The sequence below is a fragment of the Rhizobium freirei PRF 81 genome (genome assembly GCF_000359745.1).
Lineage (GTDB): Bacteria > Pseudomonadota > Alphaproteobacteria > Rhizobiales > Rhizobiaceae > Rhizobium > Rhizobium freirei.
In genome coordinates this window covers 1-57,671 of record NZ_AQHN01000027.1, presented here as the reverse complement: position 1 = coordinate 57,671, position 57,671 = coordinate 1, and the positions used below count along the sequence as shown (strand labels likewise).

The following is a 57,671-nucleotide window of genomic DNA, read 5'->3' as shown; positions in this document are numbered from 1 at the left end:
AAAGCTGATGCGGCGGGCTGATCTGCTCCACCCTGCCCTGGTTCATCACGACGATGCGGTCGGACAGCGCCAGCGCTTCCGACTGGGCATGCGTGACGAAGACGAAGGTCACCCCGAGCTTCTTCTGCAGCAGCTTCAACTCGTTCTGGATCGCCTTGCGCAGATTGGCGTCGAGTGCGCCAAGCGGTTCGTCGAGAAGCAGCACATCGGGTTCGACCACGAGGCCGCGGGCAAGCGCGATACGCTGGCGCTGACCGCCGGAGAGCTTGTCCGGCTTGCGCTCGGCAATATCCTCCAGCCCAAGGGTCGCGAGGATACGATCGACCCGCGCCTCACGCTCGGCCTTCGCCATGCCCTTGACCTCGAGGCCATATCCGACATTCCGCCGGACGGTCATATGCGGAAACAGCGCATAGTTCTGGAAGATCATCGATGTCGGCCGCTTCTGCGGCCGGACATCGTTCATGCGTTCGCCCTTGATCATCATGTCGCCGGAGGAGATGCTTTCGAAGCCGGCGATCATGCGAAGCGTCGTCGTCTTCCCGCAGCCCGACGGGCCGAGGAAGGCGATGAACTCACCCTTCCTGATCGAAAGATTGAAGTCGATGACGGCTGGCGTGCCATTGTCATAGACCTTGCCGACATCGATGAGTTCCAAATCATACGTCACGAGAGATCTCCGGGCGTGGAGGAGGAGGCGGACATCGCCTCCTTGCGGTGCAGAGGAAGAGTGGCGGACGCCACCGGATCATGCATTGAGGAATTCATCCCACTTCTGGACGAGATGGTCGTATTCATCCGGCCACTGGTGCCAGTAGGCGACATTCTTGGCGCGCTCCGCCAGTGAGCCGCCATCACGCAGGTCGCCTTCCTTGATGCCGCGCTCGGAGGCGCCGACCCATGGCTTGCCCTCGTACCAGAAGGCATATTTGTCCGGCACCATGACCTTCCCGATGTTGGTCGAGGGCGAATAATAGCCCTGTTCGGAAACGGTGATGCCCGGCTCGCCCGACAGCCAATAATCGGCATAGGCGATCACGGCTTCCTTGTTCGGCGTGCCTGATATCATCGAAGGGCCGATCGCCCAGCCGCGATAGCCTTCCTTCGGCACGGCGTATTTGCATGCCTTGCCCTGGGCCTTGACCGCCATGACGGCCGGCTGCCACGCGTCGCAAACGACCATCTCGCCCGATGCCATCAGGTTCACCAGCTCGCCGAAGTCGCCCCATAGGGCACGAAACTGCCCGTCCTTCTTCTTGGAAACAAGGAACTTCGCCGCTTCGTCGATTTCGGCCGCGCTCGGGTTACCCGGATTCTTGACGTTCGAAAGCCCGAGCGTGTTCATGGCCATGATGGCCTGGCCGAAAGCGATCAGCGGATCCGTGTTGAGGCCGGACTTGCCCTTGAACTTCGGATCGAAGATCGCCGACCAGGTATTGGCTTCCTCGGCGGATAGAACGTCCGGATTATAGCCGATGGAATCGTAGTTATAGACCGCGGGCACCATGTTCAGCGTAGTCTTGGCGTCATCGGCCCAGATCTGGCCGACGATCTGCCGCTTCGGCTCCCACTTGTTGGAGGGCGTCGTGAAGGTGTCGCGGATATTGGCCCAGTTCTTCAGAGAGGCGGCCGGCACCGGCTCGACATTGTTGGTCATGACGATCGACGGCAGGCGCTCGCCAATGATCTCCCAGCAATCATAGTCCTTGGAGCCGGACAGGATCTTGGTCTGCGCGTCGGGAAAGGTCGCCGCCGTGCCGGAGGTCTGCCCAACGCCGCTTGCCTTACGGAAATCGGCAAGGATGCGTTCCTGGACGGTGACGGAGAGGCCGATGGTGCGCAGCTGCTTCTTGGCGAGATCGGCGGCCTGCGCGTAGGCCAGCCGCGACGACAGGAAGGGCGTGCCGCCTCCGATTGCAAGCGCCATCACGCCGGCGGAATGCTTCAACAGAGAGCGTCTGTTCATTTCCATTTTGGACATTTTTGTTCTCCAGTGCTGATTGCTGTTCCCTTGGCCCTTGGTGGGCCTGCTTCATTGCCGTATCGCCAGTGCCCGGTCGTTGCCGGAACGATGGCGATCAGTACCGCCCCACGAGGAGGCCGCCATCCACGACCAGAACCTGGCCGGTCATGTATCTCGCGCCCTTGGACGCGAGGAATGCGATCACATCCGCGATGTCTTCCGGCTCGCCAAGCCGGCCCATCGGAATGAACTCGGCCGCCTTCTCCGCGCCTGCGGGACCGAGCGAATTCTCTTCCGAAAGAAGCTGGGCGGTGCGGATGTAGCCAGGGGCGATGCCATTGACCCTGATGCCGTCCTTCGCCAGTTCGACGGCAAGCCCGCGCACCAGCCCAACAACACCCGATTTTGCCGCCGAATAATGGACATGCTCGTCCCATCCATAGGCGACACCCATGATCGAAGAGAGTGCAACAATGCTTCCGGATCTGCGTGCGCGCATGCCAGGCACGGCGGCACGCGCCAGCTTGAAAATGCCCTTCAGATCGACATCCATGGTCAGGTCCCATTTGTCGTCGCTGAGCTTGTCGAGCGGCGTGCGATGGGCGATGCCGGCATTGGCGACGATGACGTCGATCTTGCCGAAGCGGGCCTCGACACTGGCTACGAGCTTGTTCGCGGCATCCGTCGAGCGAACGTCGTAGAGATGGAACTCGGCCGAGTCGCCGGCGATGAGAATGTCGCGGACGGTCTGCTCGCCTTCCTTTTCGAGGATGTCGGTGACGACGACATGGTCGCCGAGTGCTGCAAATGCCTTCGCCGTCGCCTGGCCGATACCGATGCCTGCCCCGGTGACGATGACGACCCGTTTCTGTAAGCTGTCCACCTGCTTGTCTCCTTCAGAGCATCACGTCGCCGGAATTCGGCCCTAGCGTCTGGCCGACGAAGAGGCTCGCTGCCGGCGACGCCAGGAACGCCACGGTCGCAGCCACCTCTTCGGGCTCGCCGAAGCGGCCGAGCGGCAATTCGCGCTTCTTGCGTTCGCGCCATTCTTCGGAAAGACCGAGTACCAGCGGCGTATTGATCGGCCCCGGCGCCACGGCGTTCACCCGCACCCCGCGGCTCGATACTTCTCGCGCAAGCGCCTTGGTCATGCCGATGATCGCCGCCTTGGCGCCGGAATAATGAACCAGCTCGATGCCGCCGATCTGTCCGAGCTGGGAGGCAACATTGACGATGACGCCCTCGCCCCGCGCCAGCATTGACGGCATGACGGCCTTGGTCGCCAGGAAGGTGCCGCGCACATGCACCGCAAACATCCGGTCAAAATCCTCAAGCTCGAGGTTTTCGAATGCCGCCTGATGCGCAATGCCGGCATTGTTGACGAGAAGGGCGACGTCGCCGTGCGAGGCCTTCGCGGCGGCATGGATAGCCGCCACGTCCTCGGGTCGCGCGACGTCGCCGGCGATCGCGGCCGCCGTGCCGCCCGCCTTGATGATATCGGAGGCAACCGACTGCGCGCGCTCCCCGGAGAGATCGTTGACCAGAACCGCATAGCCGTCTGTAGCAAGGCGCAGCGCGATGGCGCGGCCGATACCGGAGCCCGCGCCGGTGACGATTGCCGAAGCCTTCTGCCCCATCATGCGTCCTCCTGAATGCGGACGCGCTTGGCGCGGCGGACCGACAGACCCATCAGGATCGCGTAGGTGCCGAGGAGCGCGAAGGAAAACAGCGTCGTCAACACCCCAAAGGCGAAGACGTTCGGATGCACCTCGACCGAGAAAGTGCCGTAGATGGCAAGCGGCAAGGTCAGTTCGCGGCCGGAGGCAAACAGCGTGCGCGAGAACTCGTCATAAGACAGGGTGAAGGCGAAGAGCATGGCCGAAAGCACGCCCGGGAAGATCAGTGGGAAGGTAACCTTGCGGAAGGTGCGCGCCGGCGTGACGCCGAGCGACCAGGAGGCTTCCTCCATACTCGGATCGAACCGGTTGAAAATCGCAAGCATGACGAGGAAGGCGAAAGGGAAGGTGTAGACGACATGCAGCACGAAGGCCGTGCTCCACCAGTGCCGGTCGATGCCGAAGGCATTGGCGACAAGCGCCGTGCCGAGGCCGACGAGCACGCCCGGCACCATCATGCCGAGAACGATCAGATAGAAGACGACGCCCGAGCCGCGGAACTTGCGGCGAAAGGCCTGGGCGGACATGACGCCGAGCACGGTCGAGACGATCATCGTCATCAGTGCCAGCAAAAGCGAGCGGATCAGCGCCTGATCGATCGGCAGCGGCGCGATGCGCGAGGGCGGCGTCAGCCCGAAGAGATGCCGATACCAATAGGTCGACCATTCGATGATCGGAAATTGCGGACCGCCCTCGGGACCGGTCTGGAACGACAGGATCGCCAGGACGACGAGCGGCCCATAGAGGAAAATCAAAAAGAGGGTCGTATAGACGCCCAGGCCAAGCTTGATGCCGCCGGCATTCATGATCAGAGCTCCTTTCTGAGGTCGACGACCTTGAGCAGGGCTGCGACGACAGCACCCATGATGATCGTCAGGACGACGCCGGCGACCGCGGCAAAGGCCCATTTCAGCGAACCGACCTGGGTGACGATGATATTGCCGAGCAGATTGACCTTGCGGCCGGATAGGGCAGCGGACGTGGCGAATTCACCGAGAACCATGACGGAAACGAAGATCGCACCGACCACCACGCCCGGCATGGAGAGCGGCAGGATGATCGTGCGGAAGATGCGCCAGAAGCCTGCACCGAGATCCTGAGCCGCCTCGATGACCGAGGCGTCGATCCGGCCCATCATGAAGGCGATCGGCCCGACCATGAAGACGCAGTAGATCTGCGTCATGCCGATGATGACGGACAGCTCCGAAAACAAGAGCACTTCTATCGGCTGCTGGACGACACCGAGCTTCATCAGGATCATGTTGATTGCACCCTCGGTGCCGAGCATCGGCCGCCAGGCGAGCACGCGGATCAGGAACGATGTCCAGAACGGAATGACGCAGAGCACGAGAAGCACGGTCTGCAGCGTCTTGTTCTTGATAAGTAGCCCGACGAAGAGCGCTGCCGGATAGCCGACGATGAGCGTCGACAAAAGTACAAGCAGCCATATGCGGATCGTCGTCCAGAGCGCCCCGAGATAGGTGGGGCTCGTCAGGAAGGTGACCCAGCTCTGCAAGGTCAGCGTCGGCTCGATCTTGAAGGTCGTCTGCGTCCAGAAGGAAACATAGACCATCATCAGAATCGGCAGGACGAGGAAGGCCACCATCCAGATCATGCCCGGCACTAGGAGCCAGAGCGTCTTGTTCGACTTCCGGCGCGCGGTTGCTCGTTCCTGCGCGGCTTCCTCGCTCGTCGCGGCCATGGTCATCTCTCGCTCTCCTTGGAGGGTCCGGTGGAAGGTTTCGAAGGGCTCACATCAACCGAAAACAAGGGCATCCTCCTTCTTCCAGACGAGCGCATAGCGATCCTTCTCGACAAAGACCGGCGGACGGGCGTGGCTGAGATGGGATTCGACCTCGAAGACGTGGCCGCCATCGAGCGCAAAGAAGGAATTGACCGCCGCGCCGGAATATTCGCTGGCGATGAAATCGGCCTCGATGCGCACCTCGTCATCCGCAAATACCGCGTCGCGGGGACGGATCGAAACGCGGTCATAGCGGATCGCGTAGGTAGGCTGCGGCGCCTTCCTGCGCGACGCGCTCAGCGGAAAACGGCCCGCCGGCCCGACGAAAGCATCCTCGACGACATTGCCGGCAAAGAGGTTGTAGCAGTTGAGAAAGCGGGCGACTGAGGCCGCTGCCGGACTGTTGTAAACGACGTCGGAAGCAGCGGCCTGTGCGATGCGGCCACGATCAAGCACAAGGACGAGATCGCCCATGGCCAGGGCTTCGGCTTCGCTACCGGTGACATGCAGGAACGTCACACCGCAGCGTTCACGGATGATTTTGAGTTCGCTTCGCATGCGGCTGCGCAGATTGGCATCGAGCGCGCCGAGCGGCTCGTCCAGCAGCACCATTTTCGGCTCGGTCACTAGAGTGCGCGCCAGGGCGACGCGCTGGCGCTGGCCGCCGGAAATCTGCGTGACGGCGCGATCGTCAAATCCCTTGAGGCCGACCAGCGACAGCATGTCCTGTACCTTCGCCGCCAAGGCGCGCGCATCCGTCACCGGATCGACCTGGCGGTTGCGCAGGCCGAAGGCGACGTTTTCGGCGACGGAAAGATGCGGAAACAAAGCAAAGTTCTGAAAGACGAAACCGATGCCCCGCGCATGGGGCTCGACGCCGTCGAGACGCTTGCCGTGGAAGAAGATCGAACCTGCCTCCGGCTCCTCGAAGCCGGCAATGACGCGCAGCAGCGTGGTCTTGCCTGAGCCGCTCGGGCCAAGCAGCGAGATATAGGCATCGTCGGGCAAAGAGAAATCTATCCTGTCCAGCGCGGCTGACGCGCCATAGGACTTGGTGACTTGGCTGAGCTGAAGAACGGTCGACACCGATTTCCTACCAGTTTCAAGGCAAGGACCATCCCTCGGGCAAAGCGCTGCCTCCGCCGGAATCGCATCGATCCGGACACCAGACGTCGGTCTGCGTTCGCGCATGAACACATGCGCGTCAAAGAGATGTTCCTTGGCGTTTCAAAGAGTTCCACCTTTGGCGCTTCTGACGAGCGCCTTGATGAAGAGAGCATTGCATAAATGATTTTTGTATTCAATAGACTTTTTATGAAAAAGCCGAAGCCCGAAGCAAACAATTAATTGAGGAATATCCGGCGGAAGGACATCAATATTGCAGACATCTCTATCTGCTCGCAAATTGGCGGCAAAGCAGCCATTGCAGCCATCACATCGTGACGCCGCACCCAAGAATCATTCAGCAAATAGCGCACCTAGCGGCACCTTATGTCGGCACTTATCGAAACGAGACTCACCGCGCTCGCACGAAGAAAACATATTTTGTATTCAATAGTCATTTATTTTTGCGCTATGTTAGGGCAACAAAACGCGTAAGAGTGAGGCATCAGAACGACGTGAGTCCATTGCATCAGATGACCGAAAACCATGCGCGCCCCAATGCGCAAAAGCGCTACGAGATCGCCGAGGATGTTCTGCGCGGCAATATCGAGGACAACACGCTGCCGCGGGGCGTGGTGCTGCTCGAAGGCCCGATCGCCGATATCCTGCAGATTTCGCGCGCGCCCGTGCAGAGGGCGCTGCAGGCGCTGGAGAGCGAGGGGCTGGTGCATCGTTTCAACGGGCGCGGCTATCTCGTCGGCCCCGCAGGCCAGGGCATCGAGCCGAAGCGCACCGATATCAAAACCCTCGGCCTGACCATCCCGCGCCACGCGGACGAGGCCTTGCAGAGCCGCGCCTCCTGGGAGCGCATCTACAATACCGTCGAGGCGGATGTCGCCGGCTGCGTCGTCTTCGGCCAGTACCGCATTATCGAGATCGAGCTTGCGGATCACTTCAACGTCAGCCGCACCGTCGTCCGCGACGTGCTGACGCGCTTGCGCGAGCGCGGCCTCGTGCGCAAGAACCAGTCGTCCCACTGGATCGCCGGCCCGCTGACGGCGCAGATGATCAAGGATCACTACGGCCTGCGCGGCATGCTGGAGCCGCAGGCGCTCGTTGCCGGAGCCAGCCGTGTCGACCGGGAGCGATTGACCGACCTGTTTCAGCGCCTCTCTGATCTCGAGCGGCGCGACGCAGCCGAGCACCTTGCGGCGCTGGAGACCATCCATGCTGATTTCATCGAGATCTGCGTTCTCGCAACGCCGAACGAGCGGCTGAAGGAATCCATCCGCAACAACCTGCTGCCTGTCACGGCGACGGAACGATTGCTGCGCCGGCTCGGGCTGCCAGGCGATCCCGCCATCATCACGGAGCTGCGCCTGATTGCGGAACTGCTGCTGCGGGGCGCGGTGAAGGCGGCGGCGGCGATGATGGAGAACCATCTGGAAGCCTCGGTCGATCGCACGATCGCACAGATGAAGATCGTCGCCATCATCCCCGGCCCAGGCGTGACGGCCGCCTATCTGACCCGCGTTCTGGAATGAGACGCAGGTAATCCCTTTCCTATTCAATCTATGTTGGAAGCGAGGGAATGAAGAGGCGGCCATCCGTTTGATCCTCTATGCGAGAGCGGTGCGAAGGCGCGCAAGCAACGCCTGCCGGTCCGCGCGCGCCGCCAGCGCCTGATCCATAGTGACCTCGATGAACTGCGTCGGCGTATGCGGCTGCAGTTGCGCGATCAGATCCATGTCGGCCGAGATCACCGTTCCCAGCATGAAATAGCCGCCGCCGGAGACGGCATCGCGATGCAGGATGATCGGCTCCGTTCCGCCCGGCACCTGGATCGAACCGTAGGGATAGCAGCTGTCGACGATATTCGACGGATCCGAGCCGGCACCGAAGGGCTGCTTGCGCTCGACGAATTCAAGCTTGCGGCCGCCGCGGAAGCGATAGCCCATGCGATCGGCTTCCGGCGCCACCTTCCATTGGTCGGCAAAGAAATTGCTCTTCGTCTCCTCGGTCAGCCGATCCCAGTAGAGCCCCGGCAGGACCCGCAGCTCGGCCGGCGTGCCCGGCTTGCGGCGAAGCTCCTCGGCAACGGATCTGCCCGCGCCGCCAATGGAACCGGAGCCGACTGGAAGCTCGTCGCCGGCAACGATCGCCCTACCGCTAAGACCACCAAGTGCGCCGATGACATAGGTCGATCGGCTACCCAACGCTTCCGGAACGTCGATGCCGCCAGACACCGCAATGCAGATCCGCGCGCCGGACTTCAGAAAGTCAAAGCTTACGGTCTGCCCTGCCTTGACCTCGAGCGCCGTCCATCCCGGCTGGACTTCGCCATCGATCCTGACCGGCATATCGGCGCCGGTGACCGCGATCAGCGCATCATCCAGAAATTCGAGCTTAGGCCCCATGAAGACGGCCTCCAGCCCTGCGGCACCCTCTTCATTGCCGACAAGGAGATTTGCCGCGCGCATAGCATAGCGATCCATTGCGCCGCCGACGGGAATGCCGAGATGGAAATAGCCGGGCCGCCCGAGATCCTGAATGGTGGTGGAAAGACCGTGATGAAGAACCTTAATGGCCATGCAGCGCGCCCTCCAGCTTGGTGTTGTAGCCGTCGATATCGGCCTGATATTGGCGCAGATCGAAACTGACCTCGCGGATCGGCGGCGCGAAGCGGCCCTTATCGACATCCTCGACTGCCTGGTCGTAGCCATCGCGATCGATCGGCCGGAATTTCACGATGTCGCCGGGGCGGAAGAACACCATGAAATCGCGCAGGTAGCTTGTCGATTGCGTGGGATCGAAGATCGGCATCGGCGTGATGCCGAACATCTGATAGCCGCCGGCCCCTCGCACCGAATAGATACAGCCGAAGCAGCCGCCATGACCAACCGTCAGCCGCGGCGTATCGGTTCGCGGGCGCAGATATTTCGGCACCTCGATCTGCCGCTGCCGCTCCACCATCTGATACATGAAGGGCAGGCCGGCGACGAAGCCGACCATCGAGACGAACCAGGGCGATCCGGCATGGGCCGAGATGAAATCCTCGACCGCATCGTAACCGTTGATCCTTGCAGCATAATCGAGATCGGTGCCGTTGGGCTCCTGGTGCCGCTCGCGGAAGCGCATCAGCGTCTCATGCGTCCAGGGATCGTTGTAGAAGACTGGGATTTCGACGATGCGAGTGGTGATGACAGGCTCCGCCTTCTCGGCAGCGCCCTCGATCGCCTTGACCTCGCGTAAGAGCTCGTCCGGCTTGATCCGATCGGGATCGAACTTGATCTGGAAGGAAGCGTTGGCGGGGCAGATTTCGGTGACGCCCTTGATGGCGCTCTCGCGCACTCCCTTCGCCATCGACAGGCTTTTGAAGAAGGCTTCAAGGGACATCTCATCGCTGCATTCGACGAAGAGATGCTCGTCACCTCCGAACGTAAAGCGAGCAGGCATCAGGCAACCTCCGCCGATACGCCGTCAACCGCGGCAAAATCGGTCTCCAGCCAGGATTCGAGAAAACGCGTGTGGAATGCACCTTTTCGCACCGACGGATCGCGGGCGAGCGCGAGGTGCAGGGGGATCGTCGTCGGCAAACCCTCGATCGTCAGATTGGAAAGGGCGGCTGCCAGCCTGTCGAGGCAGGCATTGCGATCCTCGGCCCAGACGACGAGCTTGCCGAGAAGGGAATCGTAGAAGGGCGGTACGGTGTAGCCGGCGTAAAGCATCGTATCGAACCGAATGCCCTCGCCTTCCGGAATCGAAAGCCGCGTGACGGTGCCCGGCGCCGGCAGAAAGCCCTTGGCCGGATCCTCGGCATTGATCCGGCACTCGATGGCATGACCACGCGCCCGAATATCGGACTGCGACAGCGACAGGGGAGCGCCACCCGCCACCTTGAACATCTCCTGCACCAGATCGATCCCGGTAATCATCTCCGTAACCGGGTGCTCGACCTGAATGCGCGTGTTGACCTCGATGAAATAAAACTGCCTGCTATCCTCGTCGTAGAGATATTCGACCGTGCCTGCGCCGCGATAACCGACTTCGGCCGCAAGCGCTACGGCGCTGGCGCAGAGGCGCTGCCGCACGTCATCGGGAAGAAGAAAAGCCTGCGCTTCTTCCCAAACCTTCTGCCGCCGCCGCTGCAGCGAGCATTCGCGCTCGAAACAATGGACGAAATTCCGTCCGTCGCCGAAAATCTGCACCTCGATATGCCGAGCGCAGGTGATGACCTTCTCCATGTAAAGGCCACCATCACCAAAAGCGGCGGCCGCCTCCGTCGATGCGAGCGGAAACTGTTCTCTAAGCTCCGCGAGCGACCGCACGATGCGGATGCCACGCCCACCGCCACCGGCCGCGGCCTTGATCATCACGGGAAAGCCGGTGTGCTTGGCGATCACCTCGGCGGCGTCGATATCCGCGACGCGGCCATCACTTCCCGGTACTGTCGGAACACCGGCCCGTTTTGCAATCTCGCGGGCGGCCACCTTGTCGCCGAGCAGTCGGATAGCTTCGCCGCTCGGCCCGATGAAGATCATGCCCGCCGCCTCGACGGCATCGGCGAAATCTCCGTTTTCGGACAGAAATCCATAGCCCGGATGGACGGCATCCACACCGGCTGCCCGCGCAGCGGCGATAATGGCTTCGATGTTCAGATAGGATTTCTTCGGGGCCGGCGAGCCGATATTGATCGCCTCGTCGGCCAATTTCACCGCGAGCATCTCCGCATCGGCGGCGCTATGGACCTGCACCGTGCGAATGCCGAGCGCCTTGGCAGCCTTTATGATCCGCACCGCGATCTCGCCGCGGTTGGCGATCAGGACCGAACGGATCGTCATGGGTCCACCTCCGCGATGACTTGCCCGGCCATGACAGGCTCCTCATTGTCGACGAGGAAGGTGATGTTCTTGCCGTCGAGCCCGGCGGGGATCTGCTGGAAGGTTTTCATGACCTCGATAAGGCCGATGGTATCGGCTGCGGCAACAGCGTCACCCTCGGCCTTGAAGGGCGGAAGGTCCGGAGAGGAGGCCCTGTAGAAGGTTCCCGGAAGGGGTGATCTGATCTCAAGCTTGCTCATGGGACCTCCGCGCTGCGTCACTGTTCAAAATCTGCGAAACGGGTGCAATTCTGATACCCTCGGCAACAAGGGCCTCCCGCATATGCCGCACGATATCAAGGGCACCCAAAGTATCGGAATGAAAACAGATGGAATCAAAGGCGATCGGAATATCCGCGCCGTTGACGGTGCGAACCACGCCCTCGGTGCAGGCTCTCACGACCTTGCGGGCAATCGCCTTGGGATCGGGACGCCCCATATCCCTGGTAAAGACGATCCAGCCGGTGTCGCCGTAATCGCGGTCGGCATAAAATTCGCGGACGATCGGCTGGCCGGCCTCCCGCGCGGCAAGGCAGGTGGCCGAGCCGTCCATACAGAAGACGAACATATTCGGCGCCACTGTGCGCATATATTGGATGAAAATCCGCGAGAGATCGGTGTTCGCCGCCAGCTCCATGTAGAGAGCGCCGTGCGGCTTCACATGCTGCACGGGCACGCCGTAGCGCCTGGCGAACTCGCGCAGCGCACCGACCTGGTAAATCAGGTCGTTGATGATCTCGCGGCTGGTGCCATTGATCTTGCGCCGCCCGAACCCCTGGAGATCGTTGTAACCGGGATGGGCGCCGACGCCAACGCCGAGGTTGGCAGCCATTCGCACGGTCTCGTCCATCAAATTGGGGTCACCGGCATGAAAACCAGTAGCGATATTGGCGGAACTGATAAGCGAGATAAGCTCTTCGTCATGCGCATCGCCGATCCGCCATCGGCCGAAGGCCTCCCCCATGTCGCAATTGATGTCGACCGCTTCCTTCAAATGCGTTCCCTCGCCTATGCGTCCCGATCCGGACCGATATAAAGAGGCTAGAAGGAAGAATTGCCCTTGAAAAATACAATTTTCAAAGCATCATTATCTGATAAATTGATACCGGCGCCTAAAATCGCGCCAGAAAATCTCTATATATTTCAGTGATATAAGGAAATTGCGCGAGAATAAGTCGAAATCCATTTCGTTTTGTATCCATGAAATCGGATTCGCCACAGCAGTTTTCAGATAAACAGATGGGACGTGCACCATGAGCCTGAGCCTGCGGCAGATCCGCTATTTCGTAGCAACGGCCGAATATGGGCAGATCTCGCATGCTGCCGTCAATCTGTCGATCTCGCAATCCGCCGTTACTGCGGCGATCAAGGACCTCGAATTGACGGTTGGCGTCTCTCTGTTCAACCGCACGCCTCAGGGCATGGAACTGACCACAGCCGGCCGGCAGTTCTTGTCCCATGCCTATGAGATTCTGGCAAAGATCGATGAAGCGACGCATCTCAATCTCGTCAGCAGCGATATAGAGGGGGAGCTCGTCGTTGCCGCGACCTATACCGTCATCGGCTATTTCCTGCCGCTTCACATCGAGCGTATCCGCCGTCTCTATCCGAAACTGAAAATCAAGCTCTATGAGGTCAATCGCGAGTCGATCGAAGAAGGTCTGCTTGCCAATCGTTACGACATTTCGGTGCTGCTGACATCGAACATTCTCAATCCGATGTTAACGACCGAGACATCGCTGAGCTCCGTCCGGCGACTATGGGTTCCGGCTGGTCACGGATTGCTGCGCCGCGATGGAGTGGGCCTGCGCGAGATCGCCGAGGAACCTTACATCATGCTGACGGTGGACGAAGCTGCCCACTCTTCCTTGCGATACTGGAGCCAGAGTTCGTATCAGCCGAAGGTGCTGTTGCGGACCAGTTCGATCGAGGCCGTGAGGTCAATGGTGGCGAACGGCCTCGGCGTCGCAATCCTGTCGGACATGGTGCATCGCCCCTGGTCCCTAGAAGGGCGACGCATCGAGACCGTGAACATCCAAGACCCGATTCCGCCCATGGATGTGGGCCTGGCCTGGCGCGCCAACGTCGAGTTCAGCCCGCCGATGCTCGCCTTTAGACGTTATTTCCAGCAAGCTTATAACCTGCCCGGAACAAATTCCTGACCCGACATCCACCATGGCCCATCCGGCGGTCATGACACGGGGGGACAGGCCGCAAGCATCACGGCTTTCCGCTCGGCGAAGATCAGAGCCAGTTCAACGAAAGGCAGATATCGTAGGCAATCGCAAGCCAAGCAACAATAATTGCTGCAAACATCATCAGCGCAACCCTCATATTTCCTTGAGGTGCTTTAAAATCCGCGGTGACGTGTGCCGTATCGGTGGAGCTTAGTTTTCTCACAGGCCAGCCCACCCTGGTTAGTACTCTTCTAAACAAGCTGGCTCTCTTGGAGGTTCCCTGTGTCCGCTCAGTATCAAGTAAATGTATTAGTCGGGAATATCAGAAGGACGAGAGCTTGCTAGCAGTGACCATGGGGGGTGCTGACGAGCCCCTGCAAATGCACACTCGAGAGCATCGGGAACTCGGCCTCCAAAACCGAAAGAAGAGCTGCTTGTGCTGCCTTTATGAGGAATTCGGCCTGCGCTACATCGAGCTCGCTGGCGATTCCACCGGCATACTGCATCATTTTTACAAGGGCCAAGATCTCGTCCTGACGTTCCTGTTCTTCAAAATCGGTCACTCTTAGAAGCCCCACCAAATGATTTGATAGGGGGAGATTGCCATATTTCGACTGATGAGGTGCGTTGCAAAAGCGTTGCGCACGCAACGACTGCATTAAAGATCAACTACATGCGGTAAAATTGTGAGAAGAGCTTGCGCCATAGCGGCGTCACATTGAAAGACCAATCCACGGTGTGTACCCGCACCGGCGCATCGGCAATCGCGCGCATGAGCTCGATGGCATCCTGACGCTTCTGGTCGGTCCACGCTTTTGCGACAAGTGCCCTCACCTGGCTTATGTCCATCTCGGCGGCTTCGGCAACACGCCTCCAGGTCCGGTCCTTGAAATATAGACGCCGGGCCGCATCGGACAGCCGCAAAGCCTCCTCCCTGCCGATAATGCCTTGGCCAATCGCGGCCTCGATTGTCGCATCGACATTGACCAACGGCACCGACAAAGCGGGATAGCCCAAGTCCGCCGGGCCATGAAGGAGAGCGACATCCGCATCCTCCTCGCGGCGCCCGGAAGCATAGTCACCGAAGATCCGGCCGACGCCGACCATGCCGTAAACCTGGCACTCAACCGCGCGGAGCGCTCCCATACTGGCCGCCCCGAACACCGGAACACCGCGGGATAAGGCAAAGAGCAATTCCTTGTGCCAGACCGGCGCGACGAACTCGAACTGACCGTCGACAAGGCCGATCGCGGTCGCACCATCCTCGAGAGCTCTGACGACGTCGCCTTGGCATGCCGGTGGCCGTATGACCATCGTGCCGTCGGCGAACGCTTTGGCATCGGGCAGGCTAGGTCCCGCGAAGATCACTTTCATAGGAAGCCCTTTGACAGTGCGCGGCTGCCGAAACGAATTCGGCGCCCCCCGTCCGGATGTTCAAGTTGTGGCGCGAAGACCTTTGCGACCGATGCCGGCAGCCAATCGGGTGCCAGCTCGATTGCATAAAGCCGGTCGATACCGTGTCTCAACAGCTTCGCGACAAGGTGGTCTAGCGCATCTTGCGCAGACCTGGCCTGTAACGTCGGCAGTTCATTCAGTTTCGTCGCGCATCGAACCCGGAACGACTGCAGGTGGGCCGGGTCGGCCCGGCGTGAAAACAGCTCCGGGACAAGATCGTCCCTGGCACCCGCGATGAACGTCATTCGAGATTGCACGGCCTCGGAAATCGCCCGGGCGACGGCCACATCGGAGGACAGGGATGCCCCTGCCCCCATGGTCAAGTCGACATATCTGAGCGAGCCGTCATCACCTTTCGGTCGCAGCAACGCCGCGACGGATGCAACGGATAGATCGCTCGTCACGTCAAAAAGTGCGAGATCGAAGTCTGCTGAGAAAATCTTCTCCAGCATCTCGCAAATGCCATCGTCTTCGATGCTGTGCGGATCTATCCGGCGAGCGTAACGACGCGCCGGGCCGCCAACATCCCAGAGGACGCAAGCATCCCGTTCTATCCGCTCCAGCAACCCGTGCAGAACCGCCTCGTGCCAGGTGTTGCCTGACGCCAATCCGTCCGATGATACCCAAAAGCGCGGGCTGACATTCGTTCGGTCGAGATGAACGGCCTCGAAAGGCACGAATATTGAGGCGTTCTTCGCCAAATCGTGGGCCTTAGACCATCTGATCTGGTCAGTGGTCTCTACCGGCTGGGCGCCGACCGCCAGCAGACCATCCAAACAATCCATTGCATGGCCGCTCATGGCAAGATCACCTGCACTTGCCATAAGCGTTGAACAGTGAGGCTGGGTCGCGACCGATCGCTCGATCGCTTCCATTACCGCCGATGTCTTCGCGGAAATGTCGTCCAGACCTTTGCCCTGGGCGACGACGATCGCCTTGGAATTCGGGGCGTAGGCGCACCAAACGGGAATGCCGATCCGGTCAAGCCCGGTCTGGCGGCCGACGCGAGTTATGCCAAGCGACCCCAAATAGGGCCAAACCCTCGACAAGGTTTCGCCAGGAGGGCACGCTCTAAAGTTGTTTGACACCGATCAGCGCGTACCTAGCCCTCGTAAAGGCCTGACGCCACGGCGCTTGCTGAACTCACTGCCACGGCGAAATCGACATCTTTCTCGACTTTGACGCCTTTCGCCCGCCAGGATTCAGCCGTCGCCAGATCGCCCGCCAGCGGCTGCGTGTATCGAACGACAGTCCCGTTTTCGAGGTCAGCCAGCCAAAGGCCCTGTTCACCAGCAATCCCAATTAGCACCGCACCTGCCATAATCTCTTCCTCTCAAAAACCGGCCTTCAGCAGGCCTTCCCTGTAATGTTCTGTCTGCCACTTTTCCTTGTTCGGGATCATGGACAGCCATGCCTCAAGATCGAAATTCGGGTTGTCGCGCAAGGCGCGCAGCCGATACGCCTTAGCCTTGGAAAGATTCCCCAGCATTGCCCAGCTTGCCGCCGCAAGCCTGCTTGCCGGCCCGGCGTCTCTCATCCTGTCCAGATAGGACAATGCCTCGGCATATTCGCCAAGGAAATAGCTGGCTCCAGCTGCGGTCCAATAATAGTAGTCCGGGGCAAGCGGATTGAGATCGAGAGCGGTTGAAACCTTCGCCAATGCCGCTTTCGGGTTGGCGCCATGGGTGAGACAGTCGGCGTGGCTACAAATCACGTCCGCGTAGTGCGGGCTGAGGTCCTCGGCGTTCGACAAGGCCTCGAGGCTGCCATCGATGTTTCCGCGGTAGAGCCGGGCGACGCCGATTTCCTTGAAGCCTCCGGCGAACTGACTGTCACCGCGGATTGCATCGGCCGCCATTTTTTCCGCCTGGTGCAACAGATCGCCATCGCCGCGGGCCGTCAGAACCCATTCCATCGTCAGCGTTCTGGCGATGCCCGCAAGTGCCGCCGCAAACCCTCGCTCATGCTCGAGAGCCTCCTTGAAATGCCTGCGCGCGCGGCGGACATTCTGAAGGTTCAAGCGGGACAGGCATTTTACGCCCTCGAGATAGGCAAAATAGGCCTGCGGCTTGCAGCTGAAATCGGAAACTATGTGATGGAAGGCGCCAACACGCTCGATGATGGAGTTCTGGATCGCAGTGGCGATCGCGTTGCGATGCTCCGTTATGGCCGCGTTATCCAGCTGGACGCGTGTTGCCCAGACAATTTCGTCCCGCGGCATGAAAATCAGCTGCGCGAAAAGGCTGTCGCCTGTCCTCTTTGTATCGAGCGCGTAGACCACATTATGTTGCCTGAGAAGCCCGGCCTTGTCGTTTGAGGAGCGGATCTGCTCCGCGGTATAGGGAGCGACGACGGATACGCTTCGATCGACGCAAAGACTGATCGTCAGATCTTCGATGACCGCATTTGCAACCGATCCTGCGCGCTCTGAATCCTCCAGCGTCTCAGGAGGAAGCAGGGCGATACGCGGCATTTGGTTGTCGGCGGCGATTGGAATCGTATCTTGAACCGGATGGCTTGAATTCGGATCTTTCGTTTCGCCAATCAACTGGATGTAAGAGGTGATCTTCTCTCCGAGCGCCACCCTGACCTCATCATCGGTCTGGTCCCAGTCCAGCAGAAGCATGGCTGCACGCTTCAATTCGCCACGATATTGGGGCGAAGAAGGTTGGTTCATCGTCTTGAAGAATTCGGCTCGCAGCTCCCCTGCCAGCCGTGCCCGAACGTCGCGTACCCAGACAGCCGCAGCTCCAGAGCCGTTGCCGTAAGCGGGCAGAAAATTCTTGGCGACAGCATTGGCGAGCGCGCTGAGCTTGGCAACGCCGGACGTACTTTCGATAGTGTCCAGATCGCACCGCAATGCGTCGAAATTCAAGGTAAGGTTCGTCGCAACGCCGCCGATCAGCGGCTTGGGGGATTCGGACGTCGCAGTCGCCAAACGCAGGAGGGTCGACCTCAAATTGGCGCCGGCGGCCTGAAGATTGCCGGGCCAGAGAAAAGCCGCCAGATCCTTGCGCGGCATCGATTGTCGGCAATCGTGGAGATAGGCAAGCATGAGCAGCGCCTGTCTTGGCACGTTCACACGATCACCCTTCTCGTCATAAAGGGCGCAGCTGCCAAGTGTCGTCAAATGAAATGTCATCTTGCCAGGTCAGCACTCGTTGTCAGCTTCGGATGATTGCATGAAAGCGTGGTTCCTCGCCCACAACCGCTTGTCCTCAATCCCCAATAAGGCTGTCTGCGGGGTGGCATCATGATGTTTAGCAGGTCTAAAATTAGCCGCGCTTCCGCAGAAGGAAGGACGTCGTCCGATGCGCTTCCGAAGGAAAGCATGACCGGGACGTCGCAGCTTTCTGAAATGCGCGGAAGGCGGCCAGCACCGATTTTTTTGACGTCGTATTCGTATTTCTCGAGCTGTTGCGGGCTTATGCAGAGCTCCTCGGCCACTATGCTCTGCATAATTGACAATTCCTCCCGAAGCAGTCGGTTGCGTGATCCAACTCCAACATCGATCGCATCGGGCTTTTTGTCCATGAGGAAACCGTCAGAAGAGAAATTACCTTCATGTTCGCAGGTTTCCCTCGAATTCACAATCTTCCAACGAGGCATCCAAAGTCGATTTTGCACTGTGCCAAGAGGTTTCCGATCGCTGTTTTAAACAGATAGTGGAATCGCTCTTTACGGCAGCAAGCCGCATCTGTGGCATCTGCCCTACCACGCTTTGGATGTGCCCATGAGAGACGACATCTGGCCCCGGGAATTTGTCGGTTATCCAAAAGACTGCGAGGCAAGGGCAAAAACCAATGGAGCGCGGTTGTCCGCACGTCCATAAGCAGCAGCCTCGGAAGAGACCATGGTCGTTACCGTATCAAAGACGGACATCCCGCTTTGCTGGACAAAGCTGGCGAATGGGCCGGTGTCGAAATGAGTATCGAGGCGGAGAAAGCTGCCGACATGCGCGGCCACATGTGGCTGCACGACCGCAATTGCGTCTTCGGCACGATAGGCAACAACGGGGCCTATAACATGACCTCGGCCGAAACGGCGACGCATGGAATAAGCTATTAATTTATGACCGTCATAAAGACCGTAGCAGATGGAACTTTCGAACAACCGCACAAGGTGCCGATGGCGGAGGGTTCCGAAAGCGGGCTCATCCAGGCACGCGACTGCGTCAATATCGCCGCGTTCGAGGCGTCGCAGATGAAGGCTCGATTTCAGGCTGCTTGGCTCAGGGACCGACACTATTTCTCCCTGGCACTGAAAAACCGATTGCTGGGGCTTAAATCCAAGTGTCGCGCACATCCGGCGTGCGGCCCTCGTCGCGTTCAGTCTCAACCTTTCTTGGTGGCATTCCGTCAGCATGCGCCTGACGAGCCATTTCGCCGTACCATTTGTCTGCAGCCGCGGCGAGGTAATCAACATGCCGAATGTAGCGAAACTCTCCCCGTGCGGAAACCACATGGTCGAACCGGAGACCCTGCCAATTTCGTCAAGGGCCACGAAACCACGCCCGACATCGCGCAGATGCTGCCAGTCCTGCGATCTGTGCGGCCACCCGACCGACATCGAGAGAGCCTGAAGTTGCGACAGGTCGACATCGGCAATGTCGGCAAAACGCATTTCGAATGCATCGACATTAAGTCTCTCGGGTATTTTCGTATCCATTCTTGATTCGGCCGCCATCCGATTTGCCGACAGCATTTTCACGCAACCTGGCATCATGCTTCGCCGAGCTTAGCCGAGGAGCCGCAAAACATCTAACTGCGTACGCGAAGAGCGACGCAAGATTTGACTGTATGTATCGCGGTTTCGGCAGGTATTCTTCTGGCAGGCGCTTAACCTTCCCTCTGCTCACTGTGTCGCTCGCGCAAGCGTTGACGGCAATGGAACATGGGAACTTCTCGATGCGTGCACCGGACATCCTGGCAAAACTGGTCGGCTTTCAATCGGTCGTGGGAACGACGAATGCGGATATCGTTGGATGGATCGCGGCCTACCTGAAATCCTTCGACGTTACGGTTGATATCATGGCCGGCCCCGAGGGCGACCGATGGAACCTTTTCGCAACGATCGGTCCGCGCGAGAAACGAGGTTACGTCCTCTCCGGTCACATGGATGTCGTGCCAGCCAACGAGACGGGCTGGACGAGCGATCCGTTTGTTATGCGCGTCGATGGCGAGAGGCTCTACGGCCGCGGCACCAGCGACATGAAGGGATTTCTGGCCGCCTGCCTCGCTGCCGTGCCGATGCTTGTCGCAAAGCCCCTCATCTGCCCCATCCATCTTGCCTTCTCCTATGATGAAGAAGCAGGCTGCCGCGGCGTGCCGCATCTCATAGCGCGCCTGCCGGAGCTTTGCGCCAAGCCCCTCGGCGTCATCGTTGGAGAACCGAGCAACATGCGCGCCATCCTGGCGCATAAGGGCAAGGCTGCCGCCCGCGTCACCTTGAAAGGACGCTCGGGTCACTCGTCCAGGCCAGACCTTGGGCTCAACGCAATTCATGCCGCCACCGAAGTTCTACAATGCGCCGTCTCGACCGCCCATGCTCTGGCGGAAGGACCGCTCGAAAAGCAGTTCGAGCCTCCCTATTCGTCCATCTCCGTCGGCACCATTCACGGCGGACGGGCTGTCAATATTATTCCGGATGCGTGCACCTTGGAGATCGAGGCGCGGGCTATTTCCAGCGCTGATCCGGCAGCATTGCTGTCCCCTGTCCGTGAGGCCGCTGTGGCGCTTCAGCAACGAGGTTTTGAGATCAAATGGGAGGAGCTAAGTGCCTACCCTGCCCTCTCCCTTCCGCGGACCGCTCCTCTCGCCGGTCTGCTGGCGGGACTGACGGGCGTCGAACCGCTTCCAGCCGTCAGCTACGGCACAGAAGCAGGGCTCTATCAGCGCGCCGGCCAGGAAGCGATCATCTGCGGTCCCGGCGATATCGACCGCGCCCACAAACCGGATGAGTTCATCCTCATGGAAGAACTCACCGCTTGCCAGGCGATGATAGAGGCTCTTGGCCAGCACTGCCTGGCGTAATGCCGCAAGACCGGAGGATTAAGTCCCTATGACGTTTCTCTTCAACTCGGATGCCCGCCGCGGCCAGATCTTTCAGGAAGCTTTTGCCCAGCATCTTCCGGATATTCCCTTCTCAATGGATCCGACGTCGGTCGATGCCGAGGCGGTGCGCTATCTTATAAGCTGGACGGTTCCGGACGATCTGCCGCGCTACCGCAATCTCGAAGTGCTGTTTTCGATCGGCGCAGGCATCGATCAGTTCAACACGACGCATGTTCCCGATCACATAAAGATCGTGCGGATGGTCGAGGAAGGCATCACGCGCATGATGCAGGAATATGTGACGCTCGCCGTCCTCGCGCTCCACCGCAACCTTCCCGTCTATCTCAGCCAGCAGCACAATGAGGTATGGAACGCCATGCCACAGGCACAGGCCTTCGAGCGCCGCATCGGCGTGCTGGGGCTTGGAAACCTTGGTCAGGCAGCGCTCGAAAGACTGAAACCGTTCGGCTTTCAGCTTTCCGGCTGGAGCCGCAATCCGCGCGTGCTGGAAGGCGTCACCTGTTTTGCCGGCAAAGCGGGGCTCCAGGCCATGCTTTCCGTGACCGACATCCTGATCTGTCTCCTGCCATTGACGGATGATACGCGCGGCTTTCTCAATGCCGGTCTGTTCGAGAAGCTACCGAAGGGGGCAAGCCTCGTGCATGTCGGCCGCGGCCCGCAGCTCGTTTCCGCAGATCTGCTGGCCGCGCTCGACAGCGGCCGGCTTGCTGGCGCCGTGATCGACGTGACGGATCCGGAACCGCTGATGGCCGGACATCGGTTCTGGAACCATCAACACATCCTGCTTACGCCGCATATAGCAAGTGTCACCCAGCCTCATAGCGCCGCGCGCGCCGTCATCGACAACATCAAGCGGATTCGGGCCGGACTCGACCCGCTCGGTCTTGTCGACCGCCGCCGCGGCTACTGACATCAACCCTGAAAGGTAACCAATGTCCCTCCTTAAGACGATTGACCCGAATCCTTCCTTTGCGCCACGCGAAAACGTCCCCGCTCCCGGCCGGCTGATCTCCGGCGAACCGCAATTCAAGACTTGGGCACAAGACGCCGCTTGCAATGAAACGGTTCACACCGGCGTCTGGGAGGCAACGCCCGGCGTCACCCATTCGATCAAGGGCGAGACCTTTGAATTCTGCCACATTCTCTCCGGCCTCATCGAACTGACCCCGGAAGGCGGCGAGCCGGTCGTCTATCGCGCGGGCGACAGCTTCGTCATGAAGCCGGGCTTCGTCGGAACCTGGAAGACGATCGAAACGGTCCGCAAGATCTACGTTACCATCAGCCCTTGAGTTCCGCTTTTGGGGCGCGGTCTGTCAAGCACGCGCGGCATCTGGATCTGGCCGAAGAATACGCTGCCGAACCGCCGTAAAACGGGTTTTTCAGCCGCGACAGCCTACGCGATCGGATCAAGCCACTTCGACGATCCTATAGCATCTCGGTAAATTGACCGGAGGCATCTTTATGGACCTGAGCTTCGATCCCGACAGTCTCTCCCTTCCTGTCGGACATTTCGTCGGCGAACACTTCATCGTTGCGGACGGAATCATCCCGATGCACCGCCCCTCCGATGGGGAGGCCTATGCCGGATGCCCGGTTGCGGATGCCGATCTGGTCGATCAGGCGGTGCAGACCGCAAAGGCCGCATTAAAGGAAAGCAATTGGGGCGGCGTCCGACCGCGCGAGCGCCTGAATGTGCTTCACCGCTGGGCTGACCTGATTGAACAAGAAGCCGAAACGCTGGCCAGGCTGGAGGCGATCGCCTCGACGCGACCCGTAGGCCAGCTCGTTGATGGCGATATCGCAATTTCGGCAGAGCAGATCCGCTTCTTCGCCGAATTCGCGGACAAGGAAGGCAGCGACCTTGTGCCGACCGACGACGGCAACCTCGGTATGATCATGACGGAGCCCTATGGCGTGGTCGGCGCCATTACGCCATGGAACTTCCCGATCAACATGGCCGCCTGGAAGCTTGGCCCCGCGCTGGCCGCAGGAAACGCCGTCGTCCTGAAGCCATCGGAGATGACGCCGTTCTCGACCATCTACCTGGCTCAACTCGCCGTCCGCGCCGGCCTTCCTGCAGGTTTGATCAATGTGGTGCTCGGCGATGGCATTACGACCGGCAGCGCGATGACCGGCCATCCCGAAATCGCCAAGATCAGCTTCACGGGCTCGACCAGAGCCGGATCGGCGATCATGGAGAATATCGCCCGTACCGGCGTAAAGCCGATGACGCTTGAGCTCGGTGGCAAAAGCCCTCAGATCGTCTTTGCCGATGCGGACCTCGACAAGGCCGCGGCTGCGATCACGGCGAGCATATTGGGTAATGCGGGCCAAGCCTGCGTGGCCGGATCGCGGCTCATTGTCGAGAAGGAGATTGCGGCCCGGTTGATCGATGCCATCAAGAGCCGGATGGATGGCGTCATTGCCCGCCCGACTTGGGATGCGGCGAGCCAGTACTCACCGATCATCTCGGAAAGGCAAAGGCAGCGCATCGATGGAATCGTCTCCGCCAGCGTCTCTGCCGGCGGAGACTGCCTTGTCGGCGGCGCTTGCATGGACGGACCCGGCTATTTCTATGCTCCGACACTGGTGGCCGGCGTCGACCAGAATTCTCCAGCGATCATCGAGGAGATCTTCGGCCCCGTACTGACACTTCAGACTTTCGAGGACGAAGAGGAAGCCCTGCAGCTCGCAGACCATCCCAGCTATGGGCTCGCGGCCGGCCTCTTTACCCGCGACCTTTCTCGCGCCATCCGGCTGACCCGCCGCCTGCAGGCCGGGACGGTCTGGGTCAACCGCTATGGCCGTTCACGCGACCACATCCTGCCGACCGGTGGCTACAAACAATCCGGCATCGGCAAGGATCTCGGCCGTGAAGCATTTCAAGCCAACCGCAAGAGCAAGAGCGTTTTGATCAGTCTTTGAGGATAGCGAAGATGAAAACCTACAAGATCGCATTGATACCGGGTGACGGCATCGGTCGCGACATGACCGCTGCCGCCTGGTCGGTTCTACAAAAGGCGGCGGGCGCCAGCGGCTTCACGCTCGATGCCGCCGAATTTCCCTGGTCGTGCGCCTTCTACAAGGAAACCGGCGCCATGATGCCCGCAGACGGGATCGAGACGTTGCGCCGCTTCGATGCCATCCTGCTGGGAGCTGTCGGCTGGCCGGCCGAAGTGCCGGATTCTGTGTCCTTACACGGACTGCTGCTGCCGATCCGGAAGAACTTCGTGCAATATGCCAACATTCGCCCGCACCGCCTGCTGCCGGGCGTTCAAGGGCCGCTCAGGGCGGCCGCCTTCGACATCCTCTGTATCCGCGAGAACACCGAGGGCGAATATTCCGGCGCCGGCGGCCGCATTCATCAAGGTACCCTCGACGAGGTCGCGGTCGAGACGTCGATCTTCACCCGTAGGGGCGTCGAACGCATCCTGCGTTTCGCCTTCGAGCAGGCAAGAACCCGCCGCGGCAAGCTCGCCTCCGTGACGAAATCCAATGCCCAGAAGCATTCGATGGTCTTCTGGGACGAGATCACCCGGCAGCTCGCGCTAGACTACCCGGATGTCGAGGTCACCAGCTATCACATCGACGCCATGGCAGCCCGCATGGTCATGGCGCCGGAGACCCTCGACGTGGTCGTTGCATCCAACCTGTTCGGCGACATCCTCACGGATCTCGGCGCGGCAATCCAGGGCGGCCTCGGTTTCGCGGCGTCGGCGAATATCAATCCCGAGCGGAACGCTCCGTCGATGTTCGAACCTGTGCATGGGTCTGCACCCGATATCGCCCATCTGGGTATCGCCAACCCGATCGCAACGGTGTGGTCCGGCGCCATGATGCTCAAGCATCTGGGCGAGCAGGATGCGGCGGATGCCGTCATGGCGGCGATCGAAACGACAACGGCAAGCGGCGTGGGCACCGTCCCTGGCAAGGACCGGACCGATGCGATCACGGCCGCACTCCTTGCCGCAATCTGAAATTTCCTTGAGGACCTGAACATGCAGAACCTGAAACTGCCCTCCCTCTTCCGCCAGCAGACGCTGATCGGTGGCAACTGGGTCACCGCCCGCTCGGGCAAGACCGTTGCGGTCGTCGATCCGGCAACGCAGGTCGTCATCGGAACCGTGCCGGACATGGGCGGCGATGAGACAAGAGCGGCGATCGAGGCCGCGGAAGCAGCCTATGCCCCCTGGAAGAAGCGCACGCATGCCGAACGTGCGGCGCTGCTGGAAGCCTGGCATGCCTTGATGCTCGAGCATATCGAGGATCTGGCGCTGATCCTGACGATCGAACAGGGAAAGCCATTGGACGAAGCCCGCGGTGAGATCCGCTACGGCGCATCCTTCGTCAAATGGTTCGCGGAAGAAGCGCGCCGCATCGGCGGCCAGACCATTCCGTCGCCGACCCCCGACCGCCGCATTGTTGTGCTGAAGGAGCCGGTTGGAGTTTGCGGCATCATCACGCCGTGGAATTTTCCAAACGCAATGATCACGCGCAAGTTGGCGCCGGCGCTCGCAGCTGGCTGCACGGTCGTGGTAAAACCGTCCGAATTAACGCCCTATTCGGCGCTGGCACTTGGCGTGCTGGCCGAGATGGCTGGTATCCCGACAGGCGTCATCAATATCGTCACCGGCATGCCGGCCGAGATCGGCGCTGAAATACTCGCCAATCCGACGGTGCGCAAGATTTCCTTCACCGGTTCCACACCCGTCGGCTCGCTGTTGATGCGCGGAGCAGCGGACAGCATCAAGCGGCTTTCCCTCGAACTCGGCGGCAATGCTCCCTTCATCGTTTTCGACGACGCGGATCTCGACCTTGCCGTCGAAGGGGCGATCATCTCGAAATTCCGCAATGGCGGCCAGACCTGCGTCTGCGCCAACCGCATCCTGGTTCAGGCGGGCGTCTATGATGCATTCGCCAAGAAGCTCGCAGCCCGTGTCGACGCCATGAAGGTCGGACCGGGGACCGAGGCTGGTGTCGCGATCGGTCCGATGATCAACGAGGCTGCAATCGCCAAGATAAACCGTCATGTCGGCGACGCACTCTCGAAAGGCGCAACCATCGTCACGGCCAAGAGAGATCTGCCGCCCGGCCCGCAATATACGGCGCCGATCGTGCTGACCGGGGCCACCACCGACATGCAGCTCGCCGCCGAAGAAACGTTCGGACCCGTCGCTCCCCTCTTTCGTTTCGAGACGGAGGATGAGGCCATTGCCATTGCCAATGGTACGCCCTACGGGCTTGCAGCCTATTTCTACACCGAGAGCCTAAGACGCGCATGGCGGGTGGGGGAGGCCCTCGAATTCGGTATGGTGGGTCTCAATACCGGTCTGATTTCCACGGAGGTCGCTCCGTTCGGCGGCGTCAAGCAATCCGGCCTCGGACGCGAGGGCTCACAGCTGGGGATCGAGGAATATCTGGAAGCAAAAGCCTTTCATATCGGCGGCCTCACCTGAGCTCCCAATTGCCGGCGGAAAGGGGCAGCGGCTGCCCCTTTTTCTTTACGCAGACGATCCGCCGACAGGCCGCAGCACGCGGCCATCACTGAAATCTGTCGAGCGTCTTGTAGTACAAGCCCACCAGGGGCAGAAACCAGGGCTTGCCGAAGTGCCCCGGAACGGCCGGCCATTCGAGTCCCTTGAGCGGATTGCGGTCGGGCCTGCCCAGCATAGCGTCGGCAATGGTCATGCCGAGATGGGTAGAAAGCTGCGCACCATGGCCCGAATAGCCCATTGCGTACCAGATCCCATCGTGATAGCCGGCGCGCGGATAGCGGTCCTTGGTAATGTCGACGAGGCCGCCCCAACAGTAATCGATCTCGACCTCGGCGAGTTGAGGGAATATCCGAGCGAGGCTTTCGCGCAGTATCGTGCCACTTCTGGCGTCTGAGCGTTGGTCCGACGTCGCCGAGAATCGGGCCCGTCCTCCGAAGATAAGGCGATTATCCGGCGACAAGCGCCAGTAGTTGCCGATGTTCATCGTGTTCACGCAGGTGCGATTACCGGGCATGGCCGAGACAACCTCGGCATCCGTCAAGGGCCGGGTGGCGACGATGAAACTGCCGACCGCCATGATCCGGCGGCGGAAATAACCGAAATTGGCTGTCGTATAGGCGCCGGTCGCGATCATGACCTGGTCCGCCGTCACGGCGCCCCTGCCGGTCTTGAGGACGTGCCTGCCGCCGGACTGGCCGTGCTCGGTCACGGCCGCACCTTCCACGATGATCGCACCATGCCGTTTGGCCGCCTCGGCCAATCCTACGGCATAGCGGCCCATGTGCATCATGGCGCTCTTTTTCGAGAGCATCGCACCATGGAACGGCGAACCGATCTCGTGCCTGAGATCCTCCGCGGAAAGCAGCGCGGTATCAGGATCGACTTCGGCGTGCACGGCCTCGAAATTCCTCGCCAGACCCTCGAAATGCCGTGGCTTGGAGGCGAGTTTCAGCTTCCCCGCACGCCGGAAATTGCAGTCGATTCCCTCGTTCGCGATGATCGCTTCGAGCGTGTCGATGGAATCGTCCAACGCGTGATAGAGCGCGATGGCCCGTTCCTTGCCCAATTCCGCCTTGGCCGCAAGATAGCTATGAGCCAAACCATTGTTCAGATGGCCGCCATTGCGCCCGGAGGCACCAAATCCCACCGTCTCGGCTTCCAGAACAATGACCTTCGCACCAGCCATAGCAAGTTGCCGGGCAGCGCCAAGCCCGGTGAAGCCGCCACCCACGACGGCGACGTCGTAATGCCCCTCGACGGGGCCGGCGACCGCACCCGCAAAGCGGGGCGCCGTATCGTGCCAATAAGAGGAATATTTCATTTGGTTGCCCTTTCTCAGAGCCCCACGACGCCGGGCAGGCCGGAAATGTCGGCGATTTCGACATAGCCATAATAGGGATTGGCCGGCTCGTGGCCGCGATTGACCCAGACCTTGTTCTTGATGCCGAGGTCATGCGCCGACATCAGATCGTAGCGGAAGGAAGACGAGCAGTGCAGGATGTCTTCCGGGCCGCAGCCCAGCATGTCGAACATGTATTCGAAGGCCTGGAAGCGCGGCTTGTAGGCATTGGCCTGTTGTGCCGTGTAAACGGCATGGAAGGGTGCTCCCAGTTTCTCGACATTGGATGGGATCTGCGCGTCCATGGCGTTCGACAGGATAACGAGCGGAATTTCCTTTGCCACCTTGGCAAGGCCTGCGGGAACATCGGCATGCGGGCCCCAGGTGGGGACGCGCTCATAGACTATTTGAGCGTCTTCATCTTTGAAGGCAACGCCGTTGCGCTTGCATGTGCGCTCGAGCGAATTGTGCACCACGTCGGCATAGGGCTTCCAGTCACCCATGATCTCGTCCAGCCGGTAAGCGGCAAAGTTCTTGATGAACTGCAGCATCGCCGGCTCGTCGAGACGATCGCCATAAAGGTCGCGCGCAGCTTCCGCCATCTGGAAATTGATCAATGTACCATGGCAATCGAAGGTGATGTATTTCGGGCGGAAGGTGGTCATGCGCTTCGTCCTTACGTGCTGCCCCGCGAGGCGATTGGTGGAGAACAAGATAATAGGGTTGCTTCCGGCGCCGGAGCCCACTGATTTTTCCAGGTTTGGAGCAGAATGTTTCGTATAAGGGTGCCCGTTTGGCATTTGCTTGCAAGGCCAAACGGCAAAAGGCGCCCTCACCCACTCCTTTTTGGGACCTCCGCCATCCGGGTTACGGCATAAGATGCGGCAAGGGCGAGCAGCTACGGCGAAAGATACCGTCAACGGCCCCGCCTTCGGATAATCTTCCGGCGCCGACGCTCCGACACTTGGACAAAGGAAATCCGAGGGAGCGCCATGCAGGGGCGGCAGATAGAAATCAGGCCTTTCGGCCCAGAACACTTGGAAGCCGCTGTCCGACTGTCGCGCGAGGCAGGGTGGCCTCATCGCCTGGAAGACTGGAAAGTCGCCCTGGACCTGAGCGAAGGCATTGTGGCCGTAGACTCGGACAATGAAGTCGTCGGCACCACGCTCCTGACATCCTACGGGACCGATTGCGCAACGATCAACATGGTGATTGTCGCCACGAGCATGCGCGGACGCGGGCTGGGGCGTTGCCTCATGGACGCAGCCCTTGCTCTTGCAGGTGAGCGCCCCCTGCGCCTCGTCGCGACCACGGATGGTTTGCCTCTCTATGAAAAGCTTGGCTTCCGCCAGACAGGCACCATCGTCCAGCACCAGGGGCAAGTTGCCGCGACGCAGAAACCCGGAAACACCGAGGTCGCGACTACGGCCGACATTGCGGCAATCACCGACCTCGACCGCGCGGCATTTGGTGCCGACCGCTCCGTTCTCATTGCCCGGTTTGCGGCCCTGGGCGAATTCGCGGTCATTCGCCGTGACGACAAGGTTGCCGCCTTTGCCTGCCTTCGAACCTTCGGCCGCGGCGAGGTGGTGGGACCGGTCGTTGCGGCAAATATCGAAGACGCGAAGTCGCTCCTGTCCCATTTCATGAGCCGGAAGACGGGCGCGTTCCTGCGCGTCGACATCGGCGCGGAAACGGGTCTTGGACCATGGCTTGCGAGCCATTCGCTCTCTCATGTCGGCGGCGGCATTGCCATGGCGCGACCGGTTGCGGCGCGCAGCTATTCCTCGACAGTCACCACCTTCGCCCTCGCCAATCAGGCGCTCGGCTGATCCGGAGAAGAACATGTACAGCAATTCCCTCATCGAACTCGATCGCGCCCATCTGGTGCATCCGGTTTCCTCCTACCGCGGGCACGAGCAGCAGGGCGTCCGGGTTCTGACGTCCGCCAAGGGCGCCACGGTCGTCGATTCCCGAGGCCGCCAGCTGGTGGATGGCTTTGCCGGCCTCTGGTGCGTCAATGCCGGTTACGGTCACGAATCGATCGTCGAGGCGGCTGCCCGCCAGATGCGCGATCTTCCCTATGCGACAGCCTATTTCGGCCTTGGCTCCGAGCCGGCTATCCGGCTGGCCGCGGAGCTTGCCGACCGCGCGCCAGGCGATCTCAACCACATCTACTTCACCCTTGGCGGCTCGGATGCCGTCGACAGCACCGTGCGCTTCATCCGCTTCTACTGGCATGCGCGCGGTGAACCGCAGCGCGATCAGTTCATCTCGATCGAACAGGGCTATCATGGTTCTTCGACCGTCGGTGCAGGCCTGACGGCCCTGCCGAATTTCCATGCCGGTTTTGGCATTCCTTTCGATTGGCAGCACAAGATTCCGTCACCCTACCCCTACCGCAACCCTGTCGGAGAGGATGGAAATGCCATCATCCAGGCGTCCCTTGCCGCGCTTCGGGCAAAAGTCGACACGATCGGAGCAAACCGGGTCGCTGCCTTCTATGCGGAACCGATCCAGGGTTCGGGCGGGGTCATCGTGCCTCCGAGCGGCTGGATGAAAGCCATGCGGGGCCTCTGCAAGGAACTCGATATTCTCTTCGTCGCCGACGAAGTAATTACCGGCTTTGGCCGGACAGGTCCGCTTTTTGCCTGCACGGAGGATGAGATCGTTCCCGATTTCATCACGGCGGCAAAGGGCCTTACCTCGGGCTATGTCCCTATGGGAGCGGTCTTCATGGCGGATCACGTCTATCAGGTCATCGCCGACGGAGCCGGCACCTCTGCGGTCGGTCACGGCTATACCTACTCCGCCCATCCGGTCAGCGCAGCCGTTGGCCTTGAAGTGCTGAAGCTCTACGAAGGCGGTTTGCTCGAAAACGGCTTAAGGGCGGGCAAGAGGTTGATGGCGGGCCTCGAAAGCCTCAAAGATCATCCCCTGGTGGGCGACGTCCGCGGCCGAGGTATGTTGGCAGCTATCGAGCTGGTCGCAGATAAGGCTGCGAAGACGCCGCTCCCCGCCGAGGCCCAGCCGTCGCGCCGGATCTTCGATCGGGCCTGGGAAAACGGCTTGGTGATCCGCGCCTTCGCCAATGGCGTGCTAGGCTACGCCCCGCCGCTTTGCTGCACGGACGCGGATATCGACGCGATCATCGAACGGACTGCCAAGACGCTCGATCAGACCCTGGAAGATCCAGACATTCGCCGGGCACTCAGGAACTAAATGCGCGAAGGCCTGGAGTCGTTATACCGCGAGCAGGCATTTTTCAGAATTTTGTGCCGCACCACTGCTCCGATTCGGCGCAAACGGTGCGGTCGAAGTGCCAAACTTGTCTCCATCCAAGGCCCCGCCTCGACAAACTTCGGGCTTATAGAAATAGAACGGGCCAGGGAACAGCATAATCTTCCGTGAGGCGGCCACCCGGTTCCGCCAGCATTCAGACTGGGGTGAAGAAATGACGAAGTCATTGACAAAATTCAAATACATGAGCTTCGACGTGGTCGGGACGCTCATCGATTTTGAAGGCGGCTTGAAGGCCTGCCTGAGCGAAATTGCAGCCGAGGCGAACACGACGATCGATGGTGAGGAAGCGCTCGCACTTTATCGAGCCGCCCGCTATGCCGATGATGCGGATCTGTTTCCCGACGATCTCGTGCGCGTCTATCTCGTCATCGCACCCAAGCTCGGTTTGCCGGTCGACGAGGCCTACGGCCGGCGGCTGCGCGATTCCGCCAAGACGTGGAGAGCCTTCCCCGACAGCGCCGAAGCCCTGGCACGGCTTTCGCGCAAATACCAACTGATCGCCATGACGAACGCCCGCCGCTGGGCTTTCGAATATTTCTCGGCGGAGCTTGGAAATCCCTTCTACGCGGCCTTCACCGCTGATGAAACCGGCACGGAAAAGCCGGATCCGGCCTTCTTCCATAAGGTCTTCGATTTCGTGGCAGGCGAAAACGCCAGCAAGGACGATATCATCCATGTGGCACAGAGCCAGTATCACGATATCGGCATTTCACGCGAACTGGGAATGACGAACTGCTGGATCCAGCGCCGTTACGCTCAAGCAGGATATGGCGGCACGATCGAACCAGCTGAATTTACCAGGCCGGACTATCACTTCAAATCCATGGCCGAACTCGCCGAAGCCGTGGAGATCGCGCAGGCCGCCTGACCGGCCATAAGTCGCCACTGCCGCAATTGCCAAAGAAAAAGCCGACTGACAACCAGAAAAAGGGGAATGACATGAACGACAAGATCATGAACTGGACTGCCTCGGATGACGCGATGGTCGAGAACGCCATTCGTCGAGGCGCCACCCGCCGCGATCTTCTGAAATTGATGCTGGCCGGCGGTGTCGCAGCATCAGGCGCAGGCATCATTCTCGGCCGGGCTTCCCAGGCCGTCGCAGCGACGCCGGTCTCAGGCGGTGCTTTCAAGGCGGCAGGCTGGTCGTCTTCGACGGCCGATACTCTGGATCCCGCCAAGGCATCCTTATCGACGGACTACGTGCGCTGCTGCTCGCTCTATAACCGCCTGACCTTTCTCGATAAGGCGGGCGTGACACAGATGGAACTAGCCGAGAGCATCGAGAGCAAGGACGCCAAGACCTGGACCGTCAAGCTGCGCAAGGGCGTGACTTTCCATGACGGCAAGGAACTGACTGCCGACGACGTCGTCTTCTCGCTGAAGCGCCATCTCGACCCGGGGGTCGGCTCGAAGGTCGCCAAGATTGCGGCACAGATGACCGGTTTCAAGGCTATCGACAAGGCGACGGTCGAGATCTCCTTGGCCAATCCGAATGCCGACTTGCCGACCATTCTCGCCCTGCATCATTTCATGATCGTCGCCAACGGCACGACCGACTTCTCGAAAGGCAATGGCACCGGAGCCTTCGTTCTTGAAACCTTCGATCCAGGCAATCGCTCGGTCGTGGTGAAGAACAAGAATTACTGGAAGTCCGGCCAGCCCTATCTCGAGTCATTCGAGTTTTTCGCGATCAGCGATGACAATGCCCGCGTCAACGCGCTGCTCTCAGGCGATATTCATCTTGCGGCGTCGATCAATCCGCGTGCCATGAAACTGATAGACGGTCAGTCGGGCTTTGCTCTGTCGAAAACGACAAGCGGCAACTATACCAATCTCAACATGCGCCTCGACATGGCTCCGGGAAACAAAAAGGATTTCATCGATGGAATGAAGTCCCTGGTCAATCGCGAGCAAATCGTCAAATCCGCCCTGCGTGGCCTGGGCGAAGTTGCCAACGATCAGCCCGTGTCTCCAGCCAACATCTATCACAACAACGATCTGAAGCCGAAAGCCTTCGACCCCGACAAGGCGAAATTCCACTTCCAGAAGGCGGGTGTGCTCGGGCAGTCAATTCCGGTCATAGCGTCCGACGCAGCGACCTCGTCGATCGACATGGCCATGATCATCCAGGCCGCTGGCGCCGATATCGGCATGAAGCTCGATGTCCAGCGTGTTCCTTCCGATGGCTATTGGGACAATTACTGGCTTAAGGCGCCGATTCACTTCGGCAACATCAATCCGCGCCCGACGCCGGACATTCTGTTTTCGCTGCTCTACGCCTCGAACGCTCCATGGAACGAGAGCCAGTACAAATCCGAGAAATTCGACGGGATGCTGGTCGAAGCCCGGGGGTTGCTGGATCAAGCCAAGCGCAGGCAAATCTATGGCGAGATGCAGACGATGATTGCCGAGGAGGCAGGTACCATCATCCCTGCCTATATCTCGAATGTGGATGCGATTTCGAGCAAGGTACACGGATTGGAAGCCAACCCGCTCGGTGGCATGATGGGTTACGCGTTGGCGGAGTATCTCTGGCTCCAGGCCTGACGGCTGCGGAACTTCCTCGGGCGGCGCAAGCCGCTCGGGGATCTCCGTCCCGCGAACGCCATTCGTTTCGTAGAACGCCGCAGGAGCATTTCGTTTGAGATCCGAGGTTTCCATTCTTGTCCTAAACCGGCTCTTCATCGCGATCATCACCTTGCTGATCGTGTCGTTCGCCGTCTTTTTCGCAACGAGCATGCTGCCAGGAGACACCGCCTCCATTCTGCTCGGTCAGGCGGCCACACCCGAAGCGGTTGCAGGACTACGCAAGGCCATGCATCTCGACGAACCTGCGATCCTGCGATTCATGAGCTGGCTTTTGGGTCTGATGAAGGGTGACCTCGGAACATCCTATGCCAACAACATGCCTGTTGCCCGGTTGATCGGTGGTCGCCTCGTGGCGACGCTGGAGCTTGCCGCCATCACAACGCTCGTTTCGGTCCCATTTGCACTGCTACTCGGCATTACGTCAGCCATGCTTCGTGGCTCCTACTACGATCGCATTGTCACGATCATTTCGATCGGTGTCATATCGGTTCCCGAGTTCATGGTCGCAACGCTTGCAGTGCTCCTGTTCGCCGTCTATCTGCGCTGGCTGCCTGCGCTCTCTTCCATAAATGAAGCGCATACGTTCTTCGACCTCCTGAAGATCTATGCCATGCCCGTCATAACGCTCACCTTCGTCATCTCGGCGCAGATGATCCGCATGACCCGGGCGGCCTTGATCGAAACGCTGAAGACGCCCTATGTGGAAATGGCCCTGCTCAAAGGCGCCTCGCGAGGCCGCATGGTGTTTATGCATGCGCTGCCCAATGCCCTCGGCCCGATCGTCAATGCGATCGCGCTTTCGCTCTCCTATCTCGTCGGCGGCGTCATCATCGTCGAGACCATCTTCAACTATCCGGGTATCGCCAAGCTGATGGTGGACGCCGTCGCAACTCGAGACCTGCCGCTCATCCAAAGCTGTGCGATGATTTTTTGCCTTGGTTATCTCTTGCTGATCACCGCTGCCGACATCGTTGCCATCCTGTCAAATCCGAGGCTGCGATGACCACGAAAAGCCTGCTTCGCCCCGCTCCGTCCATGCTTGGCTACAACATCAGCCCTGTCGGCGTGATGGCCTTTGCCATCATTTTCGCCTGGACGATCGTCGCTTCGTTCGCACCCTTCATGATCCCCTATTCCGTCGGTGCAATCGTCGACACGGACTATTTCGGTCCCATGAGCCATCAATTGTGGCTCGGCTCGGACTATCTCGGTCGCGATATGCTCTCGCGAGTCATGATGGGTGCCCGCTACACCGTGGGCATTTCGCTTGCAGCAGTCGCACTTTGCTGCTTTTGCGGCGTTACGCTCGGCATGATCGCCGCGGTTATCGGCGGATGGTTTGATACAATCCTGAGCCGGTTTCTCGACGCCCTGAACTCAATCCCGAGCAAGCTTTTTGGCCTGGTGGTCGTTGCTGCCGTCGGATCGTCCATTCCGGTGCTGATCATCACCCTCGCCGTTATCTACACGCCGGGCGCTTACCGCTTTGCCCGCGCGCTCGCCGTCAACATCAATACGATGGATTTCATCACGGTTGCGCGCACCCGCGGCGAGAGGGTCGGCTACATTATCCGTTCTGAGATCCTGCCGAACATTATCCGGCCGGTTCTGGCCGACTTTGGGCTGCGCTTCGTGTTTGTTGTGCTCCTGCTATCAGGCCTTTCCTTCCTCGGCCTCGGCCTACAGCCGCCCTATGCCGACTGGGGCGCTCTGGTGCGCGAAAATATCGGCGGACTGCCCTTCGCCGCGCCTGCCGTGATCGTACCCTCCTTTGCCATCGCCAGCCTCACCATCAGCGTCAACCTGCTGATCGACAACCTGCCGCGCAAGATCAGAGACAGGAGCGCGTGACGATGGCCAACCTCGTTGAAATCAGGAATTTGAAGGTCGAAGCCGCGACAGATTCCGGCCGGATCGTCGAAATCATCAAGGATGTCAGCTTCGACATCGCCAAAGGCGAAATCGTCGCGCTGATCGGCGAAAGCGGCTCCGGCAAGACGACGATCGCGCTGACGCTCATGGGATACGCCCGAGAAGGCTGTCGTATTTCCGGCGGCACGATCCATGTCGACGGGAGGGAAATGGCCGCTCTTTCGGAAGCCGAGCGCTCAAAGGTACGAGGCACCACGGTTGCCTACATTCCGCAAAGCGCGGCAGCGGCCTTTAATCCGGCAGCCAAGATCATGGAGCAGGTGATCGAGGTCACCCGCATCCACGGACTGATGCCACCCGAGCAGGCACGCCGGCGCGCAATCGAACTCTTCCGGGCGCTGTCGCTGCCGAACCCGGAAACGATCGGCGAGCGATATCCGCACCAGGTCTCCGGCGGCCAGCTGCAGCGATTGGCTGCCGCCATGGCCCTGATCGGCGAGCCCAAGCTGATCATTTTCGACGAGCCGACCACCGCGCTCGACGTCACGACGCAGATCGACGTGCTGAAAGCGTTCAAGTCCGTCATGAAAGCCGGGGATATTGCCGGCGTCTACGTATCGCACGATCTGGCGGTCGTGGCGCAGATCGCCGACCGTATCGCCGTCCTCAAGGGCGGCGAGATCCAGGAATTGGCAAAGACGGAAGCGATCCTGACGCGACCGGGCCACCCCTATACGCGCGAGCTGCTGGCCGCCGTCGAGCCGAAACGGGCTTTCCGTAGCAGCGGCATGGGCGGGTCGGTTGCACCCGTGCTGAGGATCGACAATTTGATTGCGGGCTATGGCAATATCCAGACCAACGGGCTGCCTGCGGTGTGTGCGGTTCAATCGGTGAGCCTCGAAGTCGAGAAGGGCAGAAATCTCGGCATCATCGGCGAGTCCGGATGTGGAAAGTCGACGCTCGCGCGTGCAATCGCGGGCATATTGCCTGCCGTGTCGGGCACCATCGGGTTCAATGGCAGCGAGATGAGCCGCGCTGCAAAACTGCGCACGCGCGATCAGTTGCGGGAGATGCAGATCGTCTTCCAATATGCCGACACGGCGCTCAATCCGGCAAAATCGATTGCCGATATTCTCGGGCGGCCCCTGGCCTTCTACCATGGAATGGACCGCAAGGATCGAGAGGCCAGGGTCGACGAATTGCTGGACATGGTGCGATTGCCGCGGGCGCTTCGCTATCGATATCCGTCGGAATTGTCCGGCGGGCAGAAGCAGCGCGTGAATTTCGCCCGCGCGCTTGCCGCAGAGCCGCGCCTGATCATTTGCGATGAAATCACCTCCGCCCTCGACACGGTCGTTGCGGCGGCGATCATCGACCTGCTCAAGGAACTGCAGCGGGAACTGCATCTGTCCTACATCTTCATCAGCCACGATCTATCCGTTGTCGAGGCGATCTGCGACGAGATCGTCGTGATGTATGGCGGCAGAAAAGTTGAACAAATTACGCGCGAAACCGCAAATGTGCCCCGCCACCCCTATTCCCAGCTGCTGTTTGGATCCGTTCCGAAGCTTGATCCGACCTGGCTGGACAATCTTGTCCAGGATCCGGAACTCAAGCGTGAATATGGCCATGGATAGGGCATTTTCGCTTTTCTTCGAATCGTGAAAATGCTCTATCCTTTTGTTTCTTTACCCATTCCGGACGGAAAACCGCTAGGACAGCGGCTACATGGGAAACAGACTGGTCAGGGGCATGTGCGCCTTGACGATCGGCGACTTCAGAACGACGAAGCTGAAATACTTGTCGATGCCGATATCCATGTCGGTCAGCCGCTCCATAATTGTCTGGTATTCACCGATACCGGCCGTCACGAATTTCAGCATGTAATCGTAGCCGCCCGACACGAGGTGGCATTCAATCACTTGATCCACCTTTTCCACCGCTGAGAGAAAGCGCGCGAAATCGATCTGCCGATGGTTCTTAAGGGTGACCTCGGTAAACACGGTCAGGGTCTGACCGAGCTTGCCTATGTTAATCTGGGCCGAGTATCCTTCTATATACCCTTCCTGCTGCAATTTCTTGACCCGCATCAGGCAGGGGCTCGGCGACAGATTGACCAGTTCCGCCAGCTCGACATTGGTGATGCGGCCGTTCTTCTGAAGTTCGTACAGGATCTTGATGTCGATACGGTCGAGCTTCATCGTCTCAGTCTTTCCATAGCCTGTAAGTGCAGCATTTTATGCTGCGAACTCTCCGAGCTCGAGCATAACACCGTGGTACATATTGTCTATTTCATTCTGCCCGGAGCCGGCCGGCACAATAGGCCGCTTCGTTTGCAATGAGCAGAATCTTATGCCGCCCAGCGCGTCTGTGCGGCAGCCCGATGGCCGCTCATCCCGCTATGCTATCGGCTCGCTAGGAGACACGCATCCATGCCCGCACCGCTAACCCTTGTCGAAAGCTCCGCTAAATTGCCGTCATTTGCCGATGTCGTCGTCATCGGCGCCGGGATCGTCGGTGTCTTTACGGCTTATTATCTGGCAAAGCGCGGCCTGAAGGTCGCTCTCGTCGAGAAGGGGCGGGTCGGAGGCGAACAGTCCAGCCGCAACTGGGGCTGGTGCCGGCAACAGAACCGGGACGCCCGCGAACTGCCGATGGCAACGAAGAGCCTCGACCTCTGGGATCAGTTCGCTGCGGAAACCGGAGAGGATACCGGCTTTCGCCGCTGTGGGCTCTTCTATCTGAGCAACAGTGAGGAAGAACTCGTCGGCTGGGCCCGGTGGCGTGACTTTGCACGCAGCGTTGGCGTAACCACCCATATGCTCGACAGCGCCCAAGCGAGCGAGCGCGGCAGGGCGACGGGGCGGGTATGGAAGGGGGGCGTATTCTCACCGACGGACGGCATTGCCGATCCTGCCAATGCAGCCCCGGCAGTCGCCCGCGCCCTCATGAAACTGGGAGGCAGCCTGCATCAGAACTGCGCCGCACGCGGCATCGAGACCGAGGGCGGCAAGCTATCTGCCGTCGTCACCGAGAAAGGCACGATCAAGACCAGCACTGCCGTTCTGTCCGGCGGCGCCTGGGCCTCGGCCTTCTGCCGGCAGCTCGGCATCCGCTTCCCGCAGGCGTCGATCCGCTCGTCGATCCTTTCCGTCAGTGCCGGCGAAGGCGAACTTCCGGACACTCTCCATACCGCGAATGTTTCGGTCACACGCAGAGGCGACGGCGGCCATACGCTTGCGATCAGCGGGCGCGGTCGTGTCGATCCCACCCCCCAGAACATGCGGTTCGGGGCGCAGTTTCTGCCGATGTTCGTCCGCCGCTGGCGCGCGCTTTCCCTGGGCGGCTTCGAGGCCTTTCGCAGCGGCCACGAAAACTTGTCGCGCTGGCGCCTGGATCGGCCGACACCGATGGAACGGATGCGCATCCTCGATCCCGCAGTCGACGAGAGCACTATCCGGCTTACCTATCATCGAGCACTCGAATTGCTGCCTGCGATCGCAAACCGCCGCATTACGGCAAGCTGGGCCGGCTACATCGATTCGACACCGGACGGCGTGCCCGGCATAGGCGAGGTCGCAACCATACCAGGCTTCGTGCTGGCGGCCGGTTTCAGTGGCCACGGCTTCGGGATAGGACCGGGAGCCGGCCACCTGATCGCCGACATTGTCACCGGTGCCGCGCCTATAGTCGATCCGAAACCCTATCACCCCGATCGCTTCTCGCAATCCGCATGGGGCAAGGTGGCGGACTTCTGAAATGGCCCGTCCGTGCTAGACTCCGCCGACGACCGAACCAGACAACACGGAATTTCCAGATGCAGGCCCGTCAGCTCGAAGTCTTCTGCATGCTCATGCGATCTGGGACGGTGACCGGCGCGGCCGCCATGCTCAACATCACGCAGCCGGCGCTGAGCCAGATTTTGCTGCATGCGGAAGACCAGCTGGGGTTCAAACTCTTCAATCGCGTGCGGGGCAAGCTGGTCCCCACAAGGGAGGCCGAAGAACTATATCCGGAAGCCGAGCGCATCTTTTCCGAGCTCGGAGCGCTTCGGCGCCGAACGGCTGACATGCGCTTCGGGCGAACGGGAATGATCAGGATCGCAGCAACAACGCCGCCTGCCATGTCGATCGTACCCAAGGCGCTTCTCTCCTTCAGGGCCACCTACCCGGATATCGTCGTCCGCTCGCTGATCGCACCGCTGGTCAATGTCGTGGATATGATCCGCAACGGCGATGCCCCGCTCGGCATCGTCATGAATAACATCGCCCGGCCCGGCATCGATGTCGAAACCCTCGGCTATGCCGAACTCATCTGCATCGTGCCGGAGGGGCACCATCTTGCTACGCGCGACAGCATCGCATTCGCCGATCTTCAGAATGAGACACTGATTTCCTACCGTGCCGACACCCTTCCCGGTCAGCTGCTCGCCAATGCCGCAGCGACCGAAAATCAGTCGTTCAATCCCGCAATCGAGATCGATATCTCCATTACCGCCTTGCCTTTTGTCCGCAACGGTTTTGGTGTCGCGATCGTGGATGGTCTCCTGCCGTGGGAACAATTTCCCGGTCTCGTGCGCCGGCCGCTGCTGCCACGCAAGACGGTTCCCATTGCGCTGCTGACCAGCCGGGACCGCCCCTTGACCGGCAGCCATCTCGCCATGCGCGATTATCTCCGCCAAGCCTGTGCAGGCGTGCTGAAGCAGGGGGAAGCCATCCGAGAGCAAATCGACCCATTGCTGCTGGAGTAGGCCCGATCACAACGCTTCGTCGATCCAGGCCCCTATGGGCAAAGGACGGACAGGCGCCTGCTCGCGCAGACGACCAACGTCACTAACCGAAGTTCCCGCACGCTCCGCGATCAGTTCCGCGCTGGCGAGTTGACAAAACCGCCCCTGACAACGCCCCATGCCCACCCGCGCGAGCGACTTCACCCGGTTTGCTTCACCGCCGCCATGGTCAACACTCTGGCGCAGATCGCCTGCGCTGATGCCTTCGCAGCGGCAAACCGTCGTTTCATCGGGAATGGACCGAACCATGCTGGCAGGCCAGGGAAAGGCACGGGCAATGGCCCGGGCAAAGCGCTCGTAGCGGGCCAGCCGGCGGAGATCCCGCGTCGGATCCGGCGAAGGCAGCCCCATATCGGCAAGGCAAGCACTCGCAGCAAGCCGTCCTGCAACTTCCGCGCCATCCGCGCCAAGAATCCGCAGGCCATCACCCGCAAGATAGACACCATCGCCGGACCGGCCCATTCGATCCGCCTGCGGCAGCCATTGCGCCCAGGCCGGATCGTAACCGAACCTGCATTGAGCCAGGCCGGCAAGTTGCGTTTCTGCCCTCAAGTGCCAGCCAATGCCAACCGTGTCGCATTCGGTATGATGGTCACTTCCGCCAGCATCCCGCCAACGAACGGCCATCGGACCGCTTTCGTCGCTGACGATATCCCTCAGCGTCACGCCTGCGCGATACAACCGGCCGAGTTTCATCCGCATCGCCAGGCCCCGCAAGACGAGGACCGGCCTTGCCATCATGCCCGGAATGGCGAGGATCTGGTTTCGAACCGAGGAGGTATCGAGAACGGCCGCAACATTCGCTCCAGCCTTCAGAAGCTGGGCCGCAACGAGGGTCAGCAGCGGTCCGGAGCCCGCCAGGACGATCCTTCGCCCCAAGGCGACGCCTTGTGCCTTCAGCGCGATCTGCATAGCACCGAGACTGTAGACGCCTGGAGCTTGCCAGCCAGGTAGCGGCACCAGCCGGTCGGTCGCGCCGGTCGCAAGTATCAGCCGATCATAGGCGAACTCCCGGCGGCCGGCTGGCGTGAGCACGTGCAGCACATTGGCGGCAAGCGCCATCGCTGAACTTTGGGGATAGTATTCGACCTCCCGGCAAGCCACCATGCGATCGAAGAGGTCATGAAGGGCGAGCGCTTTGCCGGCCTCCGATCCATAGAGTTGCTCAGCCGAACGCGTAAAACCTTCCGGCGGTCGGCGGTATATCTGACCGCCGGCTTTCATCCCCTCGTCGACAACGACTGGCCGGATACCCGCGGACACGAGAAGTTCGGCTGCGCGAATGCCCGCCGGACCTGCCCCGACGATCACCACCTTCGGATCGCCTGAAACGGTCATGGCCAATCTCCGGGCGCTTGGGTCATCAGCGACATGCCATTGCCGATAAGGGTCGAACAGGCGCGCAGGCGGGTTCCATCCTGTTGCCAGACCCAGCAGTCCTGGCAAGCGCCCATCAGGCAGAAACCCGCCCGTCCTTCAGGCCCGAACTCGGATTGCCGGAGAATGCCCGAGGATGTCAGCACGGCCGTCAGAACCGTGTCGCCGGCCAGAGCCTCGGATTGGATGCCATCCAGCAGAAAGCGGACGACCGGTCGGCTATGTTCCGCGAGACGGACGATGCGCCCCGCCTCTTTTGCCGGGCGCAGGTCCTGGCTCATTCCGCAGCCTCCTTGATCTGGAGACGAACCTGCGGCATCTCCGGGAAACGAACGCGTACATCCGCAAGGGCCGCGGCCACGCCCTCATGCCCCGCACGCCCCTTCATCCGGCGGAAAATTTCCGTCTTGGTGAAGAACCTCCAGTGAATCGGAAGACTGGCAAGGATATTGGTGAGCAGGTTGTATGCCGCAGGCGTCCATTGCGCCTCGTAACCTTCACGCTCGTCACCATAATGGAAGTGCGCAGCCGGAACCACACGCGATGCCCTGAGACGGGATGTTTCGGCCTCGTCCACCTTGCCGTCGCGAATGACGACGCCGTAGTCGCGCTCGGCAGCCTCAGGGGAAACATAACCGCGCTCCACATCCTGCAGCACGCGCCAAATCTCGCGCTCCAGCGGGCTTCCGCGACCACCGCCTCCGGCGGAGCGGATCTCGAGCACATCTCCCGGCTGCAGGACGGCAGTATCGATATTGCCGAGCCGGCGATAATCCTCGCGCCCGGGGTTCAGCACCATGTCGGACAGCCCTGCTGCCTTGCCGCCGAGCAGCCCCCAGGGACGGAAGAAGCTGCGGTCGCGGTTGCGGGCCGTGATACGGCTGTCGGGCGTGAAAACCCGGAACGCCATCTCGGTTGCAAGGCCGCCGCGCCAGCGGCCGGCGCCGCCGCTGTCCTTTGCGAGCCCGTATTTGATGAATTCGATCGGCACTTCGGTTTCCGTAATCTCGATCGGCGTATTTTTCAGATAAGCCGCGTCGGCGCCCGATCCGTTCGTTCCATCGCGATGCGGCATCCCACCGCCGCCGCCGACCACCGGATTGACTGCTGCAATTACGCTGCGGCCTGTCCGCTCGTTCGTGGTCATGACGTTGACAATGCAGTTGTTGCCGGCAGGCGCCGCGGGCAGCCGTTCCGGAACCGCCTGGCAGAAGGCGCCGAAGATCACCGAGCGCAGACGTGCGCAGGTAAGCGAACGCATCCCGACCGCTGCCGGCGACACCGGATTGAGAACGCTTCCCTGAGGCGCGATGCAGGTGAATGGACGCGTCAATCCAGTGTTAAGAAGGATTTTGGGGTTGAGCGTATAGAGAATGTAGTAGACGCCGACCAGCAGCATGGTGTGGCGCGGATCCCCGCCCGACGGAACGTTGAGCGACGAACCAAGCTGCGGATCGGAGCCGGTGAAGTCGAGTATGGCCTCATCGCCCTTGATCGTCAGCGTCAGCTTCAGACGACAAGGATTGGCTTCGACGGAATCCTCGTCGGCATAATCGACAAATTCCCAAGTGCCATCCGGCATGGTTCGCAGGAGATCGCGAGCCTGCGCTTCGGCGTGGTCCAGCAGCACTTCGGCACCCTTGAGGAAGGCCTCTTTGCCGAACTTCTCGACCATGGCGAGGATTTTTCGTTCGCCGGTGTTCAAGGCACCGACCAGCGCCTTGATGTCACCGATGTTCAGGTCGGGTTTGCGCACGTTGGTGGTCATGATTTTCAGGATATCCTCGTCGAAGACACCCTCGTTGACCAGCTTCATCGGCGGAAAGCGAATGCCTTCCTGATGGATTTCCGTCAGCGCCCGTGACAGGGAGGCCGGCACGGCACCGCCCATGTCCGTATTGTGGATGTGACCACCGGTCCAGGCGATGATATCACCATCGAAGAAGACCGGCTTCCAGAGATGGGTGTCTGGCGCATGGGTCGCCACGAAACAGGAATAGGGGTCGTTGGTGAAGGCCACATCGCCCGGCTTGTAATCCCCGATCATCTCGATGGCCCGCGTGTAGGTCAGTCCCGGATACCAGGTCGCGCCAAGCCCCATCGGCACGCCGAAGGTTTCACCCCTGCGGTTGATCAGCATGACCGTGAAGTCCTCGGTCTCCTTGACGAAGGCCGAATGCGCCGTCCGCTGCAGCGTATAGGCCATGTTCTCGGCGGCAGCCCGGGTATGGTTGGCGAACACTCGAAGGTTCAATTGGTCGAACATGTCCGTTACTCCGAGAAGGTGAGGTGAAGGTTCAGGTGACTGTCAACCTTCACCTGGGCGCCGGCCGGAATGGCGAAAGTCGTATCATCCTGGGCGACCACTGCAGGACCGCTGAAACGATCGCCTGGACGTAACAGGTCACGTCGATAGAGTCCGATCCATTCGAACGCCTTTCCGGTGTAGACCGGGATTTCGCGCTCCGGCTCGGCGGCGCCCGCAACCGCGTCGAGGACAACGGTCGTTTGCAATGCCGGTCCAGCACCGATGGCCGACAGACGCAAGTTGACCAGTTCGATCTCCCCATCCAGATCGGCAAAATCATAGAGGCGGGCATGCATGGCGTGGAACGCCTCTTCCATGGCCGCGAGATTGCCTTCCGCCAGCCAAGCGACTTCCACTGGAACTTCAATTTCGAAGCTTTGGCCGACGTAACGCATGTCGGCGGATATCTGCAGTTCGGCAGGCCCCTCATGCCCCTGCTTGATAAGCCAGCTGCGCCCCTCGGAACACAGGGCCTCCAGGGAGCTGCGCAGCAGAGGCACGGCCTCCGGCGACAGATGGGTGAAAACCGTGCGAATGAAATCGCCGCGCAAATCCGCGACCAGACCGCCAAGCGCCGACACCACACCCGGACGCGGCGGCCCGATGACTTTCGCCATGCGGAATTCATTAGCCAGGAAGGCGCCCAGCATGGGGCCGCCGCCGCCGAACGGCATCAGGGTGAATTCTCTCAAATCGACCCCGGCTCGCGATGCGAGCTTTTCCACTTCGACGAACATTTCCGAAATCGCGATGTCGAGTATCGCCTGCGCCGCCTCTTCGACAGAGCGGCCGATACGTTCGGCGAGCTTCGCCATCGCCGCCCGCGCCAGCCCTACGTCGATCTGCAGCTGACCATAGGCCATCTGACTATGCCCGAGCCAGCCGCAGACAGCCATGGCGTCGGTAACGGTTACCTGCTCACCGCCCCGATCGTAGCAGGCCGGACCTGGCGTCGAGCCCGCCGATTCCGGCCCAACCCGCAAGACACCTTGCGCGTCGATACCGGCAATGGAGCCGCCGCCGATGCCGATCGAGCTGACCGAAACCGAGGGAATATGAAGCGGGAACTCGCCGATCAGTTCGCCCGTACCAAATTGCGGCTCTCCGTCGACGATCAGCGCGAAATCCGCCGAGGTGCCGCCTATATCCAAGGTCAGGATATGTTTTTCACCGGCGCGGCGCGCCAGCCAGGCGGCGCCGATCACGCCCGAAGCCGTACCGGAGAGCAGCATCTGGACACAGGAACGCTTGCCTTCTGCCGCGTTCATCACCCCACCGTTCGACTTGGTCAACAAGGCCGGCGCTTTCACACCTTGCGATGCGAGCTTATCCTCGAGAGCGGTCAGATAGCCGGAAACCCTCGGGTGGACATACCCGTTGAGGATCGCCGTCGTCGTCCGTTCGTATTCGCGAATGACAGGCCACACTTCCGAGGACGCGAAAACGAAGAGATCAGGCGCCAGCCTTTCGATTTCGGTCTTGACCGCCGTTTCCTGCGCATCATCCCGCCAGGAATGCAGGAAGGATACGATGATACCCGCAGCGCCCTTCGCTCTGGCCGCGGCCACAGCCGTTGCGACTGCGTTCATGTCCGGCGCCTGCGTTTGGCTGCCATCGGCCCGCAGCCGTACGGGGATGCCGAAGATCATGTCACGCGCGATGAGCTGGTCCGGCCGCGAACAGAAAAGCGAATACACATCCGGCATTCTCAACCGGGCCAGCTCGATGACGTCCTCGAAACCGGCATTCGTCATGAGCGCGAGCGAAACGCCTCGGCGCTGGATAACAGTGTTGATGCCGACGGTCGTGCCGTGAACGAAGCGGCTGATAGCCTCGGGCCGCAATCCCTCCCGCTCGGCAAGCAGCGAAAGTCCGGTCATCAGCTCGGCACCAGGATCGTCGGGCGTCGTCAGTACTTTCAATGAAGCGATCCGACCCGAGCGGGTTTCCAGTGCACAGAAATCGATGAATGTGCCGCCGATATCGACGCCGATCTTCCAATCCTGCTGTGAGGCTGGTCTGCCTTGCCCGGTCGCGTCCGCCATGTCCGTTCCTTTCGTTGACTGTCACAAGACTGGCATGGAGGGGTCGGGCAGGTCCAAGAGCGAAAACGCCAAGGGTCATAAGTCGGACTTATGCTTTGAGGCGAACAACCCATAGGCCGGACTTATGGGCTTGCCAGGATCTCGACTTTGACAGCGCCAAGCCGGATCGGACAAGCTGGAGGTCGTTTTAAGCCTCTGGAGGATCCCGATGGATGCTATCGTGCTGGGAGGCGGGCTCATTGGGGCCGCATCAGCCTTCTTTCTCGCCCGACGCGGTGTGCGTACGACGCTCATCGAACGTAATCGTGTCGGCAGCGGTGCAACGGTGGCTTCCTTCGGCAATATACGTCGAAGCGGGCGATATCTTCCGCAATTGCCGCTTGCGCATCGCTCGCTCGCCCTATGGGACCAGCTCGCCACCATGCTTGGACGCGATGTGGAATTCCGCGCGACCGGCCATTTGCGGCTGATATTCAGCCATGAAGGTCTCAGGGCGATGCGGTCTTTCGCCGAGGACGCCCGGCCGTGGGGGCTGGAGCTCGAAGAACTCACCGCGAAGGACGTGCGCGCCCGTTTCCCCGGCATCGGGCCGGAAGCCATCGCAGCATCATTCTCGCCAAAAGATGGAAGCGGCAACCCACGTCTCATTGCACCAGCCTTTGCAGACGCAGCGCGAAAACTGGGAGCCGACATCGTCGAAAACATCGAAGTCGAAGCCGTCAGGAAAAGCGAATACGGTTTCCAGGTCGAAACGTCCAAGGGCGTGTATGCCGCCTCGATGTTGCTGAACGCCACGGGAGCCTGGGGCGCGCGTATCGCGGGTCTGTTCGGAGAGACCGTCCCAATGGTCGCCAAAGGCCCGCAGATGGGCGTAACGGAACCCCTTCCCCATCGCGTTCTCCCAGTCGTCGGCGTCTGGGCCCACGATCATGGTGGTGGCTATCTGCGGCAGGTGGAAAGGGGCAACATCGTCTTCGGAGGCGGTGCCGAACGCACGGACGTTTCACTCGATACCGGATACGCCAAAGCGGATCCCGCTCGGCTACCCAGTCAGCTCCGCTCGCTATTACCGCTGTTTCCAGCGCTGAGAAACGCTGCCGTGATCCGCACTTGGTCAGGTTGCGAGGGCTATGTCGAAGACGGCCTCCCGGTGATGGGGCCGTCCTCAACGACGGCCGGCCTCTTCCACGCTTTTGGCTTTTCCGGACATGGGTTCCAGCTCGGCCCCGGTGTCGGCGACGTTATGGCCGAGATCATGGAAAAGGGGAGAACAGACATCCCAATGGAGGACTTTCGGGTGGAGCGCTTCCAGAAACTACCTCGCCCTTGAACAGCTTCGAACCGTCGCCCGGGAGCTTGCCCTTATCAAATAATCAAATAATTTGTACATTAGCACAATATGAAGTATCCGGATGATGCAAAATTTCTCAACGGTAGACCTGCTGCGCGATATCAAGACCGTGACCATGGCGGCAGATCGCCAGCCGGTCGCCGCGAAGTCGATACCGGAGATCAGGGCGCCGGCGTTGAGGCTGGTGCCGTCGATTACGAAACTTGCAAAATCCATTCACATCGCTCGATCCGGCCTGGAAGGTCGAGCAGCCGGTGTGCGAGCCGCTCGACAGGTTCGACGGCGAAACACGCGCGGAGCAGACGGAGAGGGTCCGCGAAGTGCTGGCCCATATCGGGCTAGGCGATCACCTGCTTTCGCGCAAGCCGTAAGCCTTGTCAGGCGGTCAACGCCAGCGCGTCGCCATTGCGCGAACGCTGATCTGAAGCCGGCCTCAATGAGATGACAGCGCGGGTCTGCCGTTCCTCATCGGTTGCAACGGTACGAGTCACGGAGCAATCTTCTGCGCCCATGCCAGGGTCAGACCGTGCTCAGAAACCCAACCAAAACGCTGCGACAGCTCTCCGGTACTGGCGGCACCGCCTAATTCGGCGAGGCGTCATGCGCGCTGGAGGCTCTTCGAACTAAGCGAGCAACCACTTCGGTGCGGTTCTGCGCCTGCAACTTACGCATTATGTGCTGCAAATGCATCTTCACCGTGTGCCCCGACAAATTGAGTTTTCCTGCAATTACCTTATTTGAGCAACCGCATTGTAACTCCGCGAGGACATCCGCCTCCCGGGGGGTGAACTCGGCAATCGCTAAGTACTGCGCCCTATCATCTAAGCTTTTTTCGGCTTCATTTTTGGCTGAGCTATGCTCGTTATGCCCACTTAAGCCGTTTGTAACGGCTCCCAATAGTTGTGGACAGAATGTTCCTCCCGCCAGAACGAGACGAAGGCCGGCAAGGGCAATGTCAATGGGAAGTGAAGTCGAGAAAAAGCCGCGGATGCCTATCTTGAGCGCCTGACGGGCTATGTCGACGTCATCCGTACCTGAGAGCAACGTGATAGGAGCCTCAGGAAAACGTGCAGTAATTGCCGCGAGATCATCACGCAGGCTGGTACTCTCAACATCTCTGCCGGCCAGATCTAGCGCAATCAAACGCACCTCAACCCCAAGAGCTTTGTCGAGACTCTCAGTTGAGATCATATCGATAAAATTCCAACCGGCGAGTTCACCCTCAAGAAGCTTCACCACTGTCGTTCGCGCCAGTGTAGAATGTTGAATAACAATAACAGTTGGTGCATTGCGCCGCATATGGCGCTTAGATTTAGCACTGTTGGACACCTGCGTGTTCCCCCGAATATTTGCAACCCAACAGCAATTCATATTATTCTCGTTCTCGCTTCATGTCATGACAAAAAATCCGGGTGTATTCTCGCAATCAATATTCAGATCTCTCATGATAATTCTTGCGGCCTATAAGACATAAACGAGAGATAATCTAAGCCAGCATAGCGCGTTAATAATAGGTTAGAAGGCTTACTTATGAGAACCTGCGGAATAGACTTGTCGCGGCAGATTTTCGATCTTTCGCCTGATTCACCGGAGAGAATCAGGTCAACAAAGCTTTCACAGACGCTGAAAAGGTAACCGATCTGTTACAGATCCATTCAGGAAAGGGCCGTTGGATACAACGAGCTGCCGATCAACTCGGCTTCAACTCCATATCTCAATTCCAGGCATTTGCAGATCCAGATCGCAAAACAACCAGTACAAAAAAGCAAAAAAACACAATATCGCTGATTACCCGTTATGGTTACTGAAAAATAGAATATAACGACACATTAATATCGACCGTCATCACCTTTACTCAGGCAATACTGCGCAGGCACCAACAGATGCCGAACAGACATAACGACCGCTGCGCTCGAAATCTATCACAACGCAGAGAAGTTGTGGTGGAATATTCTGCATCTCTGGTAGAGGGTCGTGCGCGCCATTTTGGCCGAGGAGGCGAAAACCGGGCGAAGGAAGCGATCCAGCATATGGTTTGGAAAATGGCGCGAGGAACGGTTTCATGCAGTCGAGCCTCAGCAATGCAAATGGGAGGCTGTCCGCTAGGTATGCATGAAGCTCAGAATGTCGTCTACGAGAGCCGAATGGGCGTCCGTGAGGTTGCCGGCTCCACCGTGCCCCCCGATGCCGGCCAACTGCAGCGCATGCTGATCGTAGAGAACATGATCGATCTGCTGGGCGTCCGCCGTCCCGCCGGCGGGAACCGCAATGTTGATGGGGTGGAAATAGGCGAGATTGACGTCGACCAAGCTGCCGGTTGACGATCCAATCCCGCCGCCGCCACCCTCATGGCTGCCGGTAAAGATCGTCTCTGACGACATGTTGAAGCCACCGCCGTTGCCGCCGATGCCTGCGATCTGCATGCCGCCTTGATCGAATACTGCATTGTTTGTCTGATGAGCCTCCGCCGAGCCGCCTGCGGCGCCTACGGCGATGTTGATCGGTGAGAAGATGGCCACATTCACGTCGACCATGCTGCCGACGAAAACTCCATCGCCGCCATGGCCCGCATAATTGTCGCCGGTAAAAGTCAATGCAGTTCCTGGGCTCGTCGACGAGTCATGGCTCGCGAAGTTATGATCTCCGCCCGAGCCACCGACGCCGCCAATCTGGGTTGCGCCCTGCAGAAACACTGCATTGTTCGATTGGTCAGCGTGAGCTACCGCACCAGGGCCCGCCGCCACAGCCGTGTTCACGGGGGCAAACAGCGCGACATCGGAGCTTACAAGCCCGCCGTAGAAGAGGCCGACACCCCCCGATCCGGCATGATTGGCGTCACCGCCGCCGCCGATGGCCGCGTTGCCGCTTCCGCCATTCCCGCCTATCCCAGCCATTTCGGTGGGATGCTGATTGACGAGTGCGTCGTTGCCCTGGAAGGCGTCGGCACCCGAATGAGGTCCTGCAATAGCGGTATTGGAGGGCACGAAGACGGCCAATGCGTTGCTGTTGATCACGCCTTCGCTTATCCCGTCACCACCGCTGCCGGCTGAATTATAGCCCGGACCAGAAGCGACATCCAATGGAAGCCAAGTCGGCACCAGTGCCAGATGCCCCGCGGCCAAATTGAAGGCGGGGTTTTGATCGGTGCCCGCTTTGGGCAAGTCTTCCAACAACGGACGAATTTCCGTCATTACCGTCTCCATTCCGCGGTCGACCGCACGCCCACCGAGCATGCAGCGCATGTAGCCTGGATTGTTCAGGCATTGTGCATCTGAACGCAAGAAAAGCGGAGCCCGCAAATCGTCTACATCCCGTCGGCTAGTTCTATAGCCATTTGGCCGTCATGGCCGCAGGGTCCCGTTGCGCGGGTTTGAGGGCACTATATCCGCCTTTGGATAAGTGGCCCAACATCCTGCAGCCCCCTTTCCCGCGACGGAACCCGACAGTTTTATGGCCCCGAACGAGATCTCCTCCACCGAGTGCCGCCCGATCAGAACCCCGGAATACAGGCGATTCGCCGGGGCGGACGTTGGTTCGAAAAACGGTGCCGCTTCCACCAGGTCGAAGGCGTAATCATGACCATGCCATCCGGCGTCAAACACTAAGGACTAAGCCAAAATAACGCTCTGCCACCTCCAGGCATACGTCCGAAGGAACGTCGCCGAATATCCAGATAGCTCGCAGGTTAAATCGCGAGCAATATTCACGCGCGGTTATATTGGCTGGCGATGAGATGCTGGATACCCACGCCGTAGAAGGAACACAGACGAAACGAAATCGAAGGAGTGACATCAATGCCTATTCCACAATTGTCTGACACGATTCAGCTCAACGACCCACACGCAGGCGACGCGAGTGCCGGCAACGGCGCCGGCGGCTACAACTATGGAAACATTGACTACAACCCGGTTGCATATGTCGCCAATACGCAAGCGGTCGAGGGGACATCTACCGATCTGCACAACGGCGATCATGTTGGGCAGGTAGCGGATTGGAGCGCCGGCGGTGGCGGAAGCGGTGGCTTTACCATGGCCCAGAACGGCTTGTTTTCGACGGCCACGAACAGCGGCGCCGGCGGCGCGGGGGGAGACGCTCACTCCGACGGCAGTCAAGGAAACACGAGCGGCGGCGACACGGCTACTGTGAATGCGGCTACGACCGCGACACAATATACGCAGCTTCTGGCCGATCAGCATGCCACCATCCTCGCAGGCGTCGGCGGCAACGGCGGCAACGGGAACGTGGCTCGCGGCGGCGATATCTCGTCGGCATTGATTCACACGGATCCCGAAACGACGACGGTGAACAATGCTCTCGATCATTTCACAAACGACTTCGGTCATATCGATCTCAGCCATCTTGGCTCATGAACTCAGGCCCGAGGGTCGCCAGTTTCGGCTGGCGACCCTCAAGGGTTGCTGAGACGGCCCGCAGCGTCTTCTTGTCAGTATCAAGTGCAGCGAGATCTGATAATGACAAAGATTTCTATAAAGCCATCGCGCCCGCAGACACACCTCGTTGTTGCGCTCCGGGCTTGTGCCGGAGCCTTCGGGTTGGTTTTCCTTTATAGCTGCGGCTACAATCTCTTTCTTCTAGCGCCTTCAATCTATCTCCTGCAGATCTATGACAGGGTCCTGTCGAGCCGAAGCGTAGACACGCTCCTGATGTTGACGATAATTATCGCCATCGCCGTGGTGGTCGGGTCAACGCTGGATATCGTGCGCAGGGCAGCTCTTTCGCGCATCGGCAGCTGGCTGGATCACAGGCTACGGCCCATGGTGCTCACCGCATCATTCGAATATGCCGCTCGCGCCGATCCAGGAGCCGCCACGGAGTGCTACAGGGACCTGGCCGCATTGCGTCAGTTCCTCGATTCCCCGGCCAGTTCCCTTTTTTTTGACGTTCCCTGGGCGCCGGTATTTCTGCTCCTGCTCTTTCTCGTTCACCCGCTGCTTGGGACCATCGGTCTTTTGAGCGCACTTGCACTTTTGTTGTTTGCGTTCCTGACGGAGATGTCGACGCAAGAGCCCCTTGGCCGCGCCAATCTTGCCCTTTCGAGGAGCTATCTGCGATTTGCGAGCGCCCTCAAGAACATCGAGGTGATCCGGGCAATGGGCATGCAGTATGGCGCAGCGCTGGTCGTCTATCGCGATGCGGAAATGGCAAGAAGGGCGCAGGACATCGCGATGCACCGGACGGAGATCATTCTTGGTTTCTCCAAATCGATCCGCACGCTCGCGCAGATCCTCATGATGGGATCCGCTACATGGCTGGTGCTTTCGAGCAGCAGCAGTCCCGGAATCATCTTCGTTGCGAGTTTGCTGCTCGGGCGCGGGCTCGCACCAATCGAGGGCGCAATAGGTGCATGGCGCTCCTTCACGTATGCGCGGAATGCCTTCAATCGCTTGAACGGAATGCTGATCGCCGTCGCATCGGAACGCGATGCCCGAACCGTGCCGCTGCCGGAACCCAATGGCCTTGTTCTCGATAACGTCAGCTATATTCAGCCATTCGCCAACAGGCAGCTATTGACGGGCATCACATTGCGCCTCGCGCCAGGCGATTGCGTAGCGCTCATCGGTCCGTCGGGATCGGGAAAATCGACACTAGGTCGCATTATGGCAGGCGTTGTGCAAGCAACGAGCGGATATGCTCTTCTTGGTGGGGTCGATATCTCAGCCCTGCGCCTTTGCGGAGGGACCCGCCACGTCGGATACCTGCCGCAGGACATCGAGCTCTTCGGCGGTGCAATCAAGGATGTGATAGGCCGGCTGGACGGAGGGGATCCCGGCAAAGCGATCGATGCCGCGAAGCTGGTTGGATTGCACGAAGCGATCATGCGGCTGCCCAAGGGCTATGAGACCGATATCGGCGAAGGTGGAAACCTGCTCCTTAGAGCTCAGCGCCAGCAGCTGGGACTGGCACGGGCAGCCTACGGAAATCCGTCTCTTGTCGTTCTCGACGATCCGAACTCGAGCTTGGATTACGACGGCGAACGCATGCTGTTCAAGGCAATTGAGCGCATGAAATCCAAGGGGATGATCGTCGTCATCATAACGCACCGGATGGGAATCCTGCCCGTCACCAACAAGATTGCCATTATGCGTAACGGGACGGTGGCTGCCTTCGGCGACAGTGAGCGGATCTATGAAACTCATCTTCAACCACCATCTCGAACCGGAACATAGGGAAGGACGCCGCCATGACCCTTGTTCAACTGGACGCAACGCCGGCGAGATTTTCAAATTCGTCAAGGACGGCCCAGGGGGTCGCTCAACGATCGACGGCGACAGCCGGTCAACAGGCGGCCTATTCGCCGGAGATCGAGTCGAAACAGCGCGGACCCGCCCCCCCTTCGCCCATGCCGGCGCTCAGAGGCGTTGTTTGGACCGGTAACCTGTTGATCTCGGTCTTTATAGTCGGATTGGGAATCTGGTCGGTTCTGGCGCCGCTGAAAAGCGCTGCGATTGCATCGGGCGTTGTCGAACCGGAGTCCAGCCGTAAGACCATTCAGCATCTGGAAGGCGGAATTGTGCGGCGGATACTCGTCAAAAACGGCGATGCGGTCACGGCCGGGCAGATCGTGATAGAACTCGACGATACGAAGTCTCGCTCGGAGCGCGACAGTATTCAAGAGCAGCTTTGGGACGCGGAAGGAAGTCGAGCCCGCCTGCTTGCCGAGCAGACGGGCGCCGACCATGTCGCCTATCCGCCGGACCTCAGGGCAGCAATGGACAGAGATCCTGCGGTCGGCGCGATTCTGGCGGGACAACAGAAGATCTTCGAAGCCCGCCGCCGGGTCATGCAGGCTGAAGTTGCGATCACCAACGAGAAAGTCGCGCAGGTGCAGCAGGAAATCATCGGACTTGGCGCGCAGAAGACGGCACTCGCTGAAAGAGCCGCAATCTCGCAGCAAGAACTGGATCAGGTGACGGCCCTCAGCGCCAAAGGATTGGAAAGAAAGAACACACTTCTCAACCTGCAGCGGGAAAAAGCAGACCTTGCCGGCCAGCAGGGACAGGTAGAGGCGCAGATCTCTCGCGCCTATCAGGTGATCAGCGGATCGCAGGCCGACCTTGCCAAGCTTGAGAGCGACCGGTTGAGCGAGGTCGCGCAAGGCATGCGCGACACGGAAGGCCAGATCATGCAATTGCGCGAGCGCCTGTGGGCAATCGATGACCAACTTTCAAGGACCGATATCCGCGCTCCCGAAGATGGAATAATTATGAACTTGCGCATCCATACAGCCGGCGGTGTGATCGGCGCGGGCGAACCGCTCGTCGATCTTCTGCCACGCGCCGATCGCCTTGTCGTGTCTGCCCACGTCAGACCGGAAGACATCAATCTCGTCCGTGCAGGGCTCGAGGCGCAGGTTCACCTTCTTCCATACAATCAGCGGCGTGTTCCACTCCTGAAAGGTCGGGTCGAGTATGTATCAGCGGACCGTCTGATCGATACGCAGAGCGGTCAGCCCTACTTTGCCGCGACAATCCGTGTGACGGACGAACGGTTGGCGAAAATGAGCGATGTCGAACTGGTCGCGGGCATGCCCGCACAGACAATGATCGAAACGGGCAAAAGCAGCGTGGCGCTCTATGCTATCAGGCCACTCCTCGACAGCTTCAACAAAGCATTTCGTGAGGACTGAAGCGGTGATGGGCAAGAGAAAATTCGACGACGACCAGATTACGGGCATTCTGAAGGAGCACCAAGCCGGCGTGAAGGTGGCAGATGTCTGCCACAAGCACGGCATCAGCGAGCCGACCTTCTATCGGTGGCAATCCCTGCAATTCGGAAATGCCGGTCTCGATGCCAGAAGGGTGAGAGCACTGGAGGAAGAGAACCAGAAGCTCAAGAAGCTTTTGGCCGAAGCCATGCTCTCGGCGGCGACGCTGAGCGAGATGCTGGCGAAGACATCGAAAGGGCGAAGCTAGAGTATCGAGGAAAAGTGCGCAGCGGTTTTCCGTCCGGAATGCGTAAGAAAACAAGAAGATAGAGCATTTCCGCGATTCAAGGAAAGGCGGAAACGCATGTAAACAGACGGATTTGTCGGCCGCCTTTTTGACTCCGTATATCAGCGGCATCATATTTTTGGACAAGAAAGCCTCGCCAAGGGGCAAAGATATACGGCTTGAAACGTAGCAAGCTCCATCACAACGTGGCTCGCCTTGAACCAGCCCGAATCTATGGCCCAGATATCCATCTCGGCCACGGCATGGCCGTGAGACCGAACGGGTTGAAGCAGGCTGTTCGGCAATTTAAAATTCTACTTGCGAACGGGCGGGCCATACGTTTGCGCCGAGAATTGGCTCTCGCTCACGTTTGCGCTGTTGAAGACGACGCTTTCGTGATCCGCTGGAGGATCGGCGGATACGCCATCGATTTCGGCATGCAAACCTCGCTCCCGGCGGCTCTTATGGACACTGCTCAAGAAGGAACTCAGGCGAATTCGACCATCCGATCATAGTGCCGGTCGGACCGATCGCTCTCCAGCGAAAGGCCTACGCGGCGCTCTTGAAAGGATTGGAGCGGCTTATGATTTTCCGAAGCGTCTCCGGCCCCTGGCAGCGCTCGCAGAGAGCAATGGCGGTCGATATCCGGGGAGCCAGAGCCTATCTGACAGAGGGGACCGCCTGGTTCGAGCGTCGGGCCGTCATGGAAATCCCCCGTCCTTGACACCGGCAAGCATCGGAAAGCTGAACTCAGGTTTCAGCAAAACCTGTTTTTCGACCATGCGATCGCCGGCAATACAAGCCAGCAAGACGTGCCCCATCCGCTCGCCCGTGTCTGTCAGATCTTCATAGATGGTCTCGACCTTGGGCTGGATCTGGCTGAGCAATTTCGAGGTACGCTTTGCCACCACATCATATTCGACACCGAGCGCAAGGCCGTTGTCAGCCATGCCCGTGATCGTTGCCAGGGCCGAAACCTCGCCTCCGCAAGTAAAACCATCGGGAAAGCCGGGCTCCGATGCGCGACGGCTGATATAGTCGCGGATCTGTTCCACCGGACAGTCCAAATCGATCTCATTCGGGATCTCGTAGTCAACTCCCGCCTCGCGAACGGCCGTCATGAAACCGTGCAGCAGGTGCTGAGAAAAAGTCAGCCGCCTTGGCGGGAGGATGATCAACAGCTTCCGCCGTCCACGTTCCACCAGCCGCTTGGTCGCCTCATAGGCGAAACTGAAATTATCGTAGTCGACAAAGGGATGGCCGACGGTGAATTCCGTCCGCCCATGCGTGACAAAGGGAAAGTCGTTTTCGAGCAGAAGGCGAACGCGGGGATCGAAAGGCTCTGTTCGGGAGAAAATCAGCCCGTCGACCATCCGATTGCGCACCAGATATTGTACCGCCTCGATGTTGCTTCCATTGATGAAATTCGGCGTCACGATCAGGTGGTAGGCGGTATTCTTTAAGGCCTTGGCCAGGCCGTGCATGATGGAAATGCCGTAGCCCAGGATCTCCTCGTGCGGATCGAGCAGGACGCCGATGACGTTCGTCTTGCCCGTCTTCAAACGCTGCGCCGCGCGATCAGGCAGATATCCGATTTGAGCAGCGACTGCGTGAACGCGCTCGCGCGTCTCGACCGAAATCTGCGGTGCATTGCCCAGCGCGCGGGAGACGGTCGTGACGGCAAAGCCGGTCATCTCGGAAATTGTGCGGAGGGTCGGCTTTCCGCTTCTGCCCACGGGCGTCGCAAGGGACGCGGATCTTCCGGGAATATCTTTCAAGAGAATACTCAGCCTGCATCGGGGTCGGCGTCTTGTACGCTGTTTCGGCACGAAGTGCAAATGCGTTGACGAAAACGTTTTCCGAGCCGATATCTGGGTAAACACGTTCGAGGACATGGTCGATTTCCCCACTAAAAGTAAGACTATTCAGCTATTTATGCCGGATTCAGAAATCGGAAGCAGGATCTTGACTTGAGCTTATTTGTAACGTTTTAAATGCTTTCGCGGCGAGTGAGGCCGCAAGCAGATGGCATCCGCCTGAGGACGGAGGCTTTTAGGGGAGCGGAGGACAACCTTCGCTCGGACGATTTGCACAATTGGGAGGTTAGAATGATAAAGTTTCTGACGACGACGGCGGTAGTGGCGCTGTCGGTTGGTGGTTTGGGCGTATCGGCTCA

General features: G+C 59.8%; 51 protein-coding genes and 1 pseudogene (1 of these 52 running past the window's edge). 23 read left to right on the top strand and 29 right to left on the bottom strand.

Annotated elements, in window-relative coordinates; translation table 11 throughout:
- The 7 genes from RHSP_RS07630 to RHSP_RS07600 form a co-directional block, all read right to left on the bottom strand.
- Positions 1–670 carry the 5' portion of an ABC transporter ATP-binding protein gene (locus RHSP_RS07630; RefSeq protein ID WP_004112198.1) on the bottom strand. It extends 434 nt beyond the left edge of the window, so the window shows 670 of its 1,104 coding nt (coding positions 1–670); its start codon is at positions 668–670; its stop codon lies off the left edge, out of view.
- A gap of 78 nt (positions 671–748) precedes the next feature.
- Positions 749–1,981 carry an ABC transporter substrate-binding protein gene (locus tag RHSP_RS07625; protein WP_004112195.1) on the bottom strand — a complete coding sequence of 411 codons (1,233 nt, stop codon included), beginning with the start codon at positions 1,979–1,981 and terminating at the stop codon, positions 749–751.
- Between the two features lie 97 nt (positions 1,982–2,078).
- Complete coding sequence (locus RHSP_RS07620) at positions 2,079–2,846, bottom strand: SDR family NAD(P)-dependent oxidoreductase (RefSeq protein WP_004112194.1); 768 nt, start codon at positions 2,844–2,846, stop codon at positions 2,079–2,081.
- Positions 2,847–2,859: 13 nt separating this feature from the next.
- Entirely contained in the window at positions 2,860–3,600 is a 741-nt protein-coding gene (locus RHSP_RS07615) for an SDR family NAD(P)-dependent oxidoreductase (protein WP_004112175.1), read from the bottom strand.
- Positions 3,600–4,445, bottom strand: a complete 846-nt coding sequence (locus RHSP_RS07610; protein WP_037150356.1) for an ABC transporter permease — start codon at positions 4,443–4,445, stop codon at positions 3,600–3,602. Before RHSP_RS07610 ends, RHSP_RS07615 begins: the two co-directional genes overlap by 1 nt.
- Positions 4,446–4,447: 2 nt before the next feature.
- The gene (locus RHSP_RS07605) at positions 4,448–5,347 is read right to left on the bottom strand and encodes an ABC transporter permease (RefSeq protein ID WP_037150353.1); all 900 of its coding nucleotides are present in this window, start codon (positions 5,345–5,347) and stop codon (positions 4,448–4,450) included.
- 48 nt (positions 5,348–5,395) lie between these two features.
- Positions 5,396–6,469, bottom strand: a complete 1,074-nt coding sequence (locus RHSP_RS07600; protein WP_037150350.1) for an ABC transporter ATP-binding protein — start codon at positions 6,467–6,469, stop codon at positions 5,396–5,398.
- Positions 6,470–7,020: 551 nt separating this feature from the next.
- On the opposite strand from RHSP_RS07600, the gene RHSP_RS07595 reads away from it, so the two are divergent.
- Positions 7,021–8,031, top strand: a complete 1,011-nt coding sequence (locus RHSP_RS07595) for a GntR family transcriptional regulator (protein ID WP_004112167.1) — start codon at positions 7,021–7,023, stop codon at positions 8,029–8,031.
- A gap of 75 nt (positions 8,032–8,106) precedes the next feature.
- Here RHSP_RS07595 and RHSP_RS07590 read toward each other — a convergent pair whose 3' ends face one another.
- The 5 genes from RHSP_RS07590 to RHSP_RS07570 are packed head-to-tail and all read right to left on the bottom strand — an operon-like array spanning position 8,107 to position 12,360.
- Complete coding sequence (locus RHSP_RS07590) at positions 8,107–9,078, bottom strand: 5-oxoprolinase subunit C family protein (RefSeq protein ID WP_037150348.1); 972 nt, start codon at positions 9,076–9,078, stop codon at positions 8,107–8,109.
- The gene (locus RHSP_RS07585) at positions 9,068–9,943 is read right to left on the bottom strand and encodes a 5-oxoprolinase subunit B family protein (protein ID WP_004112165.1); all 876 of its coding nucleotides are present in this window, start codon (positions 9,941–9,943) and stop codon (positions 9,068–9,070) included. Before RHSP_RS07585 ends, RHSP_RS07590 begins: the two co-directional genes overlap by 11 nt.
- Complete coding sequence (locus RHSP_RS07580; protein WP_004112162.1) at positions 9,943–11,328, bottom strand: acetyl-CoA carboxylase biotin carboxylase subunit; 1,386 nt, start codon at positions 11,326–11,328, stop codon at positions 9,943–9,945. The genes RHSP_RS07585 and RHSP_RS07580 overlap by 1 nt, the downstream gene beginning before the upstream one ends.
- Positions 11,325–11,567 carry an acetyl-CoA carboxylase gene (locus RHSP_RS07575; protein ID WP_004112159.1) on the bottom strand — a complete coding sequence of 81 codons (243 nt, stop codon included), beginning with the start codon at positions 11,565–11,567 and terminating at the stop codon, positions 11,325–11,327. Before RHSP_RS07575 ends, RHSP_RS07580 begins: the two co-directional genes overlap by 4 nt.
- Entirely contained in the window at positions 11,554–12,360 is an 807-nt protein-coding gene (locus RHSP_RS07570) for a 5-oxoprolinase subunit PxpA (protein ID WP_004112157.1), read from the bottom strand. The genes RHSP_RS07575 and RHSP_RS07570 overlap by 14 nt, the downstream gene beginning before the upstream one ends.
- 259 nt (positions 12,361–12,619) lie before the next feature.
- Between RHSP_RS07570 and RHSP_RS07565 the strand changes: the two genes are divergently transcribed.
- On the top strand, positions 12,620–13,528 hold the full coding sequence (locus RHSP_RS07565; RefSeq protein ID WP_004112149.1) for a LysR family transcriptional regulator: 909 nt from the start codon (positions 12,620–12,622) through the stop codon (positions 13,526–13,528).
- A 356-nt stretch (positions 13,529–13,884) separates the two neighbouring features.
- Here RHSP_RS07565 and RHSP_RS07560 read toward each other — a convergent pair whose 3' ends face one another.
- From RHSP_RS07560 to RHSP_RS07530, 7 genes are all read right to left on the bottom strand, one after another.
- Positions 13,885–14,106 (bottom strand): hypothetical protein, encoded by a 222-nt coding sequence (locus RHSP_RS07560; protein WP_004112146.1) that lies wholly within the window; start codon positions 14,104–14,106, stop codon positions 13,885–13,887.
- Positions 14,107–14,212: 106 nt separating this feature from the next.
- Complete coding sequence (locus tag RHSP_RS07555) at positions 14,213–14,917, bottom strand: TfuA-like protein (protein WP_004112144.1); 705 nt, start codon at positions 14,915–14,917, stop codon at positions 14,213–14,215.
- A complete protein-coding gene (locus RHSP_RS07550; protein WP_004112139.1) occupies positions 14,914–16,086 on the bottom strand; it encodes a YcaO-like family protein in 1,173 nt (390 codons plus the stop codon). Before RHSP_RS07550 ends, RHSP_RS07555 begins: the two co-directional genes overlap by 4 nt.
- A 14-nt stretch (positions 16,087–16,100) precedes the next feature.
- Positions 16,101–16,319: a hypothetical protein gene (locus tag RHSP_RS07545; protein ID WP_004112138.1), complete on the bottom strand. Its 219-nt coding sequence runs from the start codon at positions 16,317–16,319 to the stop codon at positions 16,101–16,103.
- Between the two features lie 12 nt (positions 16,320–16,331).
- Positions 16,332–18,140, bottom strand: coding sequence for a hypothetical protein (locus tag RHSP_RS07540; protein WP_004112137.1), 1,809 nt, complete (start codon positions 18,138–18,140; stop codon positions 16,332–16,334).
- Positions 18,137–18,532 (bottom strand): helix-turn-helix domain-containing protein, encoded by a 396-nt coding sequence (locus RHSP_RS33060; RefSeq protein ID WP_157385315.1) that lies wholly within the window; start codon positions 18,530–18,532, stop codon positions 18,137–18,139. The genes RHSP_RS07540 and RHSP_RS33060 overlap by 4 nt, the downstream gene beginning before the upstream one ends.
- Before the next feature lie 234 nt (positions 18,533–18,766).
- Entirely contained in the window at positions 18,767–19,666 is a 900-nt protein-coding gene (locus RHSP_RS07530) for a GNAT family N-acetyltransferase (RefSeq protein WP_004112136.1), read from the bottom strand.
- Positions 19,667–19,905: 239 nt separating this feature from the next.
- Between RHSP_RS07530 and argE the strand changes: the two genes are divergently transcribed.
- From argE to RHSP_RS07500, 6 genes are all read left to right on the top strand, one after another.
- The gene (gene argE, locus RHSP_RS07525) at positions 19,906–21,030 is read left to right on the top strand and encodes an acetylornithine deacetylase (protein WP_037150345.1); all 1,125 of its coding nucleotides are present in this window, start codon (positions 19,906–19,908) and stop codon (positions 21,028–21,030) included.
- A 28-nt stretch (positions 21,031–21,058) separates the two neighbouring features.
- On the top strand, positions 21,059–21,982 hold the full coding sequence (locus RHSP_RS07520) for a 2-hydroxyacid dehydrogenase (protein ID WP_004112134.1): 924 nt from the start codon (positions 21,059–21,061) through the stop codon (positions 21,980–21,982).
- A gap of 22 nt (positions 21,983–22,004) precedes the next feature.
- Positions 22,005–22,361, top strand: a complete 357-nt coding sequence (locus tag RHSP_RS07515) for a cupin domain-containing protein (RefSeq protein ID WP_004112133.1) — start codon at positions 22,005–22,007, stop codon at positions 22,359–22,361.
- Positions 22,362–22,533: 172 nt separating this feature from the next.
- Positions 22,534–23,997, top strand: coding sequence for an aldehyde dehydrogenase family protein (locus tag RHSP_RS07510; protein ID WP_004112132.1), 1,464 nt, complete (start codon positions 22,534–22,536; stop codon positions 23,995–23,997).
- An 11-nt stretch (positions 23,998–24,008) separates the two neighbouring features.
- Positions 24,009–25,049: a tartrate dehydrogenase gene (locus RHSP_RS07505; RefSeq protein ID WP_004112131.1), complete on the top strand. Its 1,041-nt coding sequence runs from the start codon at positions 24,009–24,011 to the stop codon at positions 25,047–25,049.
- 21 nt (positions 25,050–25,070) lie between these two features.
- Complete coding sequence (locus RHSP_RS07500) at positions 25,071–26,528, top strand: NAD-dependent succinate-semialdehyde dehydrogenase (RefSeq protein ID WP_004112120.1); 1,458 nt, start codon at positions 25,071–25,073, stop codon at positions 26,526–26,528.
- Positions 26,529–26,613: 85 nt separating this feature from the next.
- Here the strand turns inward: RHSP_RS07500 and RHSP_RS07495 are convergent, their stop codons facing one another.
- Positions 26,614–27,888, bottom strand: coding sequence for an NAD(P)/FAD-dependent oxidoreductase (locus RHSP_RS07495; protein ID WP_004112117.1), 1,275 nt, complete (start codon positions 27,886–27,888; stop codon positions 26,614–26,616).
- A 14-nt stretch (positions 27,889–27,902) separates the two neighbouring features.
- A complete protein-coding gene (locus RHSP_RS07490) occupies positions 27,903–28,571 on the bottom strand; it encodes a haloacid dehalogenase type II (protein WP_037150368.1) in 669 nt (222 codons plus the stop codon).
- Between the two features lie 327 nt (positions 28,572–28,898).
- On the opposite strand from RHSP_RS07490, the gene RHSP_RS07485 reads away from it, so the two are divergent.
- The 7 genes from RHSP_RS07485 to RHSP_RS07455 all read left to right on the top strand — a co-directional run bounded on the left by RHSP_RS07485 (position 28,899) and on the right by RHSP_RS07455 (position 37,310).
- Entirely contained in the window at positions 28,899–29,738 is an 840-nt protein-coding gene (locus tag RHSP_RS07485) for a GNAT family N-acetyltransferase (protein WP_037150343.1), read from the top strand.
- Positions 29,739–29,751: 13 nt separating this feature from the next.
- Complete coding sequence (locus RHSP_RS07480) at positions 29,752–31,128, top strand: aspartate aminotransferase family protein (RefSeq protein WP_004112108.1); 1,377 nt, start codon at positions 29,752–29,754, stop codon at positions 31,126–31,128.
- A gap of 232 nt (positions 31,129–31,360) precedes the next feature.
- Positions 31,361–32,077, top strand: coding sequence for an HAD-IA family hydrolase (locus RHSP_RS07475; protein ID WP_037150341.1), 717 nt, complete (start codon positions 31,361–31,363; stop codon positions 32,075–32,077).
- 71 nt (positions 32,078–32,148) lie between these two features.
- Positions 32,149–33,759 (top strand): ABC transporter substrate-binding protein, encoded by a 1,611-nt coding sequence (locus tag RHSP_RS07470; RefSeq protein ID WP_004112102.1) that lies wholly within the window; start codon positions 32,149–32,151, stop codon positions 33,757–33,759.
- 94 nt (positions 33,760–33,853) lie between these two features.
- On the top strand, positions 33,854–34,804 hold the full coding sequence (locus RHSP_RS07465; RefSeq protein WP_004112100.1) for an ABC transporter permease: 951 nt from the start codon (positions 33,854–33,856) through the stop codon (positions 34,802–34,804).
- The gene (locus tag RHSP_RS07460; RefSeq protein ID WP_004112098.1) at positions 34,801–35,652 is read left to right on the top strand and encodes an ABC transporter permease; all 852 of its coding nucleotides are present in this window, start codon (positions 34,801–34,803) and stop codon (positions 35,650–35,652) included. Before RHSP_RS07465 ends, RHSP_RS07460 begins: the two co-directional genes overlap by 4 nt.
- 2 nt (positions 35,653–35,654) lie before the next feature.
- Entirely contained in the window at positions 35,655–37,310 is a 1,656-nt protein-coding gene (locus tag RHSP_RS07455) for an ABC transporter ATP-binding protein (RefSeq protein WP_004112097.1), read from the top strand.
- Positions 37,311–37,397: 87 nt separating this feature from the next.
- Here the strand turns inward: RHSP_RS07455 and RHSP_RS07450 are convergent, their stop codons facing one another.
- On the bottom strand, positions 37,398–37,874 hold the full coding sequence (locus RHSP_RS07450; protein ID WP_004112095.1) for an Lrp/AsnC family transcriptional regulator: 477 nt from the start codon (positions 37,872–37,874) through the stop codon (positions 37,398–37,400).
- A 231-nt stretch (positions 37,875–38,105) separates the two neighbouring features.
- On the opposite strand from RHSP_RS07450, the gene RHSP_RS07445 reads away from it, so the two are divergent.
- Both RHSP_RS07445 and RHSP_RS07440 read left to right on the top strand, forming a co-directional pair.
- The gene (locus RHSP_RS07445; RefSeq protein ID WP_004112093.1) at positions 38,106–39,431 is read left to right on the top strand and encodes an NAD(P)/FAD-dependent oxidoreductase; all 1,326 of its coding nucleotides are present in this window, start codon (positions 38,106–38,108) and stop codon (positions 39,429–39,431) included.
- Between the two features lie 59 nt (positions 39,432–39,490).
- Positions 39,491–40,423: a LysR family transcriptional regulator gene (locus RHSP_RS07440; RefSeq protein WP_051074054.1), complete on the top strand. Its 933-nt coding sequence runs from the start codon at positions 39,491–39,493 to the stop codon at positions 40,421–40,423.
- Positions 40,424–40,429: 6 nt separating this feature from the next.
- On the opposite strand, the gene RHSP_RS07435 is transcribed toward RHSP_RS07440, so the two are convergent.
- The 4 genes from RHSP_RS07435 to RHSP_RS07420 are packed head-to-tail and all read right to left on the bottom strand — an operon-like array spanning position 40,430 to position 46,192.
- Entirely contained in the window at positions 40,430–41,800 is a 1,371-nt protein-coding gene (locus tag RHSP_RS07435) for an FAD/NAD(P)-dependent oxidoreductase (RefSeq protein ID WP_004112091.1), read from the bottom strand.
- Positions 41,797–42,120, bottom strand: coding sequence for a (2Fe-2S)-binding protein (locus tag RHSP_RS07430; protein WP_004112090.1), 324 nt, complete (start codon positions 42,118–42,120; stop codon positions 41,797–41,799). The genes RHSP_RS07435 and RHSP_RS07430 overlap by 4 nt, the downstream gene beginning before the upstream one ends.
- Positions 42,117–44,105 carry a hydantoinase B/oxoprolinase family protein gene (locus RHSP_RS07425; RefSeq protein WP_004112089.1) on the bottom strand — a complete coding sequence of 663 codons (1,989 nt, stop codon included), beginning with the start codon at positions 44,103–44,105 and terminating at the stop codon, positions 42,117–42,119. Before RHSP_RS07425 ends, RHSP_RS07430 begins: the two co-directional genes overlap by 4 nt.
- A gap of 5 nt (positions 44,106–44,110) precedes the next feature.
- Positions 44,111–46,192, bottom strand: coding sequence for a hydantoinase/oxoprolinase family protein (locus tag RHSP_RS07420; protein WP_004112088.1), 2,082 nt, complete (start codon positions 46,190–46,192; stop codon positions 44,111–44,113).
- 208 nt (positions 46,193–46,400) lie between these two features.
- Between RHSP_RS07420 and RHSP_RS07415 the strand changes: the two genes are divergently transcribed.
- Entirely contained in the window at positions 46,401–47,522 is a 1,122-nt protein-coding gene (locus RHSP_RS07415) for an NAD(P)/FAD-dependent oxidoreductase (protein ID WP_004112087.1), read from the top strand.
- A gap of 224 nt (positions 47,523–47,746) precedes the next feature.
- Positions 47,747–47,914 carry a hypothetical protein gene (locus RHSP_RS34550; RefSeq protein ID WP_004112084.1) on the top strand — a complete coding sequence of 56 codons (168 nt, stop codon included), beginning with the start codon at positions 47,747–47,749 and terminating at the stop codon, positions 47,912–47,914.
- 211 nt (positions 47,915–48,125) lie between these two features.
- Here the strand turns inward: RHSP_RS34550 and RHSP_RS07410 are convergent, their stop codons facing one another.
- The gene (locus RHSP_RS07410) at positions 48,126–48,914 is read right to left on the bottom strand and encodes a response regulator transcription factor (RefSeq protein WP_004112083.1); all 789 of its coding nucleotides are present in this window, start codon (positions 48,912–48,914) and stop codon (positions 48,126–48,128) included.
- 731 nt (positions 48,915–49,645) lie between these two features.
- On the bottom strand, positions 49,646–50,734 hold the full coding sequence (locus RHSP_RS07405; RefSeq protein ID WP_037150337.1) for a hypothetical protein: 1,089 nt from the start codon (positions 50,732–50,734) through the stop codon (positions 49,646–49,648).
- 603 nt (positions 50,735–51,337) lie between these two features.
- Here RHSP_RS07405 and RHSP_RS07400 point away from each other — a divergent pair.
- The 4 genes and pseudogenes from RHSP_RS07400 to RHSP_RS07385 form a co-directional block, all read left to right on the top strand.
- Complete coding sequence (locus RHSP_RS07400; protein ID WP_004112081.1) at positions 51,338–51,913, top strand: hypothetical protein; 576 nt, start codon at positions 51,338–51,340, stop codon at positions 51,911–51,913.
- Positions 51,914–52,015: 102 nt separating this feature from the next.
- Positions 52,016–53,731 (top strand): type I secretion system permease/ATPase, encoded by a 1,716-nt coding sequence (locus tag RHSP_RS07395; RefSeq protein ID WP_004112080.1) that lies wholly within the window; start codon positions 52,016–52,018, stop codon positions 53,729–53,731.
- 14 nt (positions 53,732–53,745) lie between these two features.
- Positions 53,746–55,191: an HlyD family type I secretion periplasmic adaptor subunit gene (locus RHSP_RS07390; RefSeq protein ID WP_004112077.1), complete on the top strand. Its 1,446-nt coding sequence runs from the start codon at positions 53,746–53,748 to the stop codon at positions 55,189–55,191.
- A 7-nt stretch (positions 55,192–55,198) separates the two neighbouring features.
- Positions 55,199–55,456: pseudogene (locus RHSP_RS07385) on the top strand (transposase); the annotation flags it as partial.
- A gap of 740 nt (positions 55,457–56,196) precedes the next feature.
- On the opposite strand, the gene RHSP_RS07380 reads toward RHSP_RS07385, so the two are convergent.
- Positions 56,197–57,390, bottom strand: coding sequence for a LacI family transcriptional regulator (locus RHSP_RS07380; protein ID WP_004112070.1), 1,194 nt, complete (start codon positions 57,388–57,390; stop codon positions 56,197–56,199).
- Between the last annotated feature and the right edge of the window lie 281 nt (positions 57,391–57,671).

Coding starts and splice junctions, on each gene's coding strand:
- RHSP_RS07555 (WP_004112144.1), bottom strand. CDS start 14,917: ATGAAAGTGATCTTCGCGGGACCTAGCCTGCCCGATGCCAAAGCGTTC.
- RHSP_RS07485 (WP_037150343.1), top strand. CDS start 28,899: ATGCAGGGGCGGCAGATAGAAATCAGGCCTTTCGGCCCAGAACACTTG.
- RHSP_RS07470 (WP_004112102.1), top strand. CDS start 32,149: ATGAACGACAAGATCATGAACTGGACTGCCTCGGATGACGCGATGGTC.
- RHSP_RS07610 (WP_037150356.1), bottom strand. CDS start 4,445: ATGAATGCCGGCGGCATCAAGCTTGGCCTGGGCGTCTATACGACCCTC.
- RHSP_RS07590 (WP_037150348.1), bottom strand. CDS start 9,078: ATGGCCATTAAGGTTCTTCATCACGGTCTTTCCACCACCATTCAGGAT.
- RHSP_RS07430 (WP_004112090.1), bottom strand. CDS start 42,120: ATGAGCCAGGACCTGCGCCCGGCAAAAGAGGCGGGGCGCATCGTCCGT.
- RHSP_RS07520 (WP_004112134.1), top strand. CDS start 21,059: ATGACGTTTCTCTTCAACTCGGATGCCCGCCGCGGCCAGATCTTTCAG.
- RHSP_RS07455 (WP_004112097.1), top strand. CDS start 35,655: ATGGCCAACCTCGTTGAAATCAGGAATTTGAAGGTCGAAGCCGCGACA.
- RHSP_RS07450 (WP_004112095.1), bottom strand. CDS start 37,874: ATGAAGCTCGACCGTATCGACATCAAGATCCTGTACGAACTTCAGAAG.
- RHSP_RS07420 (WP_004112088.1), bottom strand. CDS start 46,192: ATGGCGGACGCGACCGGGCAAGGCAGACCAGCCTCACAGCAGGATTGG.
- RHSP_RS07540 (WP_004112137.1), bottom strand. CDS start 18,140: ATGACATTTCATTTGACGACACTTGGCAGCTGCGCCCTTTATGACGAG.
- RHSP_RS07605 (WP_037150353.1), bottom strand. CDS start 5,347: ATGACCATGGCCGCGACGAGCGAGGAAGCCGCGCAGGAACGAGCAACC.
- RHSP_RS07435 (WP_004112091.1), bottom strand. CDS start 41,800: ATGACCGTTTCAGGCGATCCGAAGGTGGTGATCGTCGGGGCAGGTCCG.
- RHSP_RS07395 (WP_004112080.1), top strand. CDS start 52,016: ATGACAAAGATTTCTATAAAGCCATCGCGCCCGCAGACACACCTCGTT.
- RHSP_RS07565 (WP_004112149.1), top strand. CDS start 12,620: ATGAGCCTGAGCCTGCGGCAGATCCGCTATTTCGTAGCAACGGCCGAA.
- argE (WP_037150345.1), top strand. CDS start 19,906: ATGCGTGCACCGGACATCCTGGCAAAACTGGTCGGCTTTCAATCGGTC.
- RHSP_RS07400 (WP_004112081.1), top strand. CDS start 51,338: ATGCCTATTCCACAATTGTCTGACACGATTCAGCTCAACGACCCACAC.
- RHSP_RS07490 (WP_037150368.1), bottom strand. CDS start 28,571: ATGACCACCTTCCGCCCGAAATACATCACCTTCGATTGCCATGGTACA.
- RHSP_RS07585 (WP_004112165.1), bottom strand. CDS start 9,943: ATGCCTGCTCGCTTTACGTTCGGAGGTGACGAGCATCTCTTCGTCGAA.
- RHSP_RS07580 (WP_004112162.1), bottom strand. CDS start 11,328: ATGACGATCCGTTCGGTCCTGATCGCCAACCGCGGCGAGATCGCGGTG.
- RHSP_RS07510 (WP_004112132.1), top strand. CDS start 22,534: ATGGACCTGAGCTTCGATCCCGACAGTCTCTCCCTTCCTGTCGGACAT.
- RHSP_RS07595 (WP_004112167.1), top strand. CDS start 7,021: ATGACCGAAAACCATGCGCGCCCCAATGCGCAAAAGCGCTACGAGATC.
- RHSP_RS33060 (WP_157385315.1), bottom strand. CDS start 18,532: ATGGACAAAAAGCCCGATGCGATCGATGTTGGAGTTGGATCACGCAAC.
- RHSP_RS07440 (WP_051074054.1), top strand. CDS start 39,491: ATGCAGGCCCGTCAGCTCGAAGTCTTCTGCATGCTCATGCGATCTGGG.
- RHSP_RS07390 (WP_004112077.1), top strand. CDS start 53,746: ATGACCCTTGTTCAACTGGACGCAACGCCGGCGAGATTTTCAAATTCG.
- RHSP_RS07505 (WP_004112131.1), top strand. CDS start 24,009: ATGAAAACCTACAAGATCGCATTGATACCGGGTGACGGCATCGGTCGC.
- RHSP_RS07575 (WP_004112159.1), bottom strand. CDS start 11,567: ATGAGCAAGCTTGAGATCAGATCACCCCTTCCGGGAACCTTCTACAGG.
- RHSP_RS07625 (WP_004112195.1), bottom strand. CDS start 1,981: ATGTCCAAAATGGAAATGAACAGACGCTCTCTGTTGAAGCATTCCGCC.
- RHSP_RS07380 (WP_004112070.1), bottom strand. CDS start 57,390: ATGTCCTCGAACGTGTTTACCCAGATATCGGCTCGGAAAACGTTTTCG.
- RHSP_RS07405 (WP_037150337.1), bottom strand. CDS start 50,734: ATGACGGAAATTCGTCCGTTGTTGGAAGACTTGCCCAAAGCGGGCACC.
- RHSP_RS07445 (WP_004112093.1), top strand. CDS start 38,106: ATGCCCGCACCGCTAACCCTTGTCGAAAGCTCCGCTAAATTGCCGTCA.
- RHSP_RS07545 (WP_004112138.1), bottom strand. CDS start 16,319: ATGGCAGGTGCGGTGCTAATTGGGATTGCTGGTGAACAGGGCCTTTGG.
- RHSP_RS07530 (WP_004112136.1), bottom strand. CDS start 19,666: ATGGATACGAAAATACCCGAGAGACTTAATGTCGATGCATTCGAAATG.
- RHSP_RS07515 (WP_004112133.1), top strand. CDS start 22,005: ATGTCCCTCCTTAAGACGATTGACCCGAATCCTTCCTTTGCGCCACGC.
- RHSP_RS07475 (WP_037150341.1), top strand. CDS start 31,361: ATGACGAAGTCATTGACAAAATTCAAATACATGAGCTTCGACGTGGTC.
- RHSP_RS07410 (WP_004112083.1), bottom strand. CDS start 48,914: ATGAATTGCTGTTGGGTTGCAAATATTCGGGGGAACACGCAGGTGTCC.
- RHSP_RS07480 (WP_004112108.1), top strand. CDS start 29,752: ATGTACAGCAATTCCCTCATCGAACTCGATCGCGCCCATCTGGTGCAT.
- RHSP_RS07500 (WP_004112120.1), top strand. CDS start 25,071: ATGCAGAACCTGAAACTGCCCTCCCTCTTCCGCCAGCAGACGCTGATC.
- RHSP_RS07460 (WP_004112098.1), top strand. CDS start 34,801: ATGACCACGAAAAGCCTGCTTCGCCCCGCTCCGTCCATGCTTGGCTAC.
- RHSP_RS07425 (WP_004112089.1), bottom strand. CDS start 44,105: ATGTTCGACCAATTGAACCTTCGAGTGTTCGCCAACCATACCCGGGCT.
- RHSP_RS07615 (WP_004112175.1), bottom strand. CDS start 3,600: ATGGGGCAGAAGGCTTCGGCAATCGTCACCGGCGCGGGCTCCGGTATC.
- RHSP_RS07495 (WP_004112117.1), bottom strand. CDS start 27,888: ATGAAATATTCCTCTTATTGGCACGATACGGCGCCCCGCTTTGCGGGT.
- RHSP_RS07415 (WP_004112087.1), top strand. CDS start 46,401: ATGGATGCTATCGTGCTGGGAGGCGGGCTCATTGGGGCCGCATCAGCC.